At 44.4% G+C, this 48,002-nt stretch carries 33 protein-coding genes; 20 read left to right on the top strand and 13 right to left on the bottom strand.

What is annotated here, in order from left to right; all coding sequences use genetic code 11:
• The coding region (locus DSM107010_RS24125) for an aminotransferase class III-fold pyridoxal phosphate-dependent enzyme (protein WP_127024108.1) at window positions 1–459 on the top strand (459 nt) is incomplete at its 5' end.
• A 31-nt stretch (window positions 460–490) separates the two neighbouring features.
• Here DSM107010_RS24125 and DSM107010_RS24120 read toward each other — a convergent pair.
• The 8 genes from DSM107010_RS24120 to DSM107010_RS24085 all read right to left on the bottom strand — a co-directional run bounded on the left by DSM107010_RS24120 (window position 491) and on the right by DSM107010_RS24085 (window position 16,234).
• Window positions 491–2,590, bottom strand: a complete 2,100-nt coding sequence (locus DSM107010_RS24120; protein WP_106168375.1) for a M3 family metallopeptidase — start codon at window positions 2,588–2,590, stop codon at window positions 491–493.
• Window positions 2,591–2,737: 147 nt separating this feature from the next.
• Window positions 2,738–3,253, bottom strand: a complete 516-nt coding sequence (locus tag DSM107010_RS24115; protein WP_015152319.1) for a chemotaxis protein CheW — start codon at window positions 3,251–3,253, stop codon at window positions 2,738–2,740.
• A gap of 93 nt (window positions 3,254–3,346) precedes the next feature.
• Window positions 3,347–6,829, bottom strand: a complete 3,483-nt coding sequence (locus tag DSM107010_RS24110; protein WP_106168376.1) for a hybrid sensor histidine kinase/response regulator — start codon at window positions 6,827–6,829, stop codon at window positions 3,347–3,349.
• Window positions 6,830–6,908: 79 nt separating this feature from the next.
• Window positions 6,909–10,415, bottom strand: a complete 3,507-nt coding sequence (locus DSM107010_RS24105) for a methyl-accepting chemotaxis protein (protein WP_127024105.1) — start codon at window positions 10,413–10,415, stop codon at window positions 6,909–6,911.
• A gap of 122 nt (window positions 10,416–10,537) precedes the next feature.
• Entirely contained in the window at window positions 10,538–13,852 is a 3,315-nt protein-coding gene (locus tag DSM107010_RS24100) for a GAF domain-containing protein (RefSeq protein WP_106170061.1), read from the bottom strand.
• A 92-nt stretch (window positions 13,853–13,944) separates the two neighbouring features.
• Complete coding sequence (locus DSM107010_RS24095) at window positions 13,945–14,523, bottom strand: chemotaxis protein CheW (RefSeq protein ID WP_106170059.1); 579 nt, start codon at window positions 14,521–14,523, stop codon at window positions 13,945–13,947.
• A 62-nt stretch (window positions 14,524–14,585) separates the two neighbouring features.
• Window positions 14,586–14,948 carry a response regulator transcription factor gene (locus DSM107010_RS24090; protein ID WP_015152324.1) on the bottom strand — a complete coding sequence of 121 codons (363 nt, stop codon included), beginning with the start codon at window positions 14,946–14,948 and terminating at the stop codon, window positions 14,586–14,588.
• Window positions 14,949–15,055: 107 nt separating this feature from the next.
• Entirely contained in the window at window positions 15,056–16,234 is a 1,179-nt protein-coding gene (locus tag DSM107010_RS24085) for a response regulator (RefSeq protein WP_015152325.1), read from the bottom strand.
• 385 nt (window positions 16,235–16,619) lie between these two features.
• On the opposite strand from DSM107010_RS24085, the gene DSM107010_RS42410 reads away from it, so the two are divergent.
• The 18 genes from DSM107010_RS42410 to DSM107010_RS24000 all read left to right on the top strand — a co-directional run bounded on the left by DSM107010_RS42410 (window position 16,620) and on the right by DSM107010_RS24000 (window position 37,893).
• Window positions 16,620–16,745 (top strand): hypothetical protein, encoded by a 126-nt coding sequence (locus DSM107010_RS42410; RefSeq protein ID WP_256498652.1) that lies wholly within the window; start codon window positions 16,620–16,622, stop codon window positions 16,743–16,745.
• 370 nt (window positions 16,746–17,115) lie between these two features.
• The gene (rfbF, locus tag DSM107010_RS24080) at window positions 17,116–17,889 is read left to right on the top strand and encodes a glucose-1-phosphate cytidylyltransferase (protein WP_015152326.1); all 774 of its coding nucleotides are present in this window, start codon (window positions 17,116–17,118) and stop codon (window positions 17,887–17,889) included.
• Between the two features lie 111 nt (window positions 17,890–18,000).
• Window positions 18,001–19,230, top strand: coding sequence for an L-2-hydroxyglutarate oxidase (gene lhgO, locus DSM107010_RS24075; RefSeq protein WP_015152327.1), 1,230 nt, complete (start codon window positions 18,001–18,003; stop codon window positions 19,228–19,230).
• A 15-nt stretch (window positions 19,231–19,245) separates the two neighbouring features.
• Entirely contained in the window at window positions 19,246–20,277 is a 1,032-nt protein-coding gene (locus DSM107010_RS24070; RefSeq protein WP_106166053.1) for an NAD-dependent epimerase/dehydratase family protein, read from the top strand.
• 85 nt (window positions 20,278–20,362) lie between these two features.
• Window positions 20,363–21,637: a class I SAM-dependent methyltransferase gene (locus DSM107010_RS24065; protein ID WP_106166052.1), complete on the top strand. Its 1,275-nt coding sequence runs from the start codon at window positions 20,363–20,365 to the stop codon at window positions 21,635–21,637.
• A 16-nt stretch (window positions 21,638–21,653) separates the two neighbouring features.
• Window positions 21,654–22,196 carry a dTDP-4-dehydrorhamnose 3,5-epimerase gene (gene rfbC, locus DSM107010_RS24060; RefSeq protein WP_015152330.1) on the top strand — a complete coding sequence of 181 codons (543 nt, stop codon included), beginning with the start codon at window positions 21,654–21,656 and terminating at the stop codon, window positions 22,194–22,196.
• A 119-nt stretch (window positions 22,197–22,315) separates the two neighbouring features.
• Window positions 22,316–23,128, top strand: coding sequence for a nucleotidyltransferase family protein (locus DSM107010_RS24055; RefSeq protein WP_015152331.1), 813 nt, complete (start codon window positions 22,316–22,318; stop codon window positions 23,126–23,128).
• A 216-nt stretch (window positions 23,129–23,344) separates the two neighbouring features.
• On the top strand, window positions 23,345–24,703 hold the full coding sequence (locus tag DSM107010_RS24050) for a DUF4910 domain-containing protein (protein ID WP_015152332.1): 1,359 nt from the start codon (window positions 23,345–23,347) through the stop codon (window positions 24,701–24,703).
• A gap of 30 nt (window positions 24,704–24,733) precedes the next feature.
• Entirely contained in the window at window positions 24,734–25,738 is a 1,005-nt protein-coding gene (locus DSM107010_RS24045) for an NAD-dependent epimerase/dehydratase family protein (protein WP_106166051.1), read from the top strand.
• 171 nt (window positions 25,739–25,909) lie between these two features.
• Complete coding sequence (locus DSM107010_RS24040) at window positions 25,910–26,686, top strand: PIG-L deacetylase family protein (protein WP_015152334.1); 777 nt, start codon at window positions 25,910–25,912, stop codon at window positions 26,684–26,686.
• A 132-nt stretch (window positions 26,687–26,818) separates the two neighbouring features.
• Entirely contained in the window at window positions 26,819–28,054 is a 1,236-nt protein-coding gene (locus tag DSM107010_RS24035; protein WP_199755713.1) for a glycosyltransferase, read from the top strand.
• A 1,034-nt stretch (window positions 28,055–29,088) separates the two neighbouring features.
• A complete protein-coding gene (locus DSM107010_RS24030; RefSeq protein ID WP_181246277.1) occupies window positions 29,089–30,264 on the top strand; it encodes a glycosyltransferase family 4 protein in 1,176 nt (391 codons plus the stop codon).
• 447 nt (window positions 30,265–30,711) lie between these two features.
• Window positions 30,712–31,539, top strand: coding sequence for a heterocyst development glycosyltransferase HepC (hepC, locus tag DSM107010_RS24025; protein ID WP_041462311.1), 828 nt, complete (start codon window positions 30,712–30,714; stop codon window positions 31,537–31,539).
• A gap of 298 nt (window positions 31,540–31,837) precedes the next feature.
• Complete coding sequence (locus DSM107010_RS24020) at window positions 31,838–33,163, top strand: lipopolysaccharide biosynthesis protein (RefSeq protein WP_015152339.1); 1,326 nt, start codon at window positions 31,838–31,840, stop codon at window positions 33,161–33,163.
• 105 nt (window positions 33,164–33,268) lie between these two features.
• Entirely contained in the window at window positions 33,269–34,390 is a 1,122-nt protein-coding gene (locus DSM107010_RS24015; protein ID WP_015152340.1) for a hypothetical protein, read from the top strand.
• A 16-nt stretch (window positions 34,391–34,406) separates the two neighbouring features.
• Window positions 34,407–35,387, top strand: coding sequence for a glycosyltransferase family 2 protein (locus DSM107010_RS24010; protein WP_106166049.1), 981 nt, complete (start codon window positions 34,407–34,409; stop codon window positions 35,385–35,387).
• Window positions 35,388–35,414: 27 nt separating this feature from the next.
• Window positions 35,415–36,371: a glycosyltransferase family 2 protein gene (locus DSM107010_RS24005; RefSeq protein ID WP_106166048.1), complete on the top strand. Its 957-nt coding sequence runs from the start codon at window positions 35,415–35,417 to the stop codon at window positions 36,369–36,371.
• An 85-nt stretch (window positions 36,372–36,456) separates the two neighbouring features.
• Complete coding sequence (locus DSM107010_RS24000) at window positions 36,457–37,893, top strand: O-antigen ligase family protein (RefSeq protein ID WP_015152343.1); 1,437 nt, start codon at window positions 36,457–36,459, stop codon at window positions 37,891–37,893.
• A 98-nt stretch (window positions 37,894–37,991) separates the two neighbouring features.
• Here DSM107010_RS24000 and DSM107010_RS23995 read toward each other — a convergent pair whose 3' ends face one another.
• The 5 genes from DSM107010_RS23995 to bchB form a co-directional block, all read right to left on the bottom strand.
• Window positions 37,992–39,062: a glycosyltransferase family 4 protein gene (locus DSM107010_RS23995; RefSeq protein WP_015152344.1), complete on the bottom strand. Its 1,071-nt coding sequence runs from the start codon at window positions 39,060–39,062 to the stop codon at window positions 37,992–37,994.
• 165 nt (window positions 39,063–39,227) lie between these two features.
• Entirely contained in the window at window positions 39,228–40,754 is a 1,527-nt protein-coding gene (locus tag DSM107010_RS23990; RefSeq protein WP_106166047.1) for a glycoside hydrolase family protein, read from the bottom strand.
• A 148-nt stretch (window positions 40,755–40,902) separates the two neighbouring features.
• Window positions 40,903–42,372 carry a glycoside hydrolase family protein gene (locus DSM107010_RS23985; RefSeq protein ID WP_015152346.1) on the bottom strand — a complete coding sequence of 490 codons (1,470 nt, stop codon included), beginning with the start codon at window positions 42,370–42,372 and terminating at the stop codon, window positions 40,903–40,905.
• Window positions 42,373–43,053: 681 nt separating this feature from the next.
• Window positions 43,054–45,210, bottom strand: coding sequence for a glycine--tRNA ligase subunit beta (gene glyS, locus DSM107010_RS23980; protein ID WP_106166046.1), 2,157 nt, complete (start codon window positions 45,208–45,210; stop codon window positions 43,054–43,056).
• Window positions 45,211–45,331: 121 nt separating this feature from the next.
• Complete coding sequence (bchB, locus tag DSM107010_RS23975; protein ID WP_015152349.1) at window positions 45,332–46,858, bottom strand: ferredoxin:protochlorophyllide reductase (ATP-dependent) subunit B; 1,527 nt, start codon at window positions 46,856–46,858, stop codon at window positions 45,332–45,334.
• Between the two features lie 453 nt (window positions 46,859–47,311).
• Here bchB and DSM107010_RS23970 point away from each other — a divergent pair, with 453 nt between their 5' ends.
• Window positions 47,312–47,971, top strand: coding sequence for a pentapeptide repeat-containing protein (locus DSM107010_RS23970; RefSeq protein ID WP_158631854.1), 660 nt, complete (start codon window positions 47,312–47,314; stop codon window positions 47,969–47,971).
• Window positions 47,972–48,002 lie beyond the last annotated feature (31 nt).

The following is a 48,002-nucleotide window of genomic DNA, read 5'->3' as shown; positions in this document are numbered from 1 at the left end:
GCCAAGGGTTTAGGTGGTGGTATCCCCATCGGCGCGATGATGTGCAAGCAGCATTGCGATGTGTTTGCACCAGGAGATCATGCCAGTACATTTGGCGGCAATCCATTTGCCTGTGCAGTCGCCTTGACGGTGTGCGAAACGCTCGCCAAAGAGAATTTATTAGAAAATGTCAGCGCCCGTGGCGAACAGCTCAGAACGGGCTTGCGGGCGCTGGCAGCCAAATATCCCGCCCTCATCACTGACGTGCGCGGTTGGGGTTTAATTCATGGGATGGAGTTAGCTGCCGACAGCGAAATTACCGCAGCGGATGTAGTTAAAGCGGCGATCGCTGAAGGTTTATTACTCGTGCCAGCCGGAGCAAAAGTGCTGCGCTTCGTACCACCCCTGATTGTTACCGAAACAGAAGTCAATCTTGCCCTACAAATATTGGAAAAGGCGATCGCAGCAGTGCAAGCATAAAGTAGGGTGGGCAACGCCCACCTCACAAAAACTATGCAGCCAAACCACTATGCCTCAACAAAGGCTCTGTACTCGGCTCTCGACCTCGGAAGGATTTAAACACATCCATTGGATGTTGGCTACCACCCAAAGCCAGCACGGTATTGCGAAATCGTTTCCCCGTCTCAGTCAGTGCCTGGGGATTATCTAATCCAGCTTCTTCAAATGCACCGAAGGCATCAGCACTGAGGACTTCTGCCCATTTATAGCTGTAGTATCCCGCAGCGTATCCGCCAGCAAAAATATGTCCAAAAGAACACAAAAAGGCATCTTCTGGTAATGGTGGTAATACGGTTGTCGTCTTGGCGATGCGCTGGCGTACGTCACTGGCTGTCTCCGTACCACCAGGCTGATAGCGATGGTGCAGTTCCAAATCGACTAAACCGAAGTGCAACTGTCGTAGCATTGCACTGCCACTCATATAATTGCGGGCAGCAATGAGTTTTTGGTAGTAATGTTCTGGCAAAGTCTCGCCAGTTTCGTAATGCTTTGCCATTCCCATCAAGGTTTCTTGATGGTAGCACCAGTTTTCCATGAACTGGCTAGGTAACTCAACTGCATCCCATTCGACGTTATTAATCCCAGCTGCCCCTGCATCGTCTACTTTAGTCAACATGTGTTGCAACCCGTGACCAAACTCATGGAATAAAGTCTCCACTTCGTTGAAAGTCATCAAGCTGGGCTTGCCATCAACAGGAGGAGTTTGGTTGCATACCAAATAAGCTACAGGTTTACGAGTGGCAACTGTACCCTCGTGAGTTGTCATTTTTGCCCGACCAATACAATCATCCATCCACGCACCGCCTCGCTTTTCCGCTGGACGGCTGTAGGGGTCTAGATAAAAATAGGCGATTGCTTCTCCTGTTTCGTCAGCAATCTGAAAATATCTCACATCTTCATGCCAAACTGGTGCTTGACCGTCCGCAGCAGTAACAGTCACTCCAAATAGCTTGTTAACTAGAGTAAATAGCCCGTCCAAGACTTGGGGTAAGGGGAAGTAAGGGCGCAGTTCCTCTGCACTAAAAGCAAATTTTTCTTCTCGTTGGCGTTCTGCCCAAAATGCAATATCCCAATGCTGCAAGTTGCTGCCCTCTGGCGCTCCCTTAGACGCGGCAAAAGTTCTCAAGTCTTCTAAATCTTGCTTTGCAGCATCGTAACTAGCGCGTCGCAATTCCTCTGATAAAGTCTCTACTGCATCTACGCTGGGAGCCATTTTACTAGCTAGACTTAATTCTGCGTAGCTATTAAACCCAAGCAAATTGGCTTTTTCGCGTCGTAGTTGTAAAATCTTTTCAATCAAAGGAGTATTATCTAAATCTCCAGAGGAAGCGCGACTAATAAATGCTCTATATAGTTTTTCTCGCAAATCCCGACGTTTGCCATGCTGCATGAAAGGCAAGTAACTAGGAAAATCCAGCGTCACGCGCCAAGGACCAATTTCCGGTGTTGCCTTTTCTTCCCCTGCGGCACGGGCGGCTTGAGCTGCTAGACTTAACCAACTAGGAGGTAAGCCTTCTACTTCATCTGGTGATGTCAATGTCAGGCTGAAAGCTTTGGTTGCGTCTAAAACGTTGTTAGAAAACTTGGTGGTAAGTTCAGCTAACTCTAATTGAATCGCATTAAAGCGATCGCGTTGCTCTCCTGCTAGACCTACGCCCGACAGCTCGGCATCTCGAATTGCTGCTTCCACAATCCGTTTTTGAGCATCTACTAAGGTATTCCAAGTTTCGCTAGCTCGTAATGCTTTAAAAGCTGCGTAAAGCGGCTGACTTTGACTAAATTTGTTATAAAACTCTACGACTTGTGGCTGTACAGTTTCGTAAGCTGTCCGCAGTTCCGGGCTATTCTTTACGCCCATCAAATGCCCGACAATACCCCAACTCCAGCGCAAGCGCTCTGACAAGCGATCTATAGGTTCTACCAACCCACTCCAGGTTGGCGTGACGTTTGCTGCTAAATTCGCTAGTTCTGATTCTAGTTCCGCCAGCAGTTGTGTCATGGCTGAAACCACATGCTCTGGCTGAATATCTGCAAATGGTGGCAATCCCTGACCTTTTAATAATGGATTGTCAACTGTAGCGATCGCACTCATAAGCGGTTCTACTTTGTATTAGTGTTACCTCCATTATCGTTAACACCTACAACTACCGCCGAGTGTTGAATGCCGTAAGCTGACATTGCTCGTCGGCTATGAGTCACTAGTGAAAATACCAAGAATGACGAATGACAAATGACTCACCTAAACAATTTCTACATTCCTGACTAATAGCAGTTGATCCACGTCTAACATGAATATTGTCAGTGGTGGTTCTGTTGCTGGAATCACGGCTACGTGAGTTGCAAAGCCGAATATATCGGCATTGCGGTAAGATTCTGGCAAAATGCGCACGCAAGACAAGGGTACGTCCATCAAAGTAGGAACTTGAGCAACGGGAATGGCATAAAGTTCTCTTTGTCTGTCTTGGACGAGCATCAAATAACCCCGCTTTGCTGGATCGAGATTGCCGCTAGACTGAAATAATCGCCGCTGGAGATCGACCACCGTGACTTCGCGATCGCTCAGATGAATCAATCCGACTCCATGTTGCCCGCTACCATAAACTACTGTCTGTGGCAGTACTTTTACAATGCTATTAATATGCAAAGCTAAGTTAAACTCGCCCATTTGAAACATCACGATTTTTATGGACGTAGCTGTTTCTTGAGCAATCTGTCCTGTAGCTTGAATTTTCGATCTAACTAGAGCGCTTGCCATATCAGTTATCAGTTATCTAGTTAACAGGGAGTAGGAAGTAGGGAGCAGGGAGCAGTTATCAGTGACCAATGACCAATGACCAATGACCAATGACTAAGGAGCAACACCTTCTGCCAGGAGTTCTTTAACGGCTGCTAAGAATTCTTGCTCGATGTACGGTTTGGTGAAGTAGTGTTTAGCGCCTAAATGTTTAGCTAGCTGTTGGTGTTTTTCACTACTACGAGAAGTGAGCATCACCACAGGAATTTTTGAGAGTTGTGGGTCTTGCCTACGATGGCTGAGGAACTCGAAGCCATTCATGTTTGGCATTTCCACGTCGGAAATTACAAGTTGGATAATGTGTAGATTTTGTTGTAGTTGGTTGATTGCCTCTCGACCGTCTCTAGCTTGTAAAACGCGATAATCAGCTTTTTGGAGAGTCAGCGCCAAAGTCTGCCTTACGGTAATTGAGTCATCTACCACCAGAACAGTTGGAGTCACAGTTTTAACTGGGGGAGCTGATGGAGTAGAAGTACTATCATCTGGCAGTTCCGCAACAGGCAAGCTGGGTAATGCGGAAACGTCACCAACACGCCGTCCGTCGCCAAAGAAGGATTGCAACAGCCCAGATACGTCAACGACTGGGATCAAACAACCATTACCCAAAATCGTACAGCCATAAATATATATTGGTGGCGCGATCGCGGGACTGAAAGGTTTAATGACGAGTTCTTGCTCGGTTACCAAGCGATCGACTTCAATAGCAATCAGCTGGTCGTCTTGTTCTAACAACAGAATCGGTGCTGCCCAGTCATCAGGGGTAGGCACAGTTGCCAAACTTTGATTTTGTTGAGTTTCCGGTAACGGGCAAGAATATTGCAGAAGTTGGGATAGGTGATAGGCAGGGACAATATGACCTTGCCAATGCAAAAATCTCTTGCCGCTACTGACTCTCACCTGATCGGGTTGGGGAATTAAAATTTCAGCAATACTGTCAGAAGGTAGCGCCAGAGCAGTGGAACCAACAAAGCAAACGAGTAGTTTGGCGATCGATAATGTCAGTGGAATGCGTAAGGTAAAAGCAGTGCCGCGCCCTGGTTCAGAGTTAAGCGTCACGCTACCTTTAAGCGATCGCAATTGGTCGCGTACCACATCCAGTCCTACACCTCGACCGGACAGCTGGCTGACTTGACTTGCTGTAGAAAATCCTGGTTCAAATAGCAATTCTAACAACCGCGATGGCTCGGCAACGGCTGCTTGTTCTGGAGTTAATAACCCCATGTCTATTCCTTTTGCTCGAATCCGGTCTAGGTTAACACCCCGCCCATCGTCTCGCACTTCAATCATCGTCTGGCTACCTTGGTGATAGGCACGAATTTCAATCGTCCCTTGCTCTGGTTTGCCCCGTTGTTGTCGATCTTCTGGCATTTCAATCCCGTGATCGAAAGCGTTGCGAACTAGGTGTACTAACGGATCGTTGAGTTTTTCTAGCACGGCTCGGTCTACTAAAACCCCCGTTCCGTTTAACTTGAGTTCTACTGGTTTGTTGTACGAATTAGACAAGTCGCGCAACATGCGTGGGAAACGGTTGAGAACTTCACTCAAAGGCAACATCCTCGCCCACATCAAGTCATCCCGCAAATGACTCAGCATTTGGCGTTGTCTTTCTAGCGTTTGACTAGATTGTCCTGCCAGTAACACCACGTCACCCACAGTTTCTTCCAATTGCATGATTTCTTCTAGAGTGGTTTGTACCAGGGAGTGTAACTCGCCATAGTTATCCATCTCCAAAGAATCAAAGCTTGTTTGTCCGAATGAGGCAAGTCCTGTAGGTGCGATTGCAGTGATATTTCCAGAATTAGATTTTCCTACGGCACTACTGGATAACCCTCTATAGCTCTGAGGAGCGACTAACATCTGGTCGGCAAAATCTCGCAAGTTATGAGCGATTTGTCTGAATTTAGCAAAACGACGCAGTAAAGCAACGATAATTGCTTGCATTTGATCGTTTTGCAGTGCCAGACTGTTGCGGTTAATTGCCAATTCACCAACTAAGTTGTTCATTCGTTCCAGTCGCTCTAGGTCAACGCGCACTGAAAGCTGAGATAGCTGAGGAGTAGCAGCCTTATTACCAGCTTTACTTGTTTCTGGTGCTTGGCGTGCTACCCCAGAAATTTTAAGCGGAGCTGGATTGCTAGGGGCGATCGCGGTAGTCTTTTCTACAACTGTCGGTACCTTGGGTGTGGTTGGTACTATAGAAGCCGATCGCCCAGTCGGTAGGGCAAGATCTTCTAGTGGTGGTAGATTGCCAAATATCTGCTCGACTGATTGAATTGCGTCTGATGGATTTTCCTGAGCGCTGCGATCGGTGGCTTTTTGCTCAGAAGCAGCAACGACAGCAGGCGTAGCTGGCTCTTCTGCTAATTTCAAGTCACCAAAAATATCATCTAGCGATGGAATAGAGGCGCTATCTGCTTGAGGTGCGGCGCTTGGCGAAGCATCTGCGATCGTGCTGTCTTGACCGATACTACCGAAAATATCGTCCAGATTGGGAAGCGCTGTAATTTCGGGCGTAGTTGCAGGGGTAGCAATCGGTGTTGCGGGGACATCAGTTTCTACTAACGTACCAAATACATTCTCTAAAGATGTTTGTGCAGTTGGAACTGCCGTCAAATCGCCGATTGCATTTAATGCGCCAAATATATCTTCAACCGTTGAGTCAGGAATTGCTGGCAATGGCATAGATGCCAAATCTACCTCTGCCAAAGCGCCAAAAACATCGTCCACTGGCATGTTGAAAACGGCTGGGGCAGTTGCCTCTACTAGTGCTGCTAAAGCTGGGGAGAGATTGCCACCAGATGTGCGATCGCCTGCCATCACTGCTTGTCTACCTGTCTCAAAGTCAGCTAGAGCGAGTTGAGCAATCTGTAAAGCTTGCTCTGGATGAGCGTCGATTGCGGCGATTGCGGTAGAGGCGATCGCGCCGAATCCTGGCAGGTTTAACAACTCGGCAATACCTGCAAATACTTCTGCTTGCGCTCGTAATTCTCCCGCAATTTCTTTACCTGTGGGATCGGTTATGACAGCCGAGAGTCGCTCGATTCCCTGGGCAACATCCACCTCAAAAATCGAGAGTGCAATATCTACCCCTAGATCGATAGAGCTAGGTAACTCCGCCGCTCCTTTCAAGAAATTTCCTATACTAGATTCGATCCGAGCAAACACTGGCTCTGCTGTTGCCATTGCCTGCTCGTTGTTGCACTGACCGTTTTCAATCTGCTCGATTAATGGTAAACGCAGACAGTCATAAGCTTCTAGTAACAAGCCTTCTACTTCGGCATTAATATCTAACTCTGGGTTGTGCAACCCTTTAAAGATATCTTCTAGGCTATGAGCTAGGGTTTTAATCGTGTCTAGACCAACACTCGCCGCCCCTCCCTTAATTGAGTGAGCAGCCCGCATCATGTTATGAATTTTGGCGGTGCTGCGTTCCGTTCTGAGCGTCAGCAATTCCTCTTCAATGAGCTGCAATAGCTCTGGAGCTTCTTGAATGAAGAATTGATAAGCCTGGTCGCGAATATCAGAGTCGATCGCCATACAGAATAGGGAGTAGGGAGTAGGGGAAGATAAGTGGCTAGTGGCTGGTGACTAGTGACTAGCCACTAGCCACCGATCGCTAACTCACTTTGAACTGACTGACACTGGCTTGCAGTTCTTGTGCTAGTGCTGAGAGTTCTCTAAAGGAGCTAGAAACTACGGTTGCTTCGTTGGAAGTGCGGTCTGAGATCGCCACTACATCTGTCATGGTGGCAGTCACTACTTCAGATGTTTGGGACTGCAACACCGCAGCAGAAGCGATCGCGGCTACGAGTTCGCCGATCTGTTGACTCGCTGTGGCAATTTGGTTCAAGCTTTGACGAGTTTCATCGACTAACTTGGTTCCAGAAACAACTTGTTCTGTGCCAGCTTCCATTGCTGCTACCACTTCGTTTGTCTCTGCCTGAATGTTGGCAATCAAACTTTCAATTTCTGCGGTTGCTTCTGCTGATTGCCGCGCCAAGACGCGCACTTCATCAGCTAGTACGGCGAATCCTCGTCCTTCTTCTCCAGCACGGGCAGCTTCAATAGAAGCTTTTAATGCTAATAAGTTGGTTTGAGCGGCAAATCTACCAATTAAGTTCACGACTTTAGAAATCTTTTGAGAGGATTCACCCAACTGCTTCACTTTTTTCGAGGTTGTCGTCACTGTGTCCCGAATTGCCATCATTCCTTCCACTGTTCGGTTCATCGTCGTACCTCCTACTGCTACCGTTTCGGTTGCTTGTTGTACGACTGCTTCTGCTTGGGAAGCACTTGCTGCTACAGCACGAATTGAGTCGGACATCTGTTGAATTCGCTCTAGTGCGGCAGTAATGACCTCGGTTTGCCGCAGCGCTTCTTGAGACAGTTCGCTCACAGATCGTTCGCTGCTAGTTGTTGTGCTGGCTACTTGTCGAGCGGCAGTTTGTACTTGCGTCACGATTTTTCGCAAGCTGTTGATTGTGGCATTGTAAGAGTCGGCGATCGTGCCGATTTCATCTTCGGTGACGTTAGCGCGTACTGTTAAGTCGCCGCGACTAACTGGATCGACTTGCATCAACAGTTCTAAAGCACGTTGCTGCATGAACTCTCTAGCGTTCTTTTGCTGCTCTAACAGAGATGCGCGATCGAGAGCGTAGCCAATTTGCGTTGCTAATTGCCGGAAAAAGTCCATTTCTTGCTGCTGCCAAACACGCGCACCCGAACATTGATGAGCAATTAATAAACCAAATAACCGATCGCCCTGCACGACTGGCGCGACCAAATTTGCTTTGACGCTAAATTGTTCGAGTTGTTTGCGATAACAAGCAGTCACTCTCGGTTCCTTGTATATATCGCTAATGCTCGTGACTTGTCCCTTCTTGTAGCGTTCTACCTGACCTTTCTTCAAGCAGGGATCTTCAATCTCAGCTCCCATTGCTACTGGAAAACCATTAGCCACCGACTCAGCTATAATTGTCCCCTTCCAGTTAGTCGGGTCTAAACCGTAAACCACCACTCGGTCTGTGGCGATCGCTTGCCGGATATTATCAGTAGCAACATTCAGTACATCTTGTAGGTTGCTGATTTGAGCAATTTTGAGCGTGATATCTTTTAGTAGCTCGCCGCGCTTAGCTTCGTCTTGTTGTTCTTGTAATAGATCGATCCGGTGCAAAGATGACCCTAATTGTAATCCTAAGCGCTCTAGAAAATTAATTTCTGCTTGCTCCCAAAGATACGCTTTTGAGCAATATTGAGCAAATACTAAACCAAAAAGCTCGTCGTTTTTAATAATTGGTGCAACTAAATTTGCTTTAATTTTCAATCTTTCAAGTAATTGAATGTGGCAATCAGTTAAGCCTGCTCGATAAATATCGTCGATCGCCCTCACCCGACCTTTCTTGTATTCTTCAGCTTTTTTTGCCTGCATACAAGTATCGGCAATCGTCGTGTTGAGGCAGGACGGTAAACCAGGAATGGCTGCCTCGGCAACAACTATTCCACTCCAATCAGGGTGGAAGCGATAGACTACTACTCGTTCTACTTGTAATGCATCGCGGGTGGCTTTGACTGTATGAGCTAACACGTCTTCAACTGTTTGAAAATCTCGTGTTTTTGCTGCCAAATCGCCAAAAAATTGAGCGTATTTTGCTTCTTGGCGACGAGCTTCCAGATTGGCTTCAATATTAGCCGCCATCTGATTCAATTCTTGCGAGAGAATGCCAATTTCATCGTGGCGATCGCTGGCTTCTTCCAGTCTCGTGCCAGTCTCTCCAATCCCAATTTGTTGTGCGAAACTTGCTAAACGTTTGAGCGGTCGAGAAAAAGAGCCTGCTACTGGAATTGCAACTAAACCAATTAATAGTAACATTCCCCCAGAAACGCCATAGGCGAAGAGTTGTTGTTCGCGAATGTGAGCTTCTATTTCATCTAAAGGTGTACCGACAAAAGCCATTCCAACAGGCTTGGCTTTGTCTGGATTCAAAATTTTTTCATGGTCGTACAGAGGACTGTATGCTGTAAGATACGTTTGCCCCAAGATATTTGTCTGACCGTTAAATTCCTGCCCCCGATCTAAGACTTGCTGTGCTACTTCTCTGGCAGCTCGCGTACCAATTGCTCTAGATTTACCGTCTGTATATGGGACAGTCGTTGTCACCCGCCAATCTTGAGCAAAGATTGTTGATAAGGAAACTTTTTCAAAGTCTTTAAAACTATCTACCTGCCCTGGTGCTTGATTGATTACAGAACCGACGATGACAGCACCTACAACTTTTTTACCTGCTAGAATTGGCTGTACTGTCATCCCTACCAATCCGATTTTCCCCGCATCAACGTTGTAAGTCCCATTGGGAGAGGGTTGTTTGCTTGGTGGTAAACCTGCTGTCGGTTGGGAACGAATACCAATATTCGCTTGCTTATCTTGCCCTAAGCGTTTGAGAACACTACTATTAATGAGTTCTAGACCGCTTAAAACTTTTCCTGTTTGCAAAGCGTGTTGGACGATCGGCACATCCCCTAAATTGATACCAGTTGGCAGAGAAACTTGGCGGTAGGGAGGATTGAGTTCTACTTTATCTACAGGTAAATTTAAATATTCTTCTGATAAGGTACGAATACTTTGAGCAATTGTTTTTCCGTCAGCACCTACAATGACACGGAGGTTTTTTTCTACAGAACCACTACCATCTGTGACGCTAAATTTGCCCAGAAAAGTATTGAGAAACTGGCGTTGAGCTGCTACCTGCTGCCGATCGCGCAGATCGATCTTCATTGCTTGTACGACTTCGGCGACCGTATTCGCTTCTGTAGCTGATTCCGTAACAACCCACGTAGCATAGTTAGATAAGAAACTAGCTTGAGCTTTTTGTAAAAATGTTTGAGCGTTCTGTATTTCTCTTTGTCGCGTCACAGCAGCATTTTTCTGCGTCACTACGACTATAGGCAGTGCCGCACTCAGCATTAACAATAGAGTTAGCTTGGTGCGAAAGCTAAAATTGTTCCACGGTTGACTGCGGCGCTGCTTGCCAACAGCAGATCCATTTGGCGATCGCGGTGGCTGCGAGAATGTTTTGACCTCAGAGTTTGAGACTTGGGGAGTTTGTTTGAGGCGAGAATTTAGCATAGCAGATACGTTTTCGAGGGAGTAGGGATAAGAGAGCTGAGGGGGCTGAGGGAGCTGAGGGGGCTGGGGAAGATAATATTGATACCTCTTCTCACTCACCACGCACCACTCACCACTCACCACTAACTAACTTTGAATTGACTGGCGCTAGTTTGTAGTTCTTGCGCTAGCGTTGAGAGTTCCTTAAATGCCGCAGATACTACAGTTGCTTCGTTGGAAGTGCGGTCGGCGATCGCGGCTACATCTGTCATTGTTGCCGTCACGACTTGCGATGTCTGAGATTGCAACGCCGCAGCAGAAGCGATCGCCGCTACGAGTTCGCTAATCTGTTGGCTTACTTCCGTAATCTTGAGCAGATTTTGCCGCGTTTCATGCACGAGTACAGTACCCGTCACCACTTGTTCCGTACCAGCTTCCATTGCTGCTACCACTTCATTTGTCTCTGTCTGAATATCCTTCACCAAGCTTTCAATTTCTGCGGTTGCTTCTGCCGATTGCCGTGCTAGGGTTCGTACTTCGTCAGCTACCACCGCAAATCCTCGTCCTTGTTCTCCCGCGTGAGCTGCCTCAATGGAAGCATTAAGTGCTAATAGGTTAGTTTGATCGGCAAATGTACCGATCAGGTTTACGACTTTGGAGATCTTCTGGGACGACTCACCCAATCGCTTCACTTTTTTCGAGGTTTCTGCTACTGTTTGTCGAATTGCCATCATCCCGTCCACAGTCCGGTTCATGGCTGTATCGCCTTCTGCTACCGTTTGAGTTGCTTGCTGCACTGCTGCTTCCGCTTGAGAGGCACTATTGGCTACAGCCAGAATTGAATCTGACATTTGCTGAATCCGCTCCAAAGCCGCAGTAACTGCTTCAGTTTGCCGCAGTGCTTCTTGAGATAGTTCGCCGACAGATCGCTCGTTACTCGTCGTTGTATGAGCTACTTGTTTGGCAGTGGTTTGTACTTGGGTCACGATTTTCCGCAAGCTGTTAATTGTCGCGTTGTAGGAGTCGGCGATCGTCCCGATTTCGTCTTCGGTGACGTTGGCGCGGATTGTCAGGTCGCCTCGGCTGACGGGATCGACTTCCATTAGGAGTTCTAAAGCGCGGCGCTGTAAGAATTCTCTGGCATTCTGTTGCTGTTCCAACAAAGAAGCGCGATCGAGCGCGAGTCCTATCTGGGTAGCGACCTGCGAGAACATGGCAATTTCTTCTTGTTGCCACTTGCGGGGTGCATCGCACTGGTGAGCGATCAGTAAACCCAAGAGTTCGCCACTACGAATTACGGGAGCAACCAAGTTTGCCTTGACTGCAAACTGTTGTAACTGAGCAATATGACAATCAGTTAAACCTGCATCGTAAATGTTTTCTGTGGCTTGTACCCGCCCTTGACGATAGCGTTCTACATAGCCTTTGGCAAAACAAGGGTCGTCAATATCTGCTCCTAAAGCTTTGGGGAAACCCTCGCCTACGGATTCAGCGATAACTCTGCCTTTCCATTGGTCGTTGAAACTATAAATAACAACGCGATCGCTATTCAGTGCTTGGCGCAGTTCTTGTACCGCAGTTGCCATAATTTCCTGCACGCCAAGTCCTTGAGTCAGCTTAATGGTGATATCTTTCACCATTGATGCTCGTTCTACCGCAGCTTGCTTTTGTTCTAGGAATGATAAGCGATTTAAGATAATTCCCAGCTGAGATGCTAGCTGTTTGAGGAAGTTAATTTCTTCTTGTTGCCATGTGTGGGTTTGTTCGCAGTGATGGGCAATTAATAAACCAAATAACTGGTCGTTTTTCAAGATTGGCGTAACTAAATTGGCTTTAATTTGTAATCGTTCCATTAAACGCAGGTGTTCTGGATGGAAACCCGCCGCCATGACGTTACTAGTAGGAACGACGCGACCGCGCCTGTATTCTTCCAATAGTTGTTCGCTAATACAAGCATCGTCAACATTGTTATCGAGAGCGCGCGGCAAGCCAGGTAACACTGATTCAGCCGCAATATAACCACTCCCATTGGGATTAAAGCGATAGACGACGACTCGATCCGCTTGTAAAAGTTCTCTGGCTCCTTGCACTGCTTGGCTGAAGACAGTTTCTAAATCTTCCGAACCACCATCGCGGGCAGAGGCAATTTCGGAGAGAAAGTTAGCTTGTTGAGTTTGAGTGGTTTGATTTTGGAGAAGTTGTTGTAACTGACTTGCCATCTGGTTGATGTTGGTTCCCAGTATTGCTAGTTCGTCTTCTCCCTCTACAGCAATGCGAGTATCTAACTCTCCCTGACCCAATTTCTCTACGGCATCTGCCGCATCTAAAATAGGACGAGTCACGCGGTTAACCATATAAGCAGCGATCGCGCTGACCAAAAATGCCACGATTGCCGTACCAACAGCAAAAGTTAACAATATCCCTTGTTGGGCAGCGAATGCTTGAGCTGACTCTCGAGCGATCGCAGTACTCCAACCTAAATCTGGGATTTCCTCTACTTTTGGTAAAGGAGCATATGTCAAAATGTGTTCTTCTTGGTGAGTGGCATGTATATCAGTTGTTGCTGCACTCAGATGCGCTACTTGCATTTGTTGCAATTTTGGAAAAACCAATTTAGCTTCTTTTCCTAGCTCGGCAGCATCTTGAGAACCCAAAATTTTTGCGTTAGCATCAATTACAAAAAATTCTTGTTCGCTCGTACCATATTTTTCTAGCAATTTGCTTACTGCTTCTGCGGGAATTTTAGCGCGCACCACACCAATAATTTGGTTAGTCTGAGAATCTCTCACAGGTGCGGCGACATTGAAACTTAATGTTCCTGCTGTTTTAGCGATCGCTGGTTGACTAATGACAGGGCGACCAGTTTTCAGCGCTTGCTGAAAGTATTCCGCATCTTTGTGATTGGCAATTGGTTTACCTTTAGATTGCACCACAGTATCGCCATTGAGATCGAACATAGCAATGCTGTTATACACTTTGTAAGCATTGATATATCGATCTAGTAAGTTCTGCTTTTCTTGGGGCGTTGTGATTGCTACTACTTTAGGATTTGCTAGGATGGGTAAATTTGCTAGCACTTGAATATCGCCATACCGCTCAATCATGAAACTTGATAGTTCTTTACTCAGAGCGTCGTTTCTTGATACCTGACTTTCCGTAACATCTTTATGTAATTGTTGATTGGTGAAGAAATAAGCAGTTGCCCCAATTACCATTACAGGAATCGTACTCAGGGCAACTGCTACTGCTGTGGCTTTGAACCTTAAACTGCGTCCTTTTTTGTGAGATTGGCGTGGTTGTTTGTTCGGCTCCAGATCGCTATGATTTTGACTAAAGTTTTGCCGACCTTCAATTTCAGACATTGGCTGCTCTTCAAATGCCGTATCGTCATGAAAAGGCTCGTTGTAGTTACCTTTATGAGTATTTTTAGCTGAGTTTGGTTGGGAAGGAGAGTTCATAGTTTAAGTCGTTAACTTAGAAATCAGTGGCGAGACGGAAACTTTCATCTGCAAGTTCGGTAATGATGCCAGATGAAATTAGCTCAAGCATTTCAACTAGCCTCGGTTTTTGACTGAGGCATTCCAGCGATGATGGAGTCGCCATCTAACACCACCAAGATTTCGCCATTCGGTTTGGGAAAATAACCACGCAAATACGGCACTAACTCAGGGGTGACAGCAGACGCGGGAGGAGATTGAATGTTATCGGGGTTGCACCATTCCATGTCTTCCACCTGATTCACTAATAATCCCAGCACTTTTTTACCTGTTTTGCGATCGCTTTGTCTTTCAGCAACCTGCTGAGTGCTGTGAATTACCACTGCTGTGTAACTAGAGCGACTAGTTCCTTGTTGGTATAGGGGAGCCTGTCCGATCTTGTGACCGAGATCGACAATCCACAAAATCTCGCCTCGCCAGTTATAAACACCCATGACCCAAGCGGGTAAGTGGGGAATAGGTACAATTTGAGCAGTGGGTACGGTCAGTACTTCTGCGATTTGGGCTAGTGGCAATATGGCAGTCGTATCTGGTGGCAAATGCAATCGCAAAAACTGCTGTTTTGAGCCAGCAGCTTCTTCTGCATTTGGATTTCCTGCTACTACACCCCTGGTTGTAAATTCCGATATCATGACCGCTCTCCTAGCAGTTCTTGGCTAGCAAATGTGCCAAGCAATCGTTATATTAATTCCAATCATTTCAACAGTTGCTTGACAGTTTGCAGTAGTTTTTCTTGATCGATAGGTTTGGTAATATAAGCATCTGCACCTTGCTTCATGCCCCAGAATTTGTCCATTTCGCTACCTTTTGTAGAACACATGACAACAGGAATCATGCTCGTTCCTGCTTCTGATTTGAGATCGCGACAAAGTTCAAAACCGCTCCGACCTGGTAGCACGACATCCAAAATAATTACGTCTGGTTTTTGACTGCTAATTTTAACTAAAGCTTCTTCTCCGCTGGTTGCTGTTTGAACGCTTAAACCGCCGCGTTGTAAGCAACTAGTGATGACTTGCATTTCTGTCATTGAGTCATCGACGACTAAAACTGTACTCATGGCTTCAACCTCTAGAACAAATGAAAATAAACTAGTATTTAGATCGATTACAAGCGATCGGATTTAAGGCAGTGCAAACGAGGACAGCTACATCATAATGAGTCATTTTAAAGATCTTCTACTAAAGAATTACTGTTAAGATGTTTAGACGTTACCGACAAAACTGTTTCTGCATCTACTGGCTTACTCAGAAAATCTGAAGCCCCGACAATTTTGGCACGAACTCGATCGATAATGCCATCATTACCAGTGAGGATAATAATGGGAGTGATACGGAAAGCAGAAACTTTACGTAACTGGCTGCAAATTTCATATCCATTGGTATTTGGCATGACTAAATCTAAAAAAATTAAGTCTGGTTTGCGGCTCAACAAACCAGCGATCGCGCGGAGAGAATCTTGAACGGCAAAAAATCTGTAGCCGTTGGCTGTCAAAATTTGTTCCATGCTTTGACAGACTAACGGGCTATCATCTACGCAAGCAATGAGCGGTCCTTTGCCAGAAGGTGTAGATGGCGGCGTTGTGGCTGGCGCTGCTGGAGCGACTGGCGGTGCTAAATCTGGAATATCAATCAGTTCGACTAAACCTGCTTGAATGTAAGGTAGCAAAGAACAAACGACATCTTTGGCATCCCGATTCATGACTACTGATAGATCTCGCAATGTCCGCTGTCCGTCTAGCAGTTTAGTTAGATTTTGATAAACAGCAGGCGATACTTGTTCCTGAAGCTGTTCTGGTTGGTTAATAACTGCGGCTTTATTTGGCGAGCGATCGGCAACTTTTGCTTTTTGCCAGAGCTGCCAAACTTGTTGTACTTCTGATAATAATTGCCCTGGATCGAGTAGTGCTAATTGTGGTAATGCAATGTTATCTGTCTTGCTCTGATATGTTACGTGCATAGCTTGAGTGATATCAAACATGACTTCAGAGACAATCGCCGCGATCGTTTTTCCTGCTTGCTCTCTGGTAATTTGCTGTTTCTCTATTCCTGCATTGAGCAAGTGGCATTCCCAGCAATTATCTGAGCTATTTAAAGCGTTAGAGAGAACGGCAGATAGCTTTAACTGTTGAATATCGACTTGCGGACAATGCGATTTTAAAGCTCTATACCAACGTCTAACGGTATGATTTCCCCCAGAGGCGTATAAAATTCTTCCTAGAAATAGATAAATAATCCACTCTTGTCCTACAGAGCTTTTTAGTAATAATTGCCCGCTGAACCTCTCTTGTTTTAAAGTATTAAGATGACTGACAAAATCATGGCTTGCTATCGGTTCTGTCATCATAAGATAATTTATTGACTTACAAAAATTTTGCGATCGTTGTCAAGTTCGGAATATCAATAGAAAATCGTAGTTTATTCAAAATGTAGTAATAATATGAAAAAACTTTCAAATTTAAAAAATAATGAGTAAATTTACTCTGTTGTTTGACTTTCTGTTAAGCTCAGATGTGAAAGCAAAAAAGAAAAACGATCGGTAATAAAGCTAATTAAACTCCCGTCATAATGTAGCCTCGATCATGACATTAGCTCAAAGTAGCAAGTAACCGTATGAATACTGAATTTATCGAGCCGAAATAGCATCACGTACGTGTTCTCATTAGCTTTTTAGCTGCATAAAAGGTATTGATCTAGTAATAGAAGTTCGCAAAGAGGAGTTTTTTTGTAGTTTGCCGATCGAACTCGTACTAGTCTCAGTTAAAGTTGCAAGTTGGCGATCGCGTCTCAAACCGCTGCTCAACAATGAAGGAGCAGCAACAGAGTTGCGATCGAACAACTATTCAGGTAGGGTGTGAGTAGAGCTATGAGGAGAGTGCTTTTGTGGCTGCGATCGCATGACAGCAGAAGCTTGAGAAACAGCGTGAGTGAGGGTTCGACGCTATTTAGCCGCGCCCGCAAGTCTGGAGCGTCGAATTAAACACTTCCAATCGTGCTATTTACAAGGTCAGAAAGTTTACAAACTTAGCTTTGGTTCGACAACTTCTTTACTAAGTTTTTATATACCATAAAGTATATTTACTGTGTCTTTACACTATATAAGCAATCAGCATACTACTATTGTTACGCAGATGGTTAATTTATACTTGTTTATAAAATTAGCAAAACAGTGACAAAGCAATCGATTGGAAAGACAAGAGGAAACCTGCAAAGTTTTGAGGTGCTTGCATGAAAGCAGTCATACTGGCTGGAGGGCTTGGGACTCGTCTGAGTGAGGAAACCACCGTCAAACCAAAGCCGATGGTGGAGATTGGTGGCAGACCGATCTTGTGGCACATTATGAAAATTTACTCTGCCTCTGGTATTAATGATTTTATTATCTGTTGCGGTTACAAAGGATACTTAATCAAGGAATACTTTGCTAACTATTTTTTGCATATGTCCGACGTAACGTTTGACATGCGTTTTAATCAAATGAACGTTCATTGTGGTTATGCCGAGCCTTGGCGAGTCACTCTAGTAGATACGGGTGACAAAACCATGACTGGTGGAAGACTCAAGCGCGTTAGAGAACATATTGGTAATGAAACTTTCTGCTTCACCTACGGCGACGGCGTAAGTAGCGTAAATATCAAAGAGATAGTCAAATTTCACAAAGAGCAAAATACTTTAGCAACTCTAACCGCCAGTCAACCACCGGGACGCTTTGGTGCAATTCATCTGGAAGGAGATCAGACCAAGATTACTAGCTTTCGAGAAAAACCAGATGGCGATGGAGCATGGGTCAATAGTGGTTTCTTTGTTCTAGAACCAGAAACGATTGACTTGATTGAAGATGATAATACAGTTTGGGAACAAGAACCATTACAAAAACTGGCGCAGATGGATGAACTATCAGCCTACAAGCACCCTGGTTTTTGGCAACCGATGGATACGCTGCGAGACAAACACCTGCTTGAAGAACTTTGGAATAGTGGCAGCGCTCCTTGGAAGGTATGGTAAGTAAGTCAAAAGTTAAGTAGGGGCGGGTTGATGTCTCAACTCTTAGGTGAACGATTGACCATCGAGCATTAAACTCGCCTTGACAAGTGTAATATTAGTCACTTCAATCGCATGAATAATAATCTCACGTATGATTTCGCGATCGTTGGTGGTGGGATAGTAGGGTTGGCTACAGCCATGACGCTAGGCGATTGCTATCCCGATGCCAAAATTCTAGTCTTAGAAAAAGAGAACGATTGGGCATCTCATCAAACTGGGAATAACAGCGGCGTTATCCACTCGGGCATTTACTACAAGCCAGGTAGCTTCAAAGCGAGATTCTGTCGAGAAGGCAGTCGCTCGATGGTAGAGTTCTGTCAGCAGCACGATATTCCTCATGAAGTTTGCGGCAAAGTCATTATTGCCACGACTACCGCGCAATTGCCATTACTAGATAATCTTTATGAAAGAGGTATAGCTAATGGCTTGGGCGTGAGAAAGTTGAGTGCGGCAGAAGTTGCGGAATACGAACCGCATGTCAGCTGTTTGGCAGGAATCCACGTCCCTACAACCGGAATTGTGGACTACAAAAAGGTTGCGCAGAAGTATGTCGAAATAATTCAAGCTCAGGGTGGAGAATTAAAGCTCGGTACTAAGGTAGAACGAATCCGACATACGAGCAACAGGACAGTGCTAGACACTAACTCTGGTAGCTTTGAGACAAAGTTTACGATCAATTGTGCCGGGCTGCAAAGCGATCGCATTGCCAAAAAGAGCGGAGTCGATCCCCAAGCCAAAATCGTACCTTTTCGTGGCGAATACTACGAACTCGTACCAGAAAAACGCTACTTAGTCAAAGGCTTGATCTACCCCGTACCCAATCCTGCTTTCCCCTTCTTGGGCGTACATTTTACCCGCATGATTGATGGCAGCGTTCACGCTGGACCTAATGCAGTCTTGAGTTTCAAGCGTGAAGGCTATCACAAAACAGATTTTGACTTCAAGGATTTGGCAGAAGTGCTAACCTATCCAGCTTTTTGGAAATTAGCTGCCAAACACGCCGATGAAGGAATTAAAGAGATCGTTCGTTCTTGGAGTAAAGCTGCCTTTGTCAGGAGTCTACAACAATTGATTCCAGAGGTGCGAGAACAAGATGTCGTGCCAACTCACGCGGGAGTAAGAGCGCAAGCACTCAAAGCTGATGGTAGTTTGGTGGATGACTTTTTACTCGTGCCAGGAAAAAATGCCATGCACGTTTGTAATGCCCCTTCCCCAGCCGCTACCTCTTCGCTAGAGATTGGGAAGGCAATTGTTGCCGCAATTTCCCAATCCCCCTCCCAGGCAAACACAGTCAAAGTATAGGAAGAATAATTATAAATGAAAGTATTAGTTACAGGTACGGAAGGATATTTAGGCTGTTTACTACCACCACTATTAATCAAACGAGGACATGAAGTTCTAGGAGTAGACACCGGATTCTACAAAGTTGGCTGGTTGTACAACGGGACTGAGACGACGGCTCAAACCTTAAATAAAGATATTCGCCACATTACTACAGAAGATTTGCAGGGTGTAGAGGCAATCGTTCACATGGCAGAATTGTCCAACGATCCTACCGGACAACTCGCACCCAATATTACTTATGACATTAACCACAAAGGTTCAGTACGGTTAGCAAATTTAGCTAAAGCTGCGGGGATTCGTCGTTTCGTGTACATGTCCTCTTGCAGCGTCTACGGTGTTGCCACCGAGGGAGATGTGACAGAGGCTTCTCCCGTGAATCCGCAAACTGCCTATGCCGAGTGTAAGGCTTTAGTAGAGCGGGATTTAACGGCAATGGCAGATGACAGCTTCTCGCCTACATTCATGAGAAATGCTACAGCATTTGGTGCTTCGCCACGGATGCGCTTTGATATCGTCCTGAACAATTTAGCTGGATTAGCATGGACGACAAAGGAAATTAAAATGACGAGTGACGGTACGCCTTGGCGACCTTTAGTACACGCACTAGATATATGTAAAGCGATTATTTGTGCCCTAGAAGCGCCGCGGGACATCGTTCATAATCAAATCTTCAACGTCGGAGATACGGCGCACAATTACCAGGTACGAGAAATCGCCGAAATTGTGGCAGAAGCTTTTCCTGGCTGTCAGGTGAGTTTCGGGGACAGTGGATCGGATAATCGCAGTTACCGAGTCAGTTTTGAGAAGATTAACTCTACCTTACCAGGGTTTAAGTGTGAGTGGGATGCACGGCGGGGAGCAAAACAGTTATTTGAGTTATTTAGTGGAATTCAAATGACTGCTGATGTATTTACTTCCAGAGGGTTTACTCGCTTGAAGCAATTGGAGTATTTATTGCAAACAGGACAGTTGGATAAAGATTTCTTTTGGAATCAACCAAAATAATCTTGTTTGCGCAAACTTCAGTTTCCACTCTTTGAGTGGAATTTATTTTGTAATTTAGTAGCTGAATCGTAGGAGAGATCGGATAGTGAGTAAAAAGTGTCGTTTTTGTGGCAACGAACTGCGATATACTTTTGCAGATTTAGGTATGTCACCTATAGCAAATGATAATTTAACTTCAGAACACTTGAATCGCGCCGAGAAGTTTTATCCACTTCATACATACGTCTGCGATCGCTGTCTTTTGGTACAGTTAGAAGAATTTGAATCTCCAGAACACATTTTTGGCGATGGTGACTATGCTTATTTTTCTTCCTATTCCGAGAGTTGGCTCAGACATGCTAAAGCTTACACTGAGTTAATGGTAGAAAGATTTAAATTTAATTCGGCTAGCCAAGTCGTTGAAATTGCTAGTAACGACGGTTACTTGCTGCAATATTTTCATCAAAAAGGTATCCCAGTTTTAGGAGTCGAACCAGCCGCAAACACTGCCAAAGCAGCAGCCGAAAAAGGAATTCCGACTTGGGTAAAATTCTTTGGCGTAAATACGGCTAAAGAAATGGTAGCAGAAGGAAAATCGGCAGACTTATTGTTAGGAAATAACGTTCTGGCTCACGTTCCCGATGTGAATGACTTTATCGGTGGCATGAAAATAGTCCTGAAGCCAAATGGCATCTTGACAATGGAATTTCCTCACTTACTGCAACTAATGCAGCAAAATCAGTTTGACACGATTTATCACGAACATTTTTCTTACTACTCATTCATTACAGTAGAGAAAATGTTTGCCGCGCATGGGATAACGTTATTTGATGTCGAAGAACTCTCGACGCATGGCGGTTCTTTACGAATTTACGGCAAGCATAGCGATGCAGTAGAGCCAGTAGTTAGCAACCGCGTCAAGCAACTGAAGGCAAAAGAAGCGGCTGCTGGGTTGGAAGATATTGAAACTTACTTGACATTTGGCGAACAAGTTAAGGCAACCAAGCGCAAGCTACTAAAATTTCTGATCGAAGCTAAATCTCAAGGAAAGAGAATCGCTGCCTACGGTGCGCCAGCTAAAGGCAATACCCTACTGAATTACTGCGGTGTGGGCAAGGACTTCATCGACTATACCGTAGATCGCAGTCCTTACAAACAAGGTTTATTCCTACCTGGAACTCATATTCCAATTCTGCATCCAGATAAAATCCGCGAAACACAGCCCGATTACGTGTTGATTTTACCCTGGAATTTGAAAGAAGAGATTATGACCCAGATGGCATATATTGCTGAATGGGGCGGACAGTTCGTCGTGCCGATTCCAGAAGTACAAGTTTATCCAGCGATTCAGCAACAGGTTTTGTCTACTATAGCTAGCTAATGCCACTATCAAGCCTATGCTTTTTACTGAAACGGCGCTCCAGGGAGCCTATATCATTGACATAGAGCCAAAAGAGGATAGTCGGGGTTTTTTTGCGCGGACTTTTTGCGATCGCGAATTTGCTGCGCTTGGCTTAGAAATTACTAACGTCCAGTGCAGCATTGCCTTCAATCATAAAAAAGGTACGTTGCGAGGAATGCATTACCAAGCGGCTCCAGCAACAGAGGCAAAGTTAGTTCGCTGCACTCAAGGAGCAATCTACGATTGTATTGTCGATTTGCGCCCCGATTCTCCCACATACTTATCTCATATCTGTGTGGAATTGACTGCCGATAATCATAGGGCGCTATACATTCCAGAAATGTTCGCTCATGGCTATCAAACTCTTGACGATAATACAGAGATAGCGTATCAGATGAATAAGTCTTATACGCCTGGATACGAGCGGGGGTTGCGCTACAACGATCCGATTTTGGATATTCAGTGGCGGCTACCAGTGAGCGAAATTTCTCGCAAAGATCTGGAATGGGATTTGCTAGAAACTGTTTTAATTAAATAGTCATCCTGTTGGAAGTGAGTCGTGAGTAGTGGGTACTGGCAATTGGCAATTGGTAGTTGGAAGTTGGTTAAGAGGTAAGGCGAGGCTGACAACTGATAACTGACTACTGATAACTATAAATGGCAACTTATAACTACAATCCACAGCAGGAAGTCATCGGGCTGTTACCAGCAGGGGGACAAGCAACCCGCATTTCTCCCTTGCCTTGTAGCAAGGAATTGTATCCGATTGGCTTTCGCTCTCAAGTAGATGGTAGCCTGCGTCCCAAAGTTGTATCTCATTACTTGCTGGAAAAGATGCAAACGGCAGGGATTCGGAAGGCTTTCTTTCTCCTACGCCCTGGAAAATGGGATATTCCTGCCTATTTTGGCGATGGCGACATCGTAGGTTTGGATTTAGGCTATCTGGTAGTCGGTTTACCCTTTGGCGTGCCATATACCCTCGATCGCGCGTATCCTTTTGTTAAAGATGCAGCGATCGCGATCGGGTTTCCCGATATTCTCTTTCAACCAGATGATACATACAAACGTTTGCTGACAAGGCTTTATGCTGGCAATGCAGATGTAGCAATCAACTTGCTACCCTTCGAGCATTCGCACAAAGGTGGTATGGTAGACTTCGACGAGCGAGGACGGGTACGACAAATTATTGAAAAACCCGCCCAAAGTGAATTGCAATACAGCTGGTGTGCGGCTGTCTGGAAACCAAGTTTTACAGAGTTTCTCCATCAATTTGTTGCTAAGTTAGAAATAGAGCGACAGAATAATTCTTCTCCACCCCGCGAAGTTCCGATTGGAGATGTTTTTCAAGCAGCAATTGATGCTGGTTTGCAAGTAGAAGCAGAAATCTGCGATCGCCAACCGTACTTAGATATCGGTACTCCAGCAGATTTACAGCGAGCCATACGCTACTTAACATCTGAGGAAATGTAGCGTTTGAAATTGATGAAAAGCTCCTCACGTATTATTCGTTCAATTTGATTCTTAGATCTCATATAAATATCTTAAGTCTCTAAAATAGATCGAATCATCCGATTTCGATTAATCTTCTACATTTTGGTCGAAAATAGTTCTGATTTGCAGAACCTGTTAAAATAATTTTGAATACATATATAAAATTAGTAACAAACTTGTTGTAGGAGTAAAATTATGGTTCAAGTTAGTCCGAGCATTCATAATTTATCTTCTTTAAGGAAATCCCTCAACTCAAACGAGATAGGACGACAAATTTATCAAACGATCTCTCGGTTATATCCAATTTGTCGTAGTATTACAGGCAATGGAGTCCGAGAAACCCTAAAAATTCTTCAAGAACACATTCCTCTAGAAATAGCAGAAATTCCTACAGGTACGGAAGTCTTTGACTGGACAATACCAAAAGAATGGAATATTAAAGATGCATATATCAAAAACTCAAGAGGTGAGAAGATCGTAGATTTTCAGGAATGCAATTTGCACGTTGTGAACTATAGCGTTCCCGTACATAAAACTGTCAGCTTATCTGAATTAAAAGCACATTTACATACGCTCCCAGAATATCCCGATCGCATTCCATATCGAACTTCGTACTACAAAGAAACTTGGGGATTTTGCTTAAGTCACACACAATTTTTATCGCTGGAAGAGGAAGAATACGAAATTTGTATCGAGTCGAGTTTAGAACCTGGATATTTGACTTATGGCGAATATTATTTACCAGGCGAAACGCGAGAAGAAATTTTAATTTCCTGCCATACCTGCCATCCATCTTTATGTAACGATAATCTTTCTGGTATCTCATTAGCTACATTATTAGCTAAACACCTCAGTCAAATTCAACAACGAAGATACTCTTATAGATTTCTGTTTATTCCAGGTACGATTGGTTCCGTTACCTGGTTGGCTTTAAACGAGCAAAATGTCAATAAAATTGCTCACGGTTTAGTTGTTACTGGCGTAGGTGACGCAGGAAAATATACTTATAAAAGAAGTCGCCGGGGTGATACGCAGATAGATCGAGCTGCAATCCACGTCATGCAACACTCTGGTTCGGAATATCAAGTTATTGACTTTTTTCCCTACGGCTACGACGAACGGCAATATTGTTCTCCTGGGTTTAATTTGCCAGTAGGTTGTTTCATGCGATCCTCCCACGGTCAGTATTCTGAATATCATACTTCCGCAGATAATTTGAGCTTCGTGCAGCCCGAGTATTTAGGTGATTCGTTTGCCAAATTTTTGTCAATTTTGCACGTATTAGAAAATAATCGCACTTACTTAAATCAAAATCCTAAATGCGAACCACGCCTCGGTAAAAGAGGACTGTACAGAGCTGTAGGCGGTCATGCAGAAGAACAAGTGAATGAGCTAGCTTTGTTATGGGTTCTCAACTTATCTGATGGCGAATACAGTTTATTAGACATAGCCGAGCGATCGCAACTCAGTTTTGATGTCATCAAGCAAGCAGCAGATGCTCTAGCGGGCTGCGAACTGTTGAAAGCTAAGCCAGAACCAGTTATGAAAGCATAAAGAATTTTCGTAAAATACATCTATATGTAGATGAGTCAATCTGACTGCGATCTAGACTATGACAAAGAAGATGAATCTATTGCCCAAATAGTTGAAGTTAAGATGAGTGAAGCGCTGGCGGAATTATCGGGAAAGAAAATTTTAGTCACGGGTGCGAGTGGATTTTTGGGTTCTCATTTGTGCGATCGCCTATGTCAAAATGGTGCGGAAGTTCACGCTATTTCTCGCACAGAACGCACGACAGATCGTGAATTACTGCATTGGTGGCAAGGCAATGTGGAAGATTTAGAAGTCGTGCAAAATCTATTTCAGACAATTCAGCCCCAGATAGTCTTTCATTTATCTGGGCTGATTACTGGTGTTGCTGGTTTAGAGTTGGTGTTGCCCACATTTCACAGCTTAGTAGTGAGTACTGTCAATATCTTGACAGTTGCGACTCAAATGCAGTGCGATCGCATAGTCACGATCGGCTCGTTAGAGGAACCAGAACCAAAACAAGGTGAAATTGCGCCAATTTCACCCTATTCTGCTGCTAAGTGGGCTAGTGTTGCTTACAGCCGGATGTTTCACCATCTTTACCAAACACCTGTAGTTCTGGTGCGCCCGTTTATGACCTACGGACCCAGGCAACCCATTCATAAAATTATTCCTTCCGTTACCCTATCTCTACTCCAAGGCGAAGCTCCCAAGCTAGCCAGTGGTACGCGAGAAGTTGACTGGATCTACGTTGATGATGTGATTGACGGTATGCTAGCGGCAGCAAGAGTACCTGGAGTTGAAGGATACACTTTCGATCTAGGTTCGGGTAACTTAGTTTCTATTCGTTCGCTTGTAGAACAACTGACGCAAATAATTAATCCACAAATAGAACCTTTGTTTGGTGCTTTACCCGACCGACCAGTAGAAAAAGTGCGAGTAGCAAACATAACCTTGACTTCAGATAAATTAGGCTGGCTGCCGAGAATTGCTCTAGAAACAGGCTTAGTTTCTACAGTTGATTGGTTTCGTCAGCAGTCAAAAGCCGAGCGCACTTAAAGCGCTCGTAGCTCTATACTTTTAGCCTTGATTGCCCGATGGATGAAAAATTCATACCGATCGCCGTAGTCTTGGCTAGTTGTAGCATATGCAATTTGTTATTCTAAGTTTGAAACAGGGGATCGATCGATATAGCTAGTAAAAAATAGTTAGTCAGAAATAGTAAAAAATATGACTAGTAAACAAAGAGTACAAGAACTTATCAATAGGCTAAAAGTTATTGTTGGCTTGCACCTCAGAAATCTAACTTCTTATTTATTATTTTTATGGATTGTGGCGAGGAAAAGCAAACCTTTAGCGCCCAGCCAGAAATCGGCAATTGTTTTTGCTCCTCACCAAGATGATGAAACTTTAGGCTGTGGTGGCGCGATCGCCCTCAAACGGCAGCAGGGAGTCCCAGTGAAAGTCGTGTTTATGACTGACGGGCGCTATGGTTTCCTCGATCGTATGGAAACGGCAGAAGTTATCAGCTTGCGTAAAAAAGAAGCTCAGGCTGCGCTTGATGCTCTTGGGGTTGCTGATTCAGAGATTATTTTTCTCGACCAAATCGACGGGACTTTGGCTAGCTTGACCAGTGAATCGCGCCAAAATTTAGTCGAGCAAATCGTTCAGTTGTTACAGAAAACTACGCCAGGAGAAGTGTACGTTCCTCATCGCAAAGATGTTCACGCCGATCATGAAGCAACTTACGATCTAGTCCAGACTGCGATCGCCCAGTCTGGAATGCAGATAGAGCTACTACAATATCCCATTTGGATCTTCTGGCAAAATCCTCTGTCATTTCAACTTCAGGGGAGAGATCTCGACGGCGCTTATCGACTACCGATTAATTCCGTTCGCGATCGAAAACATCAAGCTATAGAAACTTATCAATCGCAGATTCCCGGTCTCAGTCGTGGTTTCTTACGACGATTTTTTTCGCCATACGAATTATTTTTCAAACAATAAAGTCATTTCGACTTTATAGTTACAAGTTATTAAGAACAGATAATGTTCGCGGTAAACTAAAAGAGTAGCCCGAATGTTCGCAGTAAACTAAAATAACAACTCTGTTTTTAGGTAAAAACAGAGTTCAGATATATGAATATTCTAATTATAGATAGCAATAGAACAGTCATGATTGCTAAATTCTTGCATCGTCTGGGGTACTACTTCAATTTTATTCTTGATAAAATTAGAGGTCGAATTAATCGGATTAAAGTTGCTTCTTTCAAGCCAGAAGGCATTGCCAAAGGAAACGCTCTAATTTCATATAACCTCGATCCATTTCTCGCCAAATCTACTGAAGCAGTTTGCAATAAGCACACCCATCATTGGGAAACTGTGGAGATGGTGAGAATCTTGTTAGATTTTGGTTATTGTGTTGACGTTATTACCTTATTTAACGATTTATTCATACCCAAAAAAAAATATTCTATCGCGATCGATAGTCGGCACAATCTAGAAAGATTAGCTCCACTGCTCGATCGGGATTGTATCAGAGTTTTGTACGCTGATACAGCCCATATCATATTTCATAACGCGGCGGAGTGCAATCGATTATATGCCTTGCAACAAAGAAGAGGTATAACTTTACGCAATAACAGGTTTGAGCTACCGAATAAAGGAGTTGAGTACGCAGACTGTACTATTGTTTTAGGAAATGAGTTTACTATTAATACCTTTAAATATGCTCGCAAACCAATATATCGCGTGCCAATTTCGACAACTGAAATTTATCCATTTCCCGAAGAGAAAGATTTTGCTACTTGTTGCCAGCGTTTTTTATGGTTTGGTAGTAATGGAGCAGTTCATAAAGGGTTAGATCTAGTTTTAGAAGCTTTTGCAGAAATGCCAGATTGCCACTTAACTATCTGCGGTCCAGTTAGCAAAGAATTAGATTTTGAAAAAGCCTTTTATAAAGAACTTTATCACACTCCTAATATTCATACTTATGGATGGATTGATGTTAGTAGTTCTGACTTTGTAAAAATTGCTAATTCTTGTCTTGGCATTATTTATCCTTCATGTTCTGAAGGTGGCGGCGGTTGTGTAATTACCTGTATGCACGCTGGTTTAATCCCAATTGTGACTTACGAAGCTAGTGTAGATATCAGAGATGATTATGGAGTTATTTTAAAAGAAGCTTCCATAGAAGAGATTAAAAAAGAGATTCAGAAAATCTCTAGCCTACCTCCAGCAGACTTAAAGGCAATGGCACGGCGATCGTGGGAATTTGTGAGGGCAAATCATACACGAGAGAAGTATTCTCAAGAATATCGTAGGGTAATAACAGAAATTATTGATAATTTTGGAAAATCTAAAGATTTAAATTAATTGGAAACTGCTATTTAATTTATCTCAACTAGCTTTTGAGTCAGGGAAATAATAGTTTAATTAGGTTGGGTAAAATTAGCTTATCGCTATTTCTTGAGTGACAACTTATAGGATTTTAGCAGTCAATCCAAGATTTTTTGTTGAGGCAAGTGTCTCAAAAACGCTAGATTCTAAAACAGACAATCGATTAGTACTATTTTTGGGTTCGCTTCTTGAAATCGAAATAGGCATAACTGAATAGAGGAAGTCGAGCTGCAACAGAATAGCAAATAATTCTCAATAAATCGAAAATTTCCCAGGCGATCTAGGTTGTTATTTTAGACCGCATAAGCGGGCGATTTTTGAAGTGAGGATAGTTATAGAGTTTGTATAACTGACATAACTCATGCTCATCGCGATCGCGAAAATCTCAAGGGCAAAATAGCTAGACTCTAGATGTACCCTATCTCACCGAGAAAAACTACGACTTTGTGAAGAGGTAAGCGGATTGTCATACAATTAAAATTGGTGAGCGATTCGTAATCGATTTATGGTTGTGTAGCTAATGCTGGTGCTTTCTAAAACATCTGCCATAGTAAGTGACAAATATTCTTGTTCTTCTTAGGAGCAATTATTTTGAGCAGAGTAACTTTGGAGAATATGGAAAAATTCTTCGATTTTATTTCAGGCATCTGCTATATTGCGAAGGAGAATGGGATTATAACTGAGAATTTTGCGCTAGAGAGATGGGCAATCACATCTGTATAATCCGCTTATACCGACTTTATACCGATTGAGAGGCTGAAATTGACTATGAATGCTGACTTGCTTGACGCGATCGCCAATTCCGAAGCTTGGTGCGCCCGTAAGCAACTCGCTCTCTCAAGAAACATGATATGCAAATGACTTGTTAGCTTTGGTTGACAATGCTAAGTTCTTCCCATGCTAGGTTGGATTGCGCCACACTAGCTTGTAAGTGCCAAAATGTGACGGCAGCAGGCGTAAAGGCTCTCGCTAGAGCGTAATATTAATTGTTAATTTGGTCATGGGCTTAGATGATATCAGATCGTTTGCCAAAACAAGATAACTCTGTAGCTACACCTGCACGTATTGACTGCGTTGGTATGGGGTGGTTTCCGCACGCGCCAGGAGGACTAGACCGCTACGTATACGAACTAACGCATCATCTAGCTGCGGCAGGCGATCGCGTTACCCTATATGGTCTGGGTTTGCCAATACTAGATAACTCAGCAGTAGAGTTAGTCAATTTAGCTGCACCCGACCGTCCCCTCTGGAAGCGATTGTGGTCAACCCGTTGCAACTTTGCCGAGCGGCAACTGCAAAAACCAGATGCAATTAACCTAAATTTCGCGCTGTACAGTTTGCCATTGTTGCAGAACTTACCTAAGAACGTACCAGTGACGTTTACTTTTCACGGTCCCTGGGCATTAGAAAGCGCTCAGGAAGGCGGCAGTCAACTGAGCGTGTTATTAAAAAAGCACTTAGTAGAAAAAACAGTTTATCGTCGTTGCGATCGCTTTATCGTTCTCAGCCGTGCCTTTGGCGAGATTTTGCATCAAACATATCAAGTTCCGTGGCACAAAATTAATACCATTCCAGGTGGGGTTGACTTACAACGCTTTCAGCCCAACTTATCGCGGCAACAAGCTCGGACACATTTAAACTTTCCTTCAGAACGATTGATTCTATTCGCGCCCCGTCGCTTGGTTCACCGCATGGGTTTAGACAAGTTACTGCTAGCCCTGGCACAAATCAAGCCAAAAATTCCTGATGTCTGGTTGGCTATAGCTGGTAAAGGACCGCTCAAACCAGTTTTAGAACAACAAGTCGCAGAGATGGAACTACAAGAACACGTAAAATTTCTAGGTTTTTTACCAGACGAGCAATTACCGATTGCTTACCAAGCAGCAGATCTTTGTGTCATGCCCAGCCAATCATTGGAAGGTTTTGGTTTAACAGTTTTAGAATCTCTTGCTTGCGGTACTCCCGTGTTATGTACTCCTATAGGCGGAATGCCAGAAATTTTAGCTCCGTTTTCACCAGAATTAATTACTGATACAAGCGAGGCAACTGCGATCGCTTGGAGATTAGCGGAATTACTGACCGACCCAAGTTCGTTACCTTCTAGAGATGCTTGTCGACAGTATGCTGCAACTCATTTTGATTGGCAGAAAATTGTATTACAAGTGCGCCAAGTCTTGTTAAGATAATGTGCCAATTATTCAACCTCAAATTTTTAAGTTCTGCTCTAGGAAAGTTAGTACTTGCTAATCGAAAGGATTAGTGGTATCGCGTAGGCTTTATATATTTTTTATAAAAGTTTTATATAGTTCGAGTATTGACTGTAAAGAAACAGTGAAAGCTGGCTAATATCGTGGTGGTTTTAGGGGATTTTGCATAACATAAGTATAAATTTGCTCGATCGTTTCCGAAATCACGTAAGTTCAACGTGTCATCTTAATTTAAGACATACAAATCTAAAACTTTTTAATTGCCAGTTTACACAAGTTGAGGTCATACTCTTGAAAATACTTGAACAGATTGATTTGTAAGTCAATTCGCCTGTAAGCAAATACATATCTCTATTAGAGATGCCAATTTGCATTTAATTCTGGATCTCATCCCTGCTTGGGGAATTGAAACACTATAGCCGTTACATGTCAACATCTAAAGCTGGAATTATGCCTAATAGCTCTACTATCGAGCGAGAGCGCCAAACTAATCAAATTTTGCGCTATAAACTGAGGTGGCGACAACAATATCTGGTTGTAAATTTAGCATCAACAAGAAAAATGTATCTCTCTAGCCTTGACAGTCAGGAATGGTTGGTAGACCGTTTAAAGCTGTCATCATTAAAGGGAGTATGCCTCGATCCCAATCTTGGGGAGGCAGAGATCGAACTATGGGCTGATGCGTGCGCTCAAACAAACAAAACAGCATTTCTGCGCCTACCACCTCAACTCAAAAGAGCAAAGCGACAAAATCTGATGGGTGGGAGATTGCAGGAGCTGCTCGACCGAGCGATCGCGGCTCTGTTAATTTTATTGCTCAGTCCTGCACTACTCGCATTGCTCTGCATATCCTGCTGGCGATCGCCAAACCCATTCACCTGCGATCGGCAGTGGTACGTGAGCCAGCAAGGTAAGCTATTCAGACTATACAAATTTCAATTAATCGCAACAGCCAATTCTAGACTACGAGAAAACGACGCACAGCACGAGTCGAAAAGTCTGCTGGAGCGTTACGGACGCTTTCGACTCGAAGATGTGGATCGATGGCTGCGTAAATATCATTTCGATAGACTGCCGAAGCTATTCAATGCTTTGCGAGGAGAGATCGGGATTGTCGAACGACGCTATCTGACTTTGGAGCAGTTGGTAAGGCTGAGTTTAGACAAAAAAGCACTTGACAAAAAGCAACTTTTAGAAGCGCGACACCAAGAACCACAGTCCGAACGCAGCATAGAAAAACTGCACTCGGTATGAGTGGAGTACAAGCACTAAGCACCAATAGTTGTTTGTTTAGCAGTTTTTGATTTAGGTGTTGTCAGAAAATACACAACTGAATCTTCAGTTCATATACAATTTCGATCTGTTAGCTACTAGCTAGCAGCTAGCACAGCGATCAACCAAGCTCTAATAGCAACATGAGAATAGATACATTCGGATGGATTGAACCAGCTAGGATGGGAAAATCCTATTCTGAGCTGCAATACCGATCGCTTCAACAGCAAGCCATAAACCCAGATCGAGTATCGAGTACTGATGGTTTGGAGTTTAGTAAATGAAAGCAATCAGAAGTCGAGTTCAGTGGGTTTTGAACGGACGTAGCTCTACTGCTGCGACCTTGCAGACAGTCATGGCAAGGATACTCGTGCTAGCCGCCAACATGGGGACTGGAATCATTACATCTAGAGCCTTGGAGCCGCAAGGAAGAGGTGAATATAATGCGATCGCCCTTTGGCCTCAGTTTTTAGCTTACCTCTTAATGTTGGGTTTACCATCCGCCATACAATACAACTTCAAGCGTCACCCAGAAAAAGAATCGGAACTTTTTTCAGCAGCTCTCGGATTAAGCATGGTACTGGGTTTGTTTGCCATGACGCTCGGCATCGTATTCATGCCAAGGTTCCTTCCACAGTACTCGGCAGATGTGATTCGCTTTGCCCAATGGTACATGATCCTAGCTCCGATCGTCCTTTTAACAGAAATTTTTTTCTCAATCCTAGAAGCAAACCAAGAATTTACCTTTGTCAATCAACTTCGTTCCCTACAACCATTATTTACTCTAGCTATTTTGGGCGCATTAGCGTTGACCGAGTGGCTGACTCCTTTGACGGCTGCTCTAGCCTACAGCATTCCTGGGTTACCTCTATTTTTTTGGATGTGGAGATACTTATGGCAGCGCTTTCACCCCCGTTGGAAAGGGTTAGGCAGTGCCTATCGATTGCTAGTCGGTTACGGCATTCGTGCTTATGGCATGAACTTACTAGGAACTCTAGCCGAGAAGATCGATCAAGCATTAGTGGTGACTATGCTATCTCCTGCTTCGATGGGTCTGTATACGCTAGCTTTGAGTGTCTCTCGAATGCTGGGTTTATTCCACAGTTCGACGATTACCGTCTTGCTACCCAAAATTGCCGCACGTCCGATTGAAGAGGTAGTGGCTTTAACGGGACGAGCAGTCCGTGTCAGTACGGCTGTCACTGTAGTCGTTGCCCTAGCGGTTTCAATCCCAATTCCTTTTTTGATTCAATTGCTTTATGGTGACAAATTTGTCGAGGCTGTTGGTGTTTTTCGCATTCTCAGCGCAGAGATCGCGATTGGAGGCGCAGCTTGGGTTTTGGCTCAAGCTTTTATGGCTGTAGGTAGACCAGGAGCGCTGACGGTTGTAGAAGCAATCAGCGTGTTGGTGACTGTACCCCTTTTGTTAATACTCATTCCCATCTACGGATTAGAAGGTGCGGGCTGGTCATTGTTAATTTCGACTATCTTTCGCCTAGTTTGCTTGCTTGCCGGCTACCCACTACTCTTGAAAGTACGTCCTCCCAGTTTGATTGCGACTAGAAATGATATAGATTTTTTACGGCAGGTATTTTTTCATCAGTGAGGATGGCTCAAATTGTTCCCGCGATCGCGACCGATTATAAGGTATAAATTATGCTTAGTAAAAGACCCTCGACAAGAGATAAGTTGCATAACTGGAGGCATCTGAATGCAATCGACCAATTTTAGTGGCAAAGTCTATTTTTATTGCATTCCACCGGATACTCCTGAAAAAACAGGCTATCCCCACACGATGATTTGCTTGGGTGATGGATTAAAAACTTTAGGAATAGATGCTTACGCCAATATCAACTATTGGCGGCTAGCTCCAGAGACAGAAGAGTACCTGTTTCGCCACGACCCTGAAATTACACCAGATGACTGCTCAATTGTTGTCCTCAATCAAGATTGGTTTCAAGTGGCAAATAAGCCTTTTCCACAACATTTATTTCATCCCAATCGAAAATATATTACTGTCTATCTAGACAGCGATGATGGTAGTAAAACGCACGCTTACAAACCCGAATTTCGCCAGTTCGATTTTATTTTTAAAGTTAGTTGTAACCGTTACTTTAAATATCCCGGCAATATTCACCCTTGGGCGCAGGGAATATCTAGCCGGATGTTGCGAGAATTAGAAAACATTCTACCGATCCAGGCAAGAAAAAGACAATTATTAGTGAACTTTAGAGAACCGCACAAAATTAAGCACTCTGTCAGGCGAATAGTTCGTAAAGAACTGCTGCCTCAAATCGATGCGGCTCTACCAGTTAATAATGTCGTTGAAGGTCTGGATAACTTTTCTACAGAGCCTTATCACTACATGAATTGGTCGCAAACAGGGAGAAGACATTCGCCAGGTTATTTCCAAAGTTTAAAAGATTACGCTGCTTGCGCCTGTTTTGGTGGCTTTTTTGTCACTCCTGTACCTCGCGATCCTTCTACGGCAACAAGTCGTTTGCTCAAAAAAATTCTCAGCAAATTGGAGTGGAAATCAAATCGAATTACAGATTGGGATAACTGGCGTTACTGGGAGTCTCTTGCAGCAGGATGCGTTAGCGTGCGCGAGGATTTTGACAAGTACGGTTTTATGATTCCGGTCATGCCAGAAAACTGGCGACACTACATTGGGATCGATCTGAGCAATATCAAACTAGCTGTGGATAGAATAGCCAGCGAACCAGAAATTTTAGAAAAGATATCTATTGAAGGCAGACAGTGGGCGCTAGAAAATTACAGCCCCGTACCTACAGCGTTACGCTTTCTGAATACAGTCAGCGAAAAATTATAATAATTATTAACCAGCTATGTCTACTAATATAACAGCGCCAGAATCGTTAGTTAGTGTTATTATTCCTACCTACAATCGCCCAGAATACTTGAGAAAAGCGATCGCGAGTGCGGTACGCCAAACATATCGGAATATCGAAATCATCGTATCTGACGATTGCAGTCCTGACAATCCTCAAGCAATTATTGACGAGTTTCAAGACTCCCGAATTCGGTTACGCCGCAATCCACAGAACTTAGGCATTGCATTAAATGTCACGAGTGCATTTAAAGAAGCACAAGGCAAGTATGTTGCGAGTTTAAATGATGACGATCTGTGGAATGAAGATTATTTAGCAAAACTCGTACCGTATCTCGATGCTAATCCAGATTTGGTTGTCGCTTTTTGCGATCATTACGTGATTGACTCAGAGGATAAAATCGATTATCTAAAAACTGAGGAAACTACGCGGTATTGGCAGCGATCGCGGCTTAAAGAAGGAGTTTATCAACCTTTTTACGAGTTGAGTGTGGTCGATCAGTCCGTATTCATCGCCCTAGCAACTGTCATCCGTAGAGATGCGATCGATTGGGATAGCATCCCGCTGGAAGTAGGATTGTTTTGGGATCTTTACTTGGCGTATCTTGCTTGTCGATCTGGTAAGGGTGCTTACTACTATCCCGAAAGATTGACGCGCTACCGCATTCACCCCCAATCAGAGACGCAAATCAGCGGCAAAAAAAACGTGCAGGCGAAGATTCGCACGGGTAAAGCAGGAATTTTTTGTTACGAGCAATTCATCGCAGATGAGCGTTTACAAAAATTTCGCCCGTATTTTAGAGCCAAATTAGCACAATCTCACACGACTTTGGGAATTGGTCTGATGCGGTCTGGACAAATTGCGGCAGCACGCCCCCATTTCTGGAAAGCAATCCAATACCAATTAAATTTGCGTAGTGTAGCTGCACTGACCCTGAGCTTTACGCCTGGGTCAATCGTCAAGCTATTAAAAGTCTAATCGGGTGAGTCGTGGAGTTAGCAAGTCATGATGATTTCTGTTTTGATACCTACTTATCGCCGTTCGCAAGACTTGGCACGCTGTTTAGTAGCTTTACAACAGCAAGCTCGACCGGCGGATGAGGTGCTGGTGGTCGTCCGCGATAGCGATACGGAAACTTGGCAACTACTAGCAGAATTAGACCCTCATGCTTTACCGATACGCACTGTCAAGGTAGGCGTACCAGGGGTAGTAGCAGCCATGAATGCAGGCGTTGATGTGGCAAAAGGAGAGATTATTGCCATTACCGATGACGATGCCGCACCTCACGCCGATTGGCTGGAGCGGATAGAAGCTCACTATTTAGCAGATGAGAAAGTGGGTGGTGTTGGCGGACGCGATCGAATGCACTACGGAACGCAGCTCGTCGAAGGTCAATCTCATGTAGTGGGTCGATTGCAGTGGTTCGGACGGGCAATTGGCAACCACCATCTTGGCGTAGGAAATGCCCGTGAAGTTGACATACTGAAAGGGGTAAACTCCAGTTATCGGCGTTCGGCGATCGCTCATATTCGCTTTGATGAGCGGATGCGGGGTACGGGGGCGCAGGTACATCACGAATTGATGTTGTGCCTAACTCTAAAACGGGCTGGCTGGAAGCTGATTTACGATCCCGCGATTGTCGTCGATCACTACCTCGGGCAGCGGTTTGATGAAGATCGGCGCAACCAGTTTAATGCAATTGCTTTTAGCAACATGACATATAATGAAACCTTATCTTTGCTGGAACATTTAAGCCCGATACGGCGAACAGCCTTCGCGATCTGGGCGGTTTTGGTAGGAACGCGAGATGCTTGGGGTTTAGTACAGTTATTGCGGTTCTTACCGAGTCAAAGAAAATTAGCTTGGCAAAAGTGGCTTGCCTCCATGCACGGGCGCTGGCAAGCGTGGTTAACTTGGAGCAATGGCGATCGCTCCTCAGAGGTATGGGCGCAGCATTTGTAATTCGTAATTCGTAATTCGTAATTCGTAATTATCAATTGAGAAATCTGCCTTGGTTTAAATGCTGTCATCATGGAGATGCTATTAGGTGAACTCTAAGCAAACACTTTCAACTCCTACTTTCGGATTGCAACCAGCGCCAGCTTGGATGGCAATTATCGGATTTTCACTGATTACAGCACTGTGCCTGGTTGCTGCTAGCGGGATCGCCCGCTATGCTTTTCCCCTAAGTGCTTTTGTTGTGGGTGCGTTTCTCTATTTTCGCTATCCTGTCTTTTACGTCAGCTTTACTTGGTGGATTTGGTTTCTCACGCCGTTGCTTGCTCGCATCGTCGATTTTAAGAGCGGCTGGGATGCACAGCGTTTAATGCTGGTCACGCCTTTTCTCGTCTCGTTGCTAAGCGGGATTACTCTCATCCGCTATTTACCTAAAGCATATCGTCAAGGCGGCTTACCCTTGATCTTGGCTTTTGTTGCCGTACTCTATGGTTTTCTAATCGGATTGGTGAAGAATTCGCCTATGGCAGCAACGCGAGCGAGTCTGGACTGGTTCACGCCAATCCTGTTTGGCTTCCATCTATTTATCAACTGGCGCGATTATCCCAAGCTCAGCAAGATAATTCAGCAGACTTTCCTTTGGGGCGTGCTAGTTTCCGGTGTCTATGGTGTCGTGCAATACTTAGTTGCACCAATGTGGGATCGGTTCTGGATTATTGAAACAGAATTGGTGACAAATGGCAGACCAGAACCACTTGGCATTCGCGTGTTTAGTACCATGCATTCGCCCTTTCCTTTTGCCGTGGCAATGATGGCGGGTCTGGTGTTGTTATTTAACACGAAAGGAACTTTGCGTATCCCTGCTTCTGTAGGGGGGTATTTGGCTTTTCTGCTATCGGCAGTAAGAGCAGCATGGGGCGGGTGGCTAGTGGCACTTATCACCTTGCTGACTTCCATGAAAGCACGCCTACAGCGACGATTAATTATTTCCATCTTAGTGATGTCTGTGTGCGTGATCCCGTTGGCAACGATCGAGCCTTTCTCGGAAGTCATTAATACTCGCTTACAGTCCTTTTCAGAGATTCAAAAAGATACCAGTGCTAACGATCGCGCTGCTACCTACGAGCAACAACTCAATCTTGCCCTATCTGATTTTCTCGGTAAAGGGTTGGGAGGGATGTACGCTACTAACAGTGAAGGTCAGTTAGAACAAGTTATCCTCGACAGTGGCGTTCTCGATTTATTCTTCACCCTGGGCTGGTTTGGTGCGATCCCCTACTTGGGGGGCATTGTTCTCATTATCTATACGCTGCTGCAAAATTCCGAACTGCGGTTGGACTCTTTTGCTAGTGCTGCCCGTGCCATTAGTATTGGCGTTCTCGTTCAGATGCCACTGGGAAATACCATAGTTTCGCTTGCGGGTATGGTTTTTTGGTGCTTTGTGGCTATGTGTTTGGCAGCACGTAACTACTACCAGCAGCAGAAGCGATCGCAGTCAACGAATATGGTAGGGAGTAGGGATCGGTGACCAGTGACCAGTGACCAGCGACCACCGATCGATTAATTCTGAATTCCGCGCTTGCGAATTCTCCCCACACCCCACACCCCATTCTTCACTGATAACTGTCAACTGTCTTCACGCATCGCAAGTTCGTCATAGACTGCTAGGGTTTCTTGATGAACTCTAGTCGCCGTCAGACGTTCTATATTCTGTCGTGCTTTGTCTTTCCAAGCGTGGAGAATTGGCGGCTCGTTCAGTAATTCAGTCAGAGCAGCTGCTAAAGCATGACTGTCTGCTGCTGGGACTAAGATGCCTGCCTTCCCACCGTCCAAAGCTTCAGGAATGCCATCGACGTGAGTGGCAACAATAGCACATCCTGCTTCCCGCGCTTCTGGAATCACCAAAGGAGAGGGATCGCGGTGGGAAGCCAGTACGAAAATGTCAGCAGCCATTAAATAGCGTTGCGGTTGTGGTTGAAACCGCTCGAAGTGGATGCGATCGCTAACAGGCGTATTCCGTGCTTGAGCTTCAAATAGTTCGCGATCGGGACCATCCCCAACTAAGTAAAGATGAGCTGTAGGAAAATCAGCAGCAATTTGGGCAAAGGCAGCAACTAACTCAGCAATCCCCTTGCGTTTGTACATTCCCGCCACGGTAACGATCGCTGGGTGTTTTAGAGTTACGGGGACGCACTCTTTGAGTTGGCAAGTCCGAGGGCTACCTAGCGTACCGTTAGATATCACCCGCAGTTTTTGCTCTGGAATACCACGCCGTACCATAGAGTCTGCCACAGCCTTGCTGACTGCAATGACGCGATCTGCCAAACCCATCAGAACAGCACTACGCTGAAATTCGTTATGTACCGTCGATACGAGAGCGTATTGCGACTGAAATCTCAAAGTACTTGCTAAGACAACTCCTGTCATCATATGAGCATGAACGATGTTGGGGTCAAACTCTTTGACAATGGCTCGATAACCTCTAGCAGCTTCGATCAACTCGATTGGTTTTCTCGTCTGGTCTAGTTTGAAGTGCTCGACACCATGTTGCATGAGTAACTTCTCATAGCCTCCCCCAGCAGAAGCCACACCCACTTTGCAACCCGCCTGTGCTTGCAGACACGCTAAATCTACCGCTACGTTAACTATGCCGTTACCAGCTTCTAGCACGTGATTCAAAATATGCAGTACGTGCATTTATATCCCTACAATTTCTACAATGTCAGATAAGTTATGAATGCGTGCCATATGCACGAACAAGATTGAAAAAGTGAAGGTTATTTATGCATAAACTAGAAGCAAATAAATCCTTCACCATAGTAGCTGCGATTTGTCTATTTTTTGAGCGTTTTATGCGCAAGCTTAGGACGTGCGGAGAGTCACATCATCCCACTTCACGTAGTCTCCTTTTTTTCCAGTTCCCGTAGTTCCTAACTCTACGACTGCCCAGTCTCGGGAGATGGGTAAGGTGATTTCTAAATATTCCCAACCATTTTTCTTGGTGGCAGTTTTTGACATCTCTGCATCTCCGTCGCGATCGTCATAGCCGAGAATTTTGAGCGTCGCCTTGGCATTGCCGTTGACATATGCCCAAGCACCGATCGCCACTTTTTTGCCTAGTGGCAGCTGACCGGCAATTCGTCGGACTCGGACTGGCGTACCCGCTGCGGTGCCATCCAATTTGACGTAACCCTTACCTTTGTGCGCTCCACGAGCATCGTTACGCACGAAAGTTACGTAAGGTAAAGGTCCCATATCGCCGATGTCGCCAGCACCAAAATGTACCCACTCAGTCTCAGGATTGTTGGCAGACTCAAAACCTTTATTGGCGAGTGGTTGGTTCAGACGCATACTTTTGATTTTCTGATAAGTTGTGGTGGGCTTAAAATTTGGGGCGATCGCCCACTCATCATGACCGTCAAGATCGAATAGTATGGCGTTGTCATAACCGAATCTTTTGAGCTGTTGCCCGAAGATCGCAAACCACCGACGACGACAGTTTTCTTTCTCAGCCGCCGAACCAGGACACCAGCTTGAAATGACTCCGGCTTCGCTAATGGCAAGCGGTTTTCTGATGCCGTGTGCTTCTAGCGATCGCCAAGGATGCCCGAAACGATTGTCGGCGATTTGTCCGCCATAGGCATGTAAGCCGATGTAATCGCTCACCTTATCGATGCCGCGATCGAGCATTTCATCTAGGATATGGGATTCAATTCCTGAAATTGGGGGTGATTCGATCTTAATTCTCGGGTCAATGGCTCTAGCAGCTTTAAAGGCAATCTGAGTCATGTCTACGCACTCTTGAGCTGACATCTTGCCATTGCCATAGTCTAATTCTGGTTCATTGTCAATAATATAATAGAAAATTTTACCTTTGTAATGTGCCATGACATTGCGAACGAAATAATTGAAGTTCGCTTGCCATTGCTCGTAGTTGCTATCTCGATCGACTCCCAATCGAGGAGATACAACTGTATGAATTTTCAGCCCTGCATCGAGATACTTCTGCACGGCGATATCTCTAGCAAACCAATCAAAGGATGAGCCTTCCGTCTTACCACCAACACCATCCATCCCCATACGAACTAAGCCTAAGCCTAGATCCTTCGTATGTTTGATCGATCGCGCCACATATGCTGGATCGGTGTTATAGCCAGTACCGTTATTAATTCCCAGATATGGACCGCTGGGAGTAGCTCTGACACTAGCGCTGGGCGATCGCGCTGGAGGTTTATTAGATGTGACAGAGAATAAATTTGGAATGAGATAAATAGAAATTAAACTAAAAATAATCAACCCAGCAATGACACTCAATAAAAGCTTAAATCCCAAGCGACGACGAGCAGGTTGTTTAAACTTAGTCGAATTTTTTTTAGATCTCTTCAACATTTCAATTAGTGTCGAGCTATTATGCAATCGATTTGAGAGTTTTTTGCTGTCACGATAACATCATAAATAATAACTTACCCGTGAAAAGGCGATCGCCTTTTCCACGGGTAAGCTGAGAAATCTAGGTTAAGCTATGGCACGTCCGCACTTAGAGTACGCGGACGCTCACGTCATCCCACTTCACAGAGTCGCCTGCTCTGCCAGTTCCCGTCGTTCCCAGTTCGACTACTGCCCAATATCTGGAGATAGGAACGGTAATTTCTAAATACTCCCAACCGTTTTTCTGAGTTGAAGTCTTCGAGATCTCGGCATCACCATTTCTAAAGTCATACCCCAAAGCTTTTAGCGTTGCTGAGGCTCCGCCACTGACATAGACCCAAGCACCAATTGCTACCCTCTTGTTTTTTGGCATATCGCCTAAAATTCGCCGGATTCTAATTGGCGTGCCAGATCCAGCCCGACCGCTCTCTAACTTGACATAGCCTTTACTGCCGTTACGCCCTCCTTGATTGCTATCATTCTGGACGAAGTTGATATGAGGTGAAGTCCCTTTATAAATCCACTCGTCGTTGTTATCGGCAGGAGTCCACTCATTTTCAACGTTATTCGCTGACTCAAAACCGCCATTCGAGAAAGTCTTATTTAGACGTAAATCTTTAATTTGGTAATAAGCTTTCGTGGGGTTAAAGTCTGGCGCAACAGCCCAGCTATCGTGACCGTCGAGATCGAATAGGATGGCGTGGTCGTAACCAAATCTTTTTAGTTGTAGCCCGAACATGAGGAACCAGCGGCGGCGACAGTCTTCGGTTTCAAATTGGGAACCGTTGCAATACTCGTTAATCGATCCCGATTCGCTAATAGCAAGGGGCTTTCTGATGCCGCGTGCTTCCATGACTCTCCAAGGATGACCGAGACGATTCTCGGAAATCTGTCCGCCATAGGCGTGCAAGCCGATATAGTCGCTGACCTTATCGATGCCGCGATCTAACATCTCATTGAGCAGACCGGATTCAATTCCCATCACGGGTGGCGACTCAATTTTAATATTAGGATCGATGGATTTGGCTGTTTCGTAGGCAATCCGAGTCATGTCAACGCATTCTTGAGCTGACATTTTACCGTTGCCATAGTCGAGATCGGGTTCGTTATCGATGATGTAGTAAAAGATTTTGCCTTTGTAGCGCATCATGACGTTACGAGTAAAATAGCGGAAGTTTGCTTTCCATTTCTCGTAGTTACCGTCTCGATTGACGTGCATCCGTGCTGATAACACGGCGTGAATTTTGAGTCCAGCATTGCGATATTTATCGACAACCATATCTCTGCCCGACCAATGAAACCCTGCACCCTCCGTATTACCCCAAACGCTATCCATACCCATACGGACGACTTCTAATCCCAGGTTTTTGGTGTGTTGGATGGAGCGATCGACGTATCCTGAGTCCATGTTGTAGCCAGTGCCGTTATTCATGCCCAGAAAACTTGTCAAGGCTGCTGCTGGCAACGTGTAGAGGAGAGCTGAAGCAATTAATACTGAAACAATTGACTTAGACGATTTAGCTTGTCGTTCTGATAACTTTTTTGGAGCTATGTTTTGTAGTTTCTGGTAGAATTTCATTGTTTACCTCTAAATGGAATTAATGCAGCACGAGTTGACGATCGCACTTCATCTGCTACTCAATGCGGTTTGAGTAGACGAGAAGTCAATCGTGCAGAAAGCTGCTTTATTGCTGGCGATCGCGCTGCAAGATTGGCAAGCTAGAGGGAAGGGTTAGCTGGCTAAGGAAAGTGAAGCAGCGCTTTATGCAAATAGCTTTTCCAGTAGTTAAAGAAAGAACTATTTCAGTATGGTTATGCAATAGAGCAGTGTAGTGAAATGGAAAGAATTTAAGTCATTACACTTGGACTTGGTAATGAAGTTTCTGAAAAAAGCAGAATGCTTTACAAGAGCTTTACATGACCAATCTACAACTAAAGTAGGCTTACTCAGATGTGGATTCAAGAGGAATTTTACTGATCTACCTACTAGCCGAGATTTCCCCGATAGCCTTGTTTTATATAACTTTTATCGTAAAAATACTACTAGTGAAAATACTGTTAAATCGAGGGATGCAGAGCATATTATTGAGCAATCTCACTGGAAATATAGTTATAGCTATCTTGAAATTTTAAAATTGTAAGAATACAATCTTGGAATTTATTAAAATAAAAAAATTTAGGCTCTGCATCCGTACAAAGCATAGTAAAATCTTGTAAATTTGCGATCGCTACTAACTTAATCGAGCGATCGCCTAATGTTTTAGTTCTTTACAATTTCGCCAAAATTTGCCAACACGCGAGCATGATTGCGAAGTAAACCGAGTAGATTCAAGCGATTGCGCCTAATTTCTGGATCGGCATCCATAACTAAAACGCTTTGTTCTCCATCGAAGAAATTGCTAACAGTAGGAGCAATTTGAATCAAAGCATCTACTAATTGTTGATAGTTCCGCGATTCTCTAGCGGCTTGAGTTTGGGGAACGAGTTGCAATAAAGCATCGTAGAAAGCTTGCTCGGAAGATTTTTGAAAAAGTTTTGGCTTGACTAAGTTTTCTGGCTGCAACTGCGTGAAATCTAAATCTCCTTGAGCCGCGAGACGGGTGGAACGGTTGACGGTTTCGTAGATTTTATCTAGAGTGCCGTTATTACGAATAGATTGTAAGAAAAGAGCGCGATCGCGTACATCTAATAAGTCTTGTAATGCCCGTAATCTGTATTCAGCATCGCTTTCTCCCAGTACGGCATTGACTAAATCGTAGTCGATACTTCGTTCTTCTTGTAATAGCGTGCGAATTCTTTGAATGAAAAATTCCTGTAGAGATGCGTTTAACGTCTCCATACTAGTTTTGGCATAAGTTTTAATAAAATCTCTTGCCGTTTGCTCTAATAATTGGTAAAGATTAATTGATAAATTAGCCGCCCATATAATGGAAACGATCGCATTTGCCGCACGGCGCAGAGCAAAAGGATCGGAGGAACCTGTAGGTAGCATTCCTAAGCCGAAAATGCTGACTATGGTATCGAGGCGATCGGCAACTCCGACAACTTGACCTGCTAAAGTTTCAGGTAGGCGATCGCCTGCATTACGTGGTAGATAATGTTCAAAGATAGCTGTAGCTACGGTTTCCGATTCACCACTTTCTATAGCATATTTTTGTCCCATTACGCCTTGCAATTCTGGGAACTCAAACACCATTTGGGTGACTAAATCTGCTTTACACAAGCTAGCAGCGCGTTCGATTTGGTGGCGTTCTTGTTGGCTTACTTGCAACTGTTCGTTAATTTGCTGCGCGATACTAATAATGCGTCCAACTTTGTCGCCAACTGAGCCTAAATCTTCTTGAAATGTAACTTTTTCCAGTTGCAGTAAATAGCTTTCTAAAGGTTTTGCCAAATCGGTTTTGTAGAAAAATTGTCCGTCAGCTAACCTGGCGCGAATCACTCGTTCGTTACCTGCGGCAATAATATCCGATTTAGCAGGATCTCCATTAGAAATAGTAATAAAATTCGGTAGTAGAGACGCACGGCTGTGCGCCCCTACCTGAAATATGGGAAAATATCGTTGGTGGCTTACCATTACCGTAGTAATCACTTCTGGAGGTAAGTTCAAAAATTCTGAGTCGAATTTTCCGACTACAGCAGTAGACCATTCAACTAAATTCGTCACTTCTGCTAATAATTCGGGATAGATCGTAACGCTACCATTTAATTGTTGCGCGATCGCATTGACTTGTGCTTCAATTTTTGCTTTGCGCTGTTCGACCTCGACATCGACAAAAGCAGAACGCAAGCAAGAGACATAATCAGTGGCTTGGGGAATGGAAACTGTGGCAGGATGTAAAACGCGGTGTCCCCACGAAATGCGATCGCTTTTAATTATTTCGGAACTATTTTCAATTTGAATTGGTAAGACTTCTGTATCTAATAAAGCGACCAACCACACAATCGGACGGGAAAACTTTAAATCGCCGTCTCCCCAACGCATAAACCGCTTCCCTTCTAAGCCGAAAATCCACTCAGGGACGAGTTGAGACAAGATTTCTGCGACAGGACGACCTGGATAAGAGACGCGGACAAACACAAACTCGCCTTTATCCGTAGGACGAATTTCTAAAGCATCTAATTCTACCCCTTGCTTTTTGGCAAAGCCTTCAGCAGCTTTTGTGGGTTTCCCGTCTTTAAATGCAGCTTGCGCGGGTGGTCCTTTGATTTCCTCGTCTCGGTCTGGTTGTTGCGATGGTAGACCTTTGATGAGTACGGCGAGGCGGCGGGGAGTACCGTAAACTTCGATTGCTTCTGCCGTAAGATTATGATTGGTAAGACTTTGGGGAATACGCGATCGCCATTGCGCGATTGCGCTATCGACAAAACTGGCGGGGAGTTCTTCGGTTCCGACTTCTAATAGGAAATTAGGCATAGCACCCTAGATTGAGCGAGGCTTCATAAAAGACCTAGTTTCAACAGTTTACCGTGCCTGCAATCCTATTGGGTATGATGGACGATTGGTAGGGTGCATTAATTAACGCACCCTACTAATCTTACGCACCCACAGATTCTTTAGCGGCGTACATCACTTCGACAGTGATTTCGGTAAAATTGCGATCGCGGGCAAATTTTTCGGTATTCCGCTTGACTTTTCCGCGCACGAAGCCAGGAATTTTATTTAGTTCTGCTTGAGCTTCTCTCGTCCAAGCCAAGTCAGTATCGGCAGATATTCCCTTGGTGATTACTTCCTTGGTGTCGTGTCCGCCAAAGATTTCTAACAGGTGGTCTTCCATGCCCAGAGTAAAGGAATTGTACACCAAATCGGCAATTTGATTCGTGCCTTCGTAACCCATAAAAGGCTTGTAACCGATGGGGAAGTTTTGAATGTGGATTGGTGCAGCAATTACGCCACAAGGGATATCTAACCGCTTACCTACATGGCGTTCCATCTGCGTACCAAATATAGCAGAAGGTTCGACACGGGCGATCGCGTCTCCAATTGCGCCGTGATCGTCTGTAATAATCACCTCATCGCAATATTCGCTGACCTGTTCGCGGAACCAGTCAGCATCGTATTTGCAGTAAGTTCCAGCCCAAACAACGTGAATTCCCATTTCCCGTGCGAGAATTTTAGTTATGGCGGCGGCGTGGGTGTTGTCGCCAAACACGACAGCTTTTTTACCCGTTAAGTTTTGGCAGTCAATCGAACGGGAGAACCAAGCAGCTTGAGATACGTAGAGAGTTTGGTTGTTAATATACTCTTCGTAGTCAACATTAGCACCTTGAGCGTTAATAATCTGCTGGATTTTACGTAGGCAACGAGCAGTCTCGACTACACCCATCGGAGTAATATTGACATAGGGTATGCCAAATTCTTGCTCTAAGTAATTTGCTGTCAACAAGCCGAGTTCTCGATATGGGACAAGATTAAACCACGCACGGGGTAAGTTTTTTAACTCGTGAACGGAAGCACCTTCGGGAATGACAGCATTTACCTCGATTCCCAAGTCAGCCATTAACCGCTTCAACTCGGTGCAGTCGTGTTGGTTGTGGAAACCTAGAGTAGACACACCGATGATATTGACTGAAGGCTTTTCGGTTTTAGCTGTAGGTAGTTCGCCTTTCTTGCGTGCTTTCTCGATGTAGTAGCGGACAATTTGATCTAAAGTGCGATCGGCTGCTTGTAGTTCGTTGACGCGGTAGTGGTTGACATCCGCCAGTAGTACGTCAGCTTTTGCTTCCAGCGATGCTCTTTCGACGAAGTTTTGTAGGTCTTCTTGTAAAATGCTGGAGGTACAGGTAGGAGTTAATACGATCAGGTCTGGGTGTTCTTCCGCATCTTTACGGGTGATATTATCTACTACCTTCTCCTGAGAACCACGGGCAAGGACATGTCTGTCTACAATGCTAGCTGTAACTGGGGTAAAATTTCTTTCTCGCTCCAACATCGATCGCATGACGTTGAAGTAGTCATCGCCTAGAGGCGCGTGCATAATTGCGTGGACGTTTTTGAACGAGCTAGCGACACGCAAGGTTCCTATATGTGCGGGACCAGCATACATCCAGTAAGCCAATTTCATATCTACGATACTCCCCTCTGTGAAATGCGAATCGTTGAATATTAAAGTCCGTTTGTTTGTTGATTGTCGCAAACATTGCGATCGCCCCTGCTGCTCTACGCAACGATTCTTTATCTTTAGCTATATTCTGTAGTATTTAGATGCCAACTAGAAGGCGAGCGTGAATATTTTGCAAAATCACTGCCCTCTTATTTGCTCAATCTAGTACTTACTATATCTCCCCGATCCGGCATTTCTGTAAAAAGACAAATTTGTAAATGTGTCACTAATTAGAGTGGAATAGAGGGCGAATTTAGTTTTTAGCAATTTACTATTCTAGTATTAAAGCAAAATTTTTTGTTTGTTAATCGATAAACTCATCTAGTTCATTTGGCTTTAAGTATGCTGATACACTGGCTAGGCAGAGTTCTGCTAATACTATTTATATCTTTTTTAATTTATTCTGTATATTACTTGAACAAGGCTTTTGGAGGTGGCGATCCATTAGCCGTGCTTGGGTTACGGTTAACTAAACAGTGTTCGGGATGCGATTTGAAGTATGCAAATCTAAAATACGCAAATCTTACAAGAGCAGATCTTAGCAAAGCTCAATTAGATGGTGCTAATTTGAGTCATGCTAATTTAAGTTTTGCTAATTTACAAGGTGCTTCTACTTCTACTCGTGTATGGGTGAGTAGAAGACCAGCCGATTTTAGTTATGCAAACTTTAGTGGAGCAAATCTAAGTCATACTAGAATCACTGATAGCAATTTAAGCAATGCTAACTTTAGCAAAGCCGATCTGAGAGCATCTAACTTAAAGGGTTCCGATCTAAGTCATACAAATTTGTCTGATGCCGATCTGACAGGCGCTAAATTTGATAATCGAACAAAACTCAAAGGCAGTATCATTAACGAACAGACAAAATTAGATCCGAGATATCGTCTCATTTGGAAAATTGTTAATCAAGGAGCGCGAGAATTTAATCTAAAAGAAATTGACTTTAGAGACGTTAGTTTAAGCGGTATTGATTTTCGAGGCGCAGACCTAGAGGGTGTAAACCTCAACCCCGACCACAGAGCAGACTTGAATTACGTGAGTTCGATGAGAAAAACTAGCCAAAAAGAAAACTGAGACCTATGCTCAAAATACACACACAATAGTC

Origin of the sequence: Chroococcidiopsis cubana SAG 39.79 (genome assembly GCF_003991895.1) — a bacterium.
In the GTDB taxonomy this organism is placed as follows: domain Bacteria; phylum Cyanobacteriota; class Cyanobacteriia; order Cyanobacteriales; family Chroococcidiopsidaceae; genus Chroococcidiopsis; species Chroococcidiopsis thermalis.
This window is presented reverse-complemented; position numbering and strand designations above follow the sequence as displayed.

What these genes read in the sequence shown, in the direction of transcription:
- DSM107010_RS24120 (WP_106168375.1), bottom strand. Translation starts at nt 2,590, where the DNA reads ATGAGTGCGATCGCTACAGTTGACAATCCATTATTAAAAGGTCAGGGA.
- DSM107010_RS24115 (WP_015152319.1), bottom strand. Translation starts at nt 3,253, where the DNA reads ATGGCAAGCGCTCTAGTTAGATCGAAAATTCAAGCTACAGGACAGATT.
- DSM107010_RS24110 (WP_106168376.1), bottom strand. Translation starts at nt 6,829, where the DNA reads ATGGCGATCGACTCTGATATTCGCGACCAGGCTTATCAATTCTTCATT.
- DSM107010_RS24105 (WP_127024105.1), bottom strand. Translation starts at nt 10,415, where the DNA reads ATGCTAAATTCTCGCCTCAAACAAACTCCCCAAGTCTCAAACTCTGAG.
- DSM107010_RS24100 (WP_106170061.1), bottom strand. Translation starts at nt 13,852, where the DNA reads ATGAACTCTCCTTCCCAACCAAACTCAGCTAAAAATACTCATAAAGGT.
- DSM107010_RS24095 (WP_106170059.1), bottom strand. Translation starts at nt 14,523, where the DNA reads ATGATATCGGAATTTACAACCAGGGGTGTAGTAGCAGGAAATCCAAAT.
- DSM107010_RS24090 (WP_015152324.1), bottom strand. Translation starts at nt 14,948, where the DNA reads ATGAGTACAGTTTTAGTCGTCGATGACTCAATGACAGAAATGCAAGTC.
- DSM107010_RS24085 (WP_015152325.1), bottom strand. Translation starts at nt 16,234, where the DNA reads ATGATGACAGAACCGATAGCAAGCCATGATTTTGTCAGTCATCTTAAT.
- rfbF (WP_015152326.1), top strand. Translation starts at nt 17,116, where the DNA reads ATGAAAGCAGTCATACTGGCTGGAGGGCTTGGGACTCGTCTGAGTGAG.
- lhgO (WP_015152327.1), top strand. Translation starts at nt 18,001, where the DNA reads ATGAATAATAATCTCACGTATGATTTCGCGATCGTTGGTGGTGGGATA.
- DSM107010_RS24070 (WP_106166053.1), top strand. Translation starts at nt 19,246, where the DNA reads ATGAAAGTATTAGTTACAGGTACGGAAGGATATTTAGGCTGTTTACTA.
- rfbC (WP_015152330.1), top strand. Translation starts at nt 21,654, where the DNA reads ATGCTTTTTACTGAAACGGCGCTCCAGGGAGCCTATATCATTGACATA.
- DSM107010_RS24055 (WP_015152331.1), top strand. Translation starts at nt 22,316, where the DNA reads ATGGCAACTTATAACTACAATCCACAGCAGGAAGTCATCGGGCTGTTA.
- DSM107010_RS24050 (WP_015152332.1), top strand. Translation starts at nt 23,345, where the DNA reads ATGGTTCAAGTTAGTCCGAGCATTCATAATTTATCTTCTTTAAGGAAA.
- DSM107010_RS24045 (WP_106166051.1), top strand. Translation starts at nt 24,734, where the DNA reads ATGAGTCAATCTGACTGCGATCTAGACTATGACAAAGAAGATGAATCT.
- DSM107010_RS24040 (WP_015152334.1), top strand. Translation starts at nt 25,910, where the DNA reads ATGACTAGTAAACAAAGAGTACAAGAACTTATCAATAGGCTAAAAGTT.
- DSM107010_RS24035 (WP_199755713.1), top strand. Translation starts at nt 26,819, where the DNA reads ATGAATATTCTAATTATAGATAGCAATAGAACAGTCATGATTGCTAAA.
- DSM107010_RS24030 (WP_181246277.1), top strand. Translation starts at nt 29,089, where the DNA reads ATGATATCAGATCGTTTGCCAAAACAAGATAACTCTGTAGCTACACCT.
- hepC (WP_041462311.1), top strand. Translation starts at nt 30,712, where the DNA reads ATGTCAACATCTAAAGCTGGAATTATGCCTAATAGCTCTACTATCGAG.
- DSM107010_RS24020 (WP_015152339.1), top strand. Translation starts at nt 31,838, where the DNA reads ATGAAAGCAATCAGAAGTCGAGTTCAGTGGGTTTTGAACGGACGTAGC.
- DSM107010_RS24015 (WP_015152340.1), top strand. Translation starts at nt 33,269, where the DNA reads ATGCAATCGACCAATTTTAGTGGCAAAGTCTATTTTTATTGCATTCCA.
- DSM107010_RS24010 (WP_106166049.1), top strand. Translation starts at nt 34,407, where the DNA reads ATGTCTACTAATATAACAGCGCCAGAATCGTTAGTTAGTGTTATTATT.
- DSM107010_RS24005 (WP_106166048.1), top strand. Translation starts at nt 35,415, where the DNA reads ATGATGATTTCTGTTTTGATACCTACTTATCGCCGTTCGCAAGACTTG.
- DSM107010_RS23995 (WP_015152344.1), bottom strand. Translation starts at nt 39,062, where the DNA reads ATGCACGTACTGCATATTTTGAATCACGTGCTAGAAGCTGGTAACGGC.
- DSM107010_RS23990 (WP_106166047.1), bottom strand. Translation starts at nt 40,754, where the DNA reads ATGTTGAAGAGATCTAAAAAAAATTCGACTAAGTTTAAACAACCTGCT.
- DSM107010_RS23985 (WP_015152346.1), bottom strand. Translation starts at nt 42,372, where the DNA reads ATGAAATTCTACCAGAAACTACAAAACATAGCTCCAAAAAAGTTATCA.
- glyS (WP_106166046.1), bottom strand. Translation starts at nt 45,210, where the DNA reads ATGCCTAATTTCCTATTAGAAGTCGGAACCGAAGAACTCCCCGCCAGT.
- bchB (WP_015152349.1), bottom strand. Translation starts at nt 46,858, where the DNA reads ATGAAATTGGCTTACTGGATGTATGCTGGTCCCGCACATATAGGAACC.